The sequence below is a fragment of the Streptococcus infantis genome (assembly GCF_047465035.1).
Lineage (GTDB): Bacteria > Bacillota > Bacilli > Lactobacillales > Streptococcaceae > Streptococcus > Streptococcus infantis_T.
On sequence record NZ_JASHAQ010000004.1, the window covers coordinates 1 to 55573 of the forward strand.

A 55573-nucleotide genomic window follows, 5' to 3' on the forward strand; every position below is an offset into this window, starting at 1 on the left:
TCCATAGGATTCTTTCTAATGATGGTTTGGTCGCTTTTTATTATAGATCTTATGGGACTTTTTTTCTATACAAAATAGGCTCCATAAGATCCATAGGGGATTTACCCACTACAAATATTATAGAGCCACTTTTTTCGAGGCTCTTTTGTCTTATTCTTGTTTCAATTGACTATAAATGCTGAAGATAGCAATAAAAAACCAGCGATTCAATCACTGGCTGTTAGATCGTTCTTTTAGGAAGCTCCATTAGTAGTAGAAGTTTTTGTATCTGTTGTTTGGGTGCTAGATGACGGAACAGTTTGTTGTTCTTGTTTACTGCTAGTGTCTTCTTTCTTGCTTTCTTCACTGCTACTAGATTGACTTGTCGTTTCTTCTTGTGTGTTGTCCTTTGTAGAAGTATTATCCTTGTTGGGAGTAGTGTTCTCTTGAGGGGATTCCTTTTGAATCTCTTTTATGACAGTTGTCTGGGTTGTCGTAGTTTCTTTTTTAGAGTTATTATTATTGTTGTTATTCATAGCATTCATAATGGTGATGCTTGCAGTAATCAGCCCTAGAATACTACCGATAGTAGCAATCGTTTTTTGAAAAACAGTAAATCCTTTTTTGATGTGTTCTGTTTTGGGTTTTGATGTTCTACGATAATTAGACATAATATCTCTCCTTTACTAAAATTCATTATACCGAAAATCTTTAAAAAAAACTTAAATGAACCTGAATTGCCTTTCTTGTCGCCTGAACTGTTTCGTGATACAATAGAAGGAGTGATTTTAGAAAGCGTGAGAAACCATGATTTACTTTGATAATTCGGCAACGACTAATCCTTATCCAGAAGCACTTGAAACCTATATGCAAGTGTCTGCAAAAATTATTGGAAATCCTTCAAGTCTCCATCGTTTGGGAGACCAATCTAGCAGAATTTTAGAAGCTTCTCGACAGCAGATTGCAGATTTGATTGGCAAGAAAAGCGAAGAAATCTTCTTTACCTCTGGTGGGACTGAAGGGGATAATTGGGTTATCAAAGGTGTGGCTTTTGAAAAAGCGCAGTTTGGTAAACACATTATTGTGTCAGCTATTGAGCACCCAGCAGTCAAGGAGTCGGCTCTCTGGCTCAAGACTCAAGGTTTTGAAGTGGATTTTGCACCTGTAAATGAAAAAGGATTTGTAGATGTAACTGCTTTAGAAAACCTACTTCGTCCTGATACAACGCTAGTCTCTGTTATGGCAGTCAACAATGAAATCGGCTCAATCCAGCCTATTGAAGCTATATCAGAACTATTAGCTGATAAGCCAACGATCTCTTTTCACGTCGATGCCGTTCAAGCTTTGGCTAAAATACCAACAGAAAAGTATTTGACTGACCGAGTGGATTTTGCGACCTTCTCAAGTCATAAATTCCACGGAGTTCGTGGTGTTGGATTTGTCTATATCAAGTCTGGCAAGAAAATTACACCGCTTTTAACTGGTGGTGGCCAAGAGCGTGACTATCGTTCAACAACTGAGAATGTAGCAGGAATTGCAGCAACAGCCAAGGCACTGCGTCTAGCTATGGAAAGATTGGAATTGTTTTCTAACAAAACGAGTCAGATGAAGGAAGTCATCCGTCAGGCTCTTCTTGATTATCCAGATATTTTTGTCTTTTCAGGTGAGGAAGACTTTGCTCCTCATATTCTGACCTTTGGGATTAAGGGAGTTCGTGGGGAAGTCATCGTTCATGCTTTTGAAGACTATGATATTTTCATTTCTACAACGTCAGCTTGCTCGTCCAAGGCTGGGAAACCTGCTGGGACTCTGATTGCCATGGGGATTGAAAAGGATAAAGCCCAGTCAGCAGTACGCCTCAGCCTAGACCTAGAAAATGACATGAGTCAAGTTGAGCAATTTTTGACAAAACTAAAATTAATCTACAATCAAACTAAAAAAGTAAGATAGGAGTATTCATGCAGTATTCAGAAATTATGATTCGCTACGGAGAGCTTTCAACCAAGGGTAAAAACCGGATGCGTTTCATCAACAAACTTCGTAATAACATTTCAGATGTCTTGTCCATCTATCCTCAAGTCAAGGTAACTGCTGATCGCGATCGTGCCCATGCTTATCTTAATGGAGCCGACTACGCAGCAGTAGCTGAGTCTCTCAAGCAAGTTTTCGGGATTCAAAACTTTTCGCCAGTATACAAGGTTGAAAAATCTGTAGAAGTTCTGAAATCTGCTGTCCAAGAGATTATGAAGGACATCTACAAGGAAGGTATGACCTTTAAAATCTCAAGCAAGCGAAGCGACCACAACTTTGAGTTAGACAGTCGTGAGTTGAACCAAACTCTTGGTGGTGCAGTATTTGAAGCCATTCCCAATGTACAAGCACAAATGAAAAATCCTGACATCAATCTTCAGGTGGAGATTCGTGAAGAGGCGGCCTACCTTTCTTATGAAACCATTCGAGGAGCTGGTGGTTTACCGGTTGGAACTTCAGGGAAAGGCATGCTCATGTTGTCTGGTGGGATTGATTCGCCAGTAGCTGGTTATCTAGCTCTAAAACGTGGAGTGGATATCGAAGCTGTTCACTTTGCTAGTCCACCATATACTAGTCCAGGTGCCCTCAAGAAAGCCCAGGATTTGACCCGTAAATTGACCAAATTCGGTGGTAATATCCAGTTTATCGAAGTGCCATTCACGGAGATTCAAGAGGAAATCAAGGCTAAAGCTCCAGAAGCCTATCTGATGACACTGACTCGTCGCTTTATGATGCGGATTACTGACCGTGTCCGTGAGGTACGAAATGGCTTGGTCATCATCAATGGGGAAAGCCTTGGTCAGGTAGCAAGCCAAACTCTTGAAAGTATGCAGGCTATCAACGCGGTGACCAATACCCCAATTATCCGTCCAGTTGTGACTATGGATAAGCTAGAAATCATTGACATTGCACAAGAAATTGATACCTTTGAAATTTCTATTCAGCCATTTGAAGACTGTTGTACGATTTTTGCACCCGATCGTCCGAAGACAAATCCTAAGATTAAGAATGCTGAGCAGTATGAAGCGCGTATGGATGTCGAAGGTTTGGTTGAACGTGCAGTAGCAGGAATTATGATTACTGAAATTACGCCTCAAGCTGAGAAGGATGCAGTCGATGAGTTGATCGATGATCTCCTTTAATCAGAAAAACCAGAGGAAAAGATAAAATAAGTAAAAAAAGTTAGTTTATTGTCCTAAATTTGGACGGAAACTGACTTTTTTTCTATTTTTATGATATAATTAGATAAAATTTTGAATATAGAGAGTTTTCTGACAATGAATCAATCATATTTTTACCTGAAAATGCGAGAGCATAAATTAGTGGTTCCCTACACAGGTAAGGAGCGCCGGGTTCGTGTTCTCCTCCCAAAAAACTATGAAAAAGACACGGATAGAAGTTATCCTGTGGTGTATTTCCATGATGGACAAAATGTCTTTTATAGTAAGGAATCTTACGTTGGACATTCCTGGAAGATTATTCCTGCTATCAAGCGAAATCCAGATATCAGCCGTATGATTGTTGTGGCTATTGACAATGATGGACTTGGACGGATGAATGAGTATGCAGCTTGGAAATTCCAAGAGTCTAACATTCCCGGTCAGCAGTTTGGTGGGAAGGGAGTTGAGTACGCAGAGTTTGTCATGGAAGTGGTTAAACCCTTTATCGATGAAAACTATCGCACAAAATCAGACCGTAAACACACTGCCATGATTGGATCTTCACTTGGCGGCAATATTACCCAGTTTATCGGCTTGGAGTATCAGGATCAGATTGGGTGTTTGGGAGTTTTCTCATCAGCCAACTGGCTCCACCAAGAGGCCTTTGATCGCTATATGGAGCGAAAAAAACTATTGCCTGACCAACGTGTCTTTATCTATGTTGGTACGGAAGAAGCAGACGACACAGACAAGACGCTGATGGCTGGTAATATTAAGCAGGCCTATATCGACTCTTCCCTTCGCTATTATCATGATTTGATAGCGGGAGGAGTGCAGTTGGAAAATCTCTCACTCAAGGTTCAGGCTGGAGCCATTCACCATGAAGTGCCATGGTCAGAAAATCTACCAGCTTGTCTACGATTTTTTGCAGAAAATTGGTAAATAGTATAAAGGAGACAGGATATGAATATTGAACATCTTAGCCACTGGAGTGGCCATCTAAATCGTGAAATGTATGTCAACCGATACGGACACGCAGGTATCCCAGTTGTTGTCTTTGCATCCTCAGGTGGTAGCCATAATGAGTACTATGATTTTGGCATGATTGATGCTTGTGCGTCCTTCATCGAGGAAGGCCGTGTTCAGTTCTTTACCCTTTCAAGTGTAGACAATGAGAGCTGGCTTGCGACTTGGAAAAATGGTCATGATCAAGCTGAGATGCACCGTGCCTATGAACGATATGTCATTGAAGAAGCCATCCCTTTTATCAAACATAAGACAGGCTGGTTTGACGGTATGATGACGACAGGTTGCTCTATGGGAGCTTATCACGCTTTGAATTTCTTCCTCCAACATCCTGACGTCTTTACCAAGGTCATCGCCCTCAGTGGTGTCTACGATGCCCGCTTCTTTGTAGGTGACTACTATAATGATGATGCTATCTACCAAAATTCACCAGTAGACTATATCTGGAATCAAAATGATGGTTGGTTTATCGACCGTTACCGTCAAGCTGAAATTGTGATCTGTACGGGCCTGGGTGCTTGGGAACAGGATGGGCTACCTTCTTACTACAAGCTCAAAGAAGCCTTCGACCAAAAACAAATTCCTGCCTGGTTTGCAGAATGGGGACATGATGTTGCCCATGACTGGGAATGGTGGCGCAAACAAATGCCTTATTTCCTTGGTCATATGAGTCTATAAAAGGAGTCGCTTATGAATTATCTTGTAATTTCACCCTATTACCCACAAAATTTCCAACAGTTTAGTATTGAGCTTGCCAATAAAGGAATCACAGTTCTAGGGATTGGGCAAGAACCCTATGAACAACTAGATGAACCATTGCGCAATAGCTTGACTGAATATTTCCGAGTTGATAATCTTGAAAATATCGATGAGGTTAAACGTGCAGTAGCCTTTCTTTTCTACAAACATGGTCCAATTGACCGCATTGAATCACACAATGAATACTGGCTAGAGTTGGACGCTGCCCTTCGTGAACAATTTAATGTCTTTGGTGCCAAACCAGAAGATCTTAAGAAGACTAAGTTCAAGTCCGAAATGAAGAAACTTTTCAAGAAAGCTGGAGTTCCAGTTGTGCCAGGTGCTGTTATTGAAACAGAGGAAGATGTTGATAAAGCTGTGAAAGAGATCGGTCTTCCAATGATTGCCAAACCTGATAATGGAGTGGGGGCAGCAGCAACCTTCAAACTTGAAACAGAAGATGATATCAATCACTTTAAGGATGAATGGGACCATTCAAGCGTTTATTTCTTTGAAAAATTTGTCACCTCTAGTGAAATCTGTACCTTCGATGGTTTGGTAGATAGAGATGGAAATATTGTTTTTTCTACGACCTTTGACTACGCACACACACCTCTCGATCTTATGATTTACAAGATGGACAATTCTTATTACGTTCTCAAAGAGATGGATCCAAAATTACGCAAGTATGGTGAGGCAATTGTCAAGGAATTTGGCATGAAAGAACGTTTCTTCCATATCGAGTTCTTCCGTGAAGGTGATGATTATATTGCCATTGAGTACAATAACCGTCCAGCAGGTGGTTTCACTATTGATGTCTATAACTATGCCCATTCTTTTGATTTGTATAAGGGCTATGCAGCGATCGTTGCGGGTGAGTCATTCCCAGCTTCTCAATTCGAGCCTCTATACTGCTTGGCAACATCTCGTCGCGCTAATGCCAACTATGTTTATTCAGAAGAAGACTTGCTCGCCAAGTATGGTCAGCAATTCAAGGTCAAGAAAATCATGCCGGCTGCCTTTGCTGAATTGCAAGGAGACTTTCTCTATATGCTAACGACGTCAAGTCGTGAAGAAATGGATCAGATGATTAAGGACTTTGGTCAACGTCAAGAATAATCAAAATTTTGACTTAACAAACTCTCTTTGTTAGGTCTTTTTTGAAGTGCTGAAATAAAAGCGTTTTCCTGCAGTATTCTTTTAGAATATCTGTTGCTAAAAGGCTTAAAAATTGATAGAATAGGGATTGTCTAAAAAATATTAAGGAGAATCTATCAATGGATTTCACATGGGCAGTCAAATATGCCACTGAATTTTTGGGAACAGCCATCTTGATTATCTTGGGTAATGGTGCTGTTGCTAACGTTGAACTTAAAGGTACGAAAGGTCACCAAAGTGGCTGGCTCGTTATCGCTGTTGGTTACGGTATGGGGGTTATGATCCCTGCCTTGATGTTTGGTAATGTTTCTGGTAACCACATCAACCCAGCCTTCACTCTTGGTCTAGCAGTTAGCGGACTTTTCCCTTGGGCACAAGTAGCACCATACATCGTTGCACAAGTCTTGGGAGCAATCTTCGGACAAGCCTTGGTTGTTGCAACTCACCGTCCTTACTACTTGCAAACTGAAAAAGCAAACAATATCTTGGGAACTTTCTCAACAATTTCAAGTTTGGACCACGGTACAAAAGAATCACGCTTCGCTGCAACAGTTAACGGTTTTATCAACGAGTTTGTTGGTTCATTCGTTCTTTTCTTTGCAGCTCTTGGTTTGACAAAGAACTTCTTTGGAGCTGAAGTCCTCCAATACATGAAACAAATGGCAACTCAAGCTGGTCAAAATGTTGACTTCTCTGATTTGGCAATTAAAGCTCAAGTAGCGCCTCATACAGCTTCAGGACTTTCTGTTGCTCACTTGGCACTTGGTTTCCTAGTAATGGCCTTGGTAACTTCTCTTGGTGGACCTACAGGACCTGGTTTGAACCCAGCTCGTGACTTTGGACCACGTCTCCTTCATGCCTTCCTTCCAAAATCAATCCTTGGTCAACACAAGGGTGATTCAAAATGGTGGTATGCTTGGGTACCAGTAGTTGCACCGATTGCAGCAGCTATTGCAGCAGTAGCGCTCTTCAAATTACTTTACCTATAATCACTAAAAACTGGGAAATCCCAGTTTTTTCTTGTCCATGAAAGTCGAGTTTTTAGATAGAGATTCTTAAATCGTCAGACTTTTTTCATTTTAATGCTAAAGGTGAAAATGTGGCGAAAATATGGTAAAATAGAGTACTAAGTAAACGTTAAAAAGGAATATTATGCGTAAAGAGATTGCACCCGAATTATATAATTACAATAAATTCCCTGGTCCTGAATTTCATCTATCTGGAGATAAAGTCGAAGCTGAAGGCTTTACCTTTACTTTAGTTGAAAATAGTAAGGATGCTTTTGATGCAACGGCATTTACTCAACGCTTTTCTGAAGTTTTAAGTAAGTTCGATTATATTGTTGGAGACTGGAGTAATGAGCAGTTGCGCTTACGTGGTTTCTACAAGAATGAGCGAGCAGAAGAGTCTCTTGAGAAAATCAGTCGTTTACAAGATTACCTACTTGAGTATTGTAGCTATGGTTGTGCCTATTTTGTTCTAGAAAATGAAGTTCCTAAACGAGCACCGTTTGACCAAAAGATGCGCAAAAAAGAGGAAGAAAAGGATTCTCGTAAAGGGAAAAAAACTTCCCAAAGTAAGAAAAAAAATCATACGGATAAGAGAAATAGACGCCGTTCAAAAGAACAGAAATCTCAGAAAGAAGACAAGGGGCAACGTCATTTCGTCATCCGTCAGAAAGATTAGAGAATAAGGAGAAAACATGAAACCGTCTATTTATAGTTTAACACGTCAAGGCATGCAAGAATGGGTCTTGGAGCAGGGAGAAAAGAAATTCCGTGCCGACCAAATCTGGGAGTGGCTTTACCGTAAACGTGTACAATCATTTGAAGAAATGACAAACTTATCTAAGGATTTGATTGCCAAACTCAATGATCAATTTGTAGTCAACCCTTTGAAACAACGCATCGTTCAAGAATCGGCTGATGGTACTGTAAAGTATCTCTTTGAGTTGCCAGATGGGATGTTGATTGAGACAGTGCTGATGCGTCAACACTACGGTTTGTCAGTCTGTGTAACGACTCAGGTAGGATGCAATATCGGTTGTACCTTCTGTGCATCAGGCTTGATCAAGAAGCAACGTGACCTCAATAACGGTGAAATCGTTGCGCAGATTATGTTAGTCCAAAAATATTTTGACGAACGTGGACAAGATGAACGTGTTAGTCATATCGTTGTAATGGGGATTGGAGAACCTTTTGATAACTACAATAACGTCTTGAACTTTATCCGTACTATCAATGACGATAAGGGAATGGCTATCGGTGCTCGTCATATCACTGTTTCAACTTCTGGTTTGGCCCACAAAATCCGTGAGTTTGCTAATGAAGGTGTACAGGTTAACCTTGCTGTCTCACTTCATGCGCCAAACAACGAACTTCGTTCAAGCATTATGAAGATTAACCGTGCCTTTCCGATTGAAAAACTCTTTGCAGCTATCGAGTATTATATCGAGACAACCAACCGCCGTGTTACTTTTGAGTATATCATGCTCAATGAAGTTAACGATGGAGTAGAGCAGGCACTTGAGTTGGCAGAATTACTTAAGAATATCAAGAAATTGTCTTATGTCAACTTGATTCCTTACAACCCAGTTAGTGAGCATGACCAGTATAGCCGAAGCCCTAAAGAACGTGTCATGGCTTTCTATGATACACTCAAGAAAAAAGGTGTCAACTGTGTCGTTCGTCAGGAACATGGTACAGATATCGATGCGGCTTGTGGACAATTGCGTTCAAATACCATGAAGCGTGATCGCCAAAAAGCAGTAGCTGAAGTAAATCCATAAGATGAGTCGAAAAACATTACTAAGCTTGGGAGTGCTTTTATACAGTCTTTGTATTGTCTGTTTTTGTTTTACTCCCCAGCCTCAACTTCCTACAGGAGTGGAAACTCCAGGTATTCAAACTTTTGGACGCCTGGTTTTTCTTTTGACGCCTTTTAACTCCCTCTGGAAACTGGGTGAAGTAACCAGCTTTCTGCAGCTATTCTGGATATTTTTGCAAAACGCCTTAAATATCCTTTTACTTTTCCCACTGATTTTCCAACTTCTCTATCTCATGCCTATTCTAAGAAATACTAAGAAAGTGATTTTGTTCAGTTTTCTATTGAGTCTAGGAATCGAATGTACACAGTTAGTTCTTGACTTTTTCTTTGATTTTAATAGGGTCTTTGAGATTGATGATTTGTGGACCAATACCTTGGGTGGCTACCTGGCTTGGCTCCTCTATAAACTACTACATAAAAACAAGATAAGGATTTAAAATGAGTATCTTAGAAGTTAAAAATTTGAGTCACGGTTTTGGTGACCGTGCGATTTTTGAAGATGTATCTTTCCGCCTCCTTAAAGGTGAACATATCGGCTTAGTTGGTGCCAATGGTGAAGGAAAATCAACCTTTATGAGCATCGTGACTGGTAAAATGTTACCTGATGAAGGTAAGGTGGAATGGTCAAAATATGTGACAGCAGGCTATCTGGACCAGCATGCTGTGCTTAAAGAAGGCCAAACTGTGCGTGATGTCCTCCGAACAGCCTTTGACGAATTATTTAAAGCCGAAGCACGTATCAATGAACTCTACATGGAAATGGCGGAAGAGGGCGCTGATATTGATGCATTGATGGAAGAAGTTGGCGAACTTCAAGACCGTTTGGAAAGTCGTGATTTCTATACCTTGGATGCTAAGATCGATGAGGTAGCGCGTGCCCTTGGTGTCATGGACTTTGGGATGGACACGGATGTAACAGCCTTGTCAGGTGGGCAAAGAACCAAGGTATTATTAGCAAAACTCCTCCTTGAAAAGCCAGATATCTTGCTTCTGGACGAGCCAACTAACTACTTGGATGCTGAGCATATTGACTGGCTCAAGCGTTATCTTCAAAATTATGAGAATGCCTTTGTTCTTATTTCACACGATATTCCTTTCCTCAACGACGTTATCAATATCGTCTATCATGTAGAAAATCAGCAGTTGACTCGTTATTCAGGCGATTACTACCAGTTCCAAGAAGTCTATGCCATGAAGAAATCACAGTTGGAAGCAGCCTATGAGCGTCAACAGAAAGAAATTGCGGATCTCAAGGATTTCGTAGCCCGTAATAAGGCGCGTGTTGCTACTCGTAACATGGCTATGTCTCGTCAAAAGAAATTAGACAAGATGGATATCATCGAACTTCAAAGTGAGAAACCAAAGCCATCCTTTGAATTCAAAACAGCTCGTACACCTGGACGCTTTATCTTCCAAGCTAAGGATTTGCAGATTGGCTACGATCGTCCGCTTACCAAACCATTAAATCTTACCTTTGAGCGCAATCAAAAGGTTGCCATCATTGGTGCCAACGGTATCGGGAAAACAACCCTCTTGAGGAGTCTTTTGGGAATTATTCCACCTATTGCTGGGGAAGTTGAGCGTGGTGACTATCTAGAACTTGGCTACTTTGAACAAGAAGTGGAAGGTGGCAATCGCCAGACACCACTAGAAGCTGTCTGGAATGCCTTTCCGGCACTCAATCAAGCCGAAGTTCGTGCAGCCCTTGCTCGTTGTGGTCTGACGACTAAACATATCGAGAGTCAAATCCAAGTATTGTCAGGTGGGGAACAAGCCAAGGTTCGTTTCTGTCTCTTGATGAACCGCGAGAATAATGTCCTTGTTCTTGACGAACCTACCAACCACTTGGATGTAGATGCCAAGGATGAACTCAAACGAGCTCTGAAAGAATACAAGGGTTCTATCCTTATGGTTTGTCACGAACCGGACTTTTACGAAGGCTGGATGGACCAAATCTGGGATTTTAACAAGCTAACTTAAAAATAAGTATAAAAGAAATACAGTACCAAGATTGGATACTGTATTTTTTTGGTTTTTAAGATTTGAAATCGTAGTCCTTAACAATTTCGATACTGTCGATAGTGATAGCAGTAGTTGGTTTGTCTTTTTCGTCTTTTTCAGCTTTGGCAATCTTGTCAACAACATCCATACCATCGATGACTTGACCAAAGACAGGGTGCTTACCGTCTAGACTAGGATTTCCACCTTCTTTGTAGGCTTCGATAATTTTCTTTGGATAGCTACTTGTAGGGAGTTTGGCAGAAATATCCGTCGTATTTTGGTTGATGAAGAACTGGCTACCATTTGAATTTGGTTGACCAGTATTGGCCATAGAGAGAGAACCACGAATATTATAGAGGTAAGGAGAGATTTCGCTCTTGAAACCAGTTCCCTGGTCTTTAGTCTTGTCCTTATCATGCCAGATGGATTCACCACCAGTACCATCCCCTTTTGGATCACCAGTCTGGACCATGAAGCCATCGATCACTCGGTGGAAGGTAACGCCATTGTAGTAGCCTTCTTTTGCGTGAGTTAGGAAATTTTCAACCGCAAGTGGAGCTAGCTTTGGAAAGAGTTTGACGCGGATATCTCCTTGACTAGTGTGGAGAATGACTTCAGCTTCGTCTTCAGCAACTTCCTTAGAGAGTTGTGGGAAGTTAGCATTCTCATTTGTCAAGGCGTCTTTGAGATCCTTGGCAGATTGGGCAGCTGCTTTGGAACTTTCTTCAGCAGCCAAGCTAGAATCTACATAGTCATCCCCTCGGAGACTACGTTGGATACTGCTACATCCAGCAAGGGCAAAAGTTGAGATTAATAGAAGTGTTGCTATTTTTTTCATGGTAATCCTTTCAAAAATCATTTCTACCATTGTACCCTAATTGAAAGTGGATTTCAAATATTAGTAGTTTACAGAAATAGTTTAGATAATAGTTGGGATTTCATCATCATCTTGAAAATCTTCAACTTCTTTTTCCCCAGTAAATGGTTTCTGAAAAGAACTTAGTATAAAACGGGCAATTGGTCCAACAATTAGGAAATTTAGAGGAAGAGCTGCAATAAAGTTTACAGTCCAGGCACTTAGATAGGTCTTGGGTGTGATAGCAATGCCATTGTAAAAAAGTCCATAGAAGGACATGAAAGTGACCATGAGAACTGCCATTCCTCCAGAAATTGTAATGATTTTCTGCCAGCGTTTATGATGATCCTTGAGGATACGAAAGGCAATTGACTTAACGATTGGTCCAACAAGGATGACATCCAATAAAAATGCTGTGACAAAACCAGGAATGTAACCAAGGGCTAAATGATGTAGTGAAAGTTGACCAACAATAAAAAGATTCCAAATAGACATACCGAGTACCATCATGGAACACATTAGTGTTGTAAATAAAAGAGCTTCTTTAAAATTTCTAGGCATTATAGTCTCCATTTCTTTTTGATTAGAAATCAGTCTATCATAAAAATTTTTTTCTCGTAAGTGAATTGATTAGATTTTTTTAAGAAACTGTTTTCAAAAAAATCAACCTGACTTGGTTGATTAAAGATTCTTCTTTGGATGGCGGTCAATGATTGCCTGATGGTCCTTGAGAGCCTGTTCTCCTTTTGGAGTTAGTTTATAGCCACGAATCGAAAAGTGACTAGCTAATTCCTCTTCTGAAAAATGCTCATGAAGGGCTTGATCCAAGTCGGCAGCCTTCATTTTAGAAAGTCCAGTAACTCCCTTCTTCTTCAGGATATTCTTTTTCATGGTACTATTTAGATGGTCAAGCGAGTCAAAAGCAGTTTCGACAAGAACATAGCCTTTTTCAACAAGCGTTTCTAAATGTTTTGGGGCATCGATGCCATAAGTGTACTCGAAGTATTTAGGAAACCAGCTTTCGGTGATAAAGGTACCAAAGTTGATTCTCCAGAGGAGGATAATATCTCCTGCTAGTAAATAATCTGCTAATAAGTCCATGTGTTATTTGGGAACGGGCTTGGGATTTAGTAGCCAAGCTTGGACATCACGATTTGGAGAGATGTAAGGTTTGACTTGATGGTCTTTGTAAATGTTCTCTAGACTAGTATTCATAAAGTTTCTCTTTCTAATTTATCCCTATTAGTCTAGCAAATTTCAAAAAAAAATTTAAAAATTTTAAAGTCTGTCAAGTTTTTTTCTTGACACCTCTTAGAAATCTGCTATAATAGAACATGTGCTAAATAGCTCAGCTATTTCACCGAAATAAAAAATAAGAAAAGAGACTTTAAAAATGGCAGTTAAAATCCGTTTGACTCGTATGGGTTCTAAGAAAAAACCTTTCTACCGTATTAACGTAGCAGATTCACGTTCACCACGTGACGGACGTTTCATCGAAACAGTTGGAACTTACAACCCACTTGTTGCTGAAAACCAAGTAACTTTGAAAGAAGACCGCGTTCTTGCATGGTTGGCTGATGGAGCTCAACCTTCAGACACAGTACGCAACATCCTTTCAAAAGAAGGCGTATTGAAAAAATTCCACGATTCTAAATTCTCTAAATAATTCTAAAGTAGGTTGACAGATGGATACGATTGAAAATCTCATTATTGCAATTGTGAAACCTTTGATTTCACAACCAGATGCCTTAACTATCAAGATTGAAGATACACCAGAATTTTTGGAGTATCATTTGGATCTTGACCAAAGCGATGTGGGTCGTGTGATTGGTCGTAAGGGTCGCACTATCTCTGCGATAAGAACGATTGTCTACTCTGTCCCAACTGAAGACAAAAAAGTAAGAATCGTTATTGACGAAAAATAAGAAGGGCGGGACGAATGTCTCGCTTTTTTTTGCAAGGAGCAGGATATGAAGGATTTAACGTTTAGACAATTACAAGACTACTTACTCGAACATTACCAGCAGTCTCGGACTGAGGAAGGTCTTTTTATCAAGCTAGTGGAGGAAGTCGGAGAAGTAGCTGAGGTTTTGAATGGTCGTTCTGGTCGAAAAGAGGGTGTTCAAGACTCGAACGAGGAACTTGCTAAAGAACTTGTTGATATCATTCACTACACAGTCGCAATTGCAGCCATCAACGACATTGATCTAACCAAGACCATTTTTGAAAAAGACAAAAAGGCAGCTATCAAATATCAGCATGAACGAGATTTGGAAGGATTTTTAGAAGCCGAAAGTCAGAACTAGCTTTTTTCTCCAACTTGTGAAAATCCCTGGAACGTGATAAAATAAAGGATAAGGATTTTTAATAATTCATTATATAGAATGAGTGGATTTCTTTATGAAGAGGTTTGAAGTATCTACAGAAATTGGTAGTCTCTCTGTTACTTATCAAAAGCAAAAGAAAATGCTAGTTTGTTTAAGTGGCGCAGGTTTGCTACCAAGTTATGAAAATTTTTCACTTATACTTGAAAAACTTCCTCCTACAATTGGTTATTTGACAATTGATTTTCCGAACACAGGTAGGAGTTCGATTCATGACCAATCTGGAAAAAATCTAGATAATCTTGCAGATGCGGTTTATGAAGTACTTGAAGAATTAGGGATTTCTGAATATATACTTTGTGCACATAGTTTGAGTGGAATTTTAGCTTGCAAATTACTCAAGAAACCAATTAAGTGTCAGGCTTTAGTAGCAATTGAACCGACAACTAAAAAAGTCATGTTTGCTGATTTTTCAGAAAATCTTTATCCAGAAATGGAAGAGCAAATGAGACTGATTGAAGAATTTGGTCCTGAACTTTATTTTAAGAACTTAACTCAATCCACATTTAACCCTGAAACTAACAAAGAAATCTGGAAATTAATGCAAGAAAAAGGCTTAGAGTTGGAAAATCAAGATCCAGAATTTCAGATATCTGGAGAAATTACTGAGGAAGATTTTGAGAATTTGTCGATAGAATCTCATGTCCCTGTATTTATTTTTTGTCAGCCTTATAGAGAAAAAGAGTACAGAGAATCAGAATATTGGACTTCCAATACTAAACTCATTTTAGGGGGGAATCACCATTATTTACAGTGGTCCGAATCAGAGAAAATTGTAGATATTATTAAAAAATTGTAAGAAGAAAATGGAGATAAGGAAATTACAGGAGATCAAATGAACTATTTTAACGTTGGAAAAATCGTCAATACGCAAGGTTTACAAGGTGAGATGAGAGTCTTATCTGTGACGGATTTTTCGGAAGAACGCTTTAAAAAAGGTGCAGAACTGGCCTTGTTTGATGAAAAGGATCAATTTGTTAAAACAGTGATTATCGCAAGTCACCGTAAGCATAAAAACTTTGATATCATCAAATTTAAGGATATGTATCACATCAATGATATCGAAAAATACAAGGGCTACAGTTTGAAGGTTGCAGAAGAAAACCTGAATGACCTTGATGAGGGTGAATTTTACTATCACGAGATTATTGGACTAGAGGTCTACGAGGGTGATAACTTGATTGGAACCATTAAGGAAATTCTTCAACCAGGGGCCAATGATGTTTGGGTAGTTAAGCGTAAGGGAAAACGTGACCTGCTTTTACCATACATCCCACCGGTCGTGCTCAATGTTGATATTCCTAATAAGCGCGTGGATGTAGAACTCTTAGAAGGGTTAGACGATGAAGATTGATATTTTAACCCTCTTTCCAGAGATGTTCTCTCCACTAGAACATTCTATCGTTGGAAAGGCCCGTGAAAAGGGACTTCTTGATATCCAGTATCATAATTTTCGTGACTATGCTGAAAAGGCTCGTCATGTTGATGACGAACCCTACGGTGGTGGTCAAGGCATGTTGCTACGTGCGCAACCAATATTTGATGCCTTTGATGCTATTCAAAAGAAAAATCCGCGCGTGATCCTTTTGGATCCTGCTGGTAAGCAGTTTGACCAAGCTTATGCTGAAGATTTAGCACAAGAAGAGGAACTCATCTTTATCTGTGGTCACTACGAGGGCTATGATGAACGCATTAAGACCTTGGTAACAGATGAGATTTCCCTAGGTGATTATGTGCTAACTGGTGGAGAACTTGCAGCAATGACCATGATTGATGCGACGGTTCGCTTGATACCAGAAGTAATTGGGAAGGAAACCAGTCACCAAGATGACAGCTTCTCATCTGGGCTCCTCGAATATCCTCAGTACACACGTCCTTATGATTATCGTGGCATGGTGGTTCCAGAAGTGCTTATGAGTGGGCATCATGAGAAGATTCGCCAATGGCGTCTCTATGAGAGTCTCAAAAAAACTTATGAGCGTAGACCAGATTTGTTGGAACATTATGAATTAACAGCAGAAGAAGCTAAAATGTTAGCGGATATTAAAGAAAATACAAATTAAAAGGAGAAGCCTATGCAAGTCATTAAACGTGATGGACAAGTTGCCGACTTTGATCCAGATAAAATTTATCAAGCCATTCTCAAAGCTGCTCAAACAGTTTATGTTTTGACAGATGATTTACGTCAAAATCTAGCTCAGGTAACTAAGAAAGTTGTCTTGGATCTAGAAGAGGCAAAAGTGGAGCGTGCGACAATCAGCATGATTCAATCAATGGTTGAGCATCGCTTGCTTGGTGCAGGTTACATCACTATCGCTGAACACTATATCTCTTACCGTTTGCAACGTGATTTAGAGAGAAGTGGTTACGGAGAACACATTGCTGTTCACCTTCATTTTGAACAAATTCGTTAATAGAAAAGAGTGAGATGAAGTAAACTCATCTCACTCTTTCTTAAATCGATTTTTTTGGGCTGTTTGGACAGTCGAGGGAACAAAACTCACTTTCTGAATATCTGGGATTCGAATAATGCGGGTCACATTTTTTGAAAAATTTTTAACGATAATTTGCTGGCGGTCCGTATCATATTTGATGATATCCCCTGTAAAACTCGTATCGGAAAAAATAATATGGACAGCAGTTTTTTTTAGGAGCGCCTCTTTAATGGCACTTGTCAGGGAGTCAGCTTTGGAATTGTCAGGCTCTTCTCGTCCGTTGAGAAAGCTTTGGAACTTTTGTTGAATGTGTTTAAATAAATCTTTCATCGGAGCCTCCCTTCTTTTTAACATTATTATATACAATTTTAAAAAAATCTACAAGATTTTACGAATAATCAAGTGAAGACAATCAAAAGGAGAATACAATGGCAGAATTTACATTTGAAATCGAAGAACACTTACTTACGCTCTCAGAGAATGAAAAAGGTTGGACCAAGGAAATCAATCGTGTCAGCTTTAATGGAGCACCAGCAAAGTTTGACATTCGTGCTTGGAGTCCAGACCACACTAAGATGGGGAAAGGAATCACCCTCTCAAACGAAGAGTTTCAAGTGATGGTCGATGCCTTTAAGAATCAATAAGCAATCATGTAAGAATAATCCAAAAGAAGCTGGGCAAAACCCGGCCTCTTTTTATTTGCTTGAAAAATAGGATTGAGTACGGAGACGTTGAAGGAGTGGTCGACCGATAAAACTGATGGCAAGGATTTTTGCAAGATCAGGAATGATAAAGGGAATGACACCGACAGCTAGTGCTTTATCAAAAGGCATACCAGCAAGGAAGTGGAGGCTGAGAATACCACCAACAAAGACAAGGGAATCTCCCAAGAGATTTGCAAGAAAGATACGAATATAGCCACTTTTCTTATGGATAAGATAGGACGTAAGCCCAGCATAGACAAGGTCAAACCAAAGATAGCCAGCGCTTGGACCTACCAAAACATGAAAACCAGCTCCCCCACTGGCAAAGACAGGAATACCGATAGCACCCAGCAAGAGATAGAGACCAACAGAAAGAACGGCTTCCCTTGGTCTAAAAACAGTAGCAATGAGTCCGATAGCAAAGTTTTGTAGAGTAAATGGTACTGGTCCAATTGGGATACTGATTTGGGCTAATACTGCAATCAGAGCAGCCCCAATAGCAGGAATAGCGTAAATGTGTGCTTTTTTCATAATAGTTAACCTCTTTTTTAATTTATAGTAACTATTATACTGGAAGGGGGATGATTGTCAACCTATTTTACAAATAAAGGTTACAAATTTGTAACGGCCGATTTAGAGAGAGCCGGAGGACAAGAGATTTTTCAAAACACAGGTAAATCTTATCAGTAATAAAAAGATGAGCCTTATGGAAGTTGGCTATCATATAGTGCAAACACTTAGGAATCCTGATGGGATGCTATTTTTAAGTGTTTTATAATTTGCTCTAATAAAAGAAAAAGATTGAAGAAAATGGTCCTAAATAGGCTTTTTCTTCAATCTGAGTGACCAAGATGGTCTTTTTTGTATTAACGCATGGTCACAAATTCTTCTGAACCTGTAGGATGGATAGCGACCGTCGCATCAAAATCAGCTTTTGTAGCTCCCATCTTGATAGCAACTGCAAAACCTTGAATCATTTCGTCGACGCCGTAGCCGATACCATGAAGGCCAACTACCTTTTCGTTCTCACCAGCTGTAATGAGCTTGAAGCGGGCTTCTTGACGGTGGCTAGTGACTGCTGAATACATAGAAGCAAATTTTGAAGTATAAACTTTAATGTTTTCTTGTCCATACTCTTTGATAGCTTCTTCCTCAGTCAGACCGACAGTTCCGATAGCTGGATGTGAGAAGACAACAGTTGGAATAGTAGTGTAGTCCATTTTAGCATTGGTTTTACCGTTGAAAAGTCTCTCGGATAGGGTACGACCAGCCTTGATTGCGACGGGAGTTAGTTCTTTCTCACCCGTGACATCTCCTAGAGCATAGATACCATCAACGACTGTATTTTGGTATTCGTCAACTTGAATGAAACCACGTTCATTGAGGGTAACACCTGCTTTTTCAAGCTGAAGCCCTTCAACATTTGGACGGCGACCAGTTGCCCAGATAACTTGACTGGCGGTATGGGTACTCCCATCTTCAAAATGAATCCTAATGCCTTCTTCGGTTTCTTCAAGTTTTGCTGGAACCTTATGGGTGTGGAGGTTTAATCCAGTATTTTCCATTTCTTGAACCAAGCTCTCAACAATATAGCTATCAAATCCACGAAGTGGACGCTCACGACGGACAAATAAATCAGTCTGTACACCAAGGGTATGGAGTACGCCAGCTAATTCGACAGCAATGTAACCAGCACCTAAAATGGCTACTGATTCAGGCAATTCTTCCCAGGCAAAGACATCATCAGAACTACCACCTAGTTCAGCACCAGGAATGGCAGGGATATGAGGATGGGCCCCAGTTGCAATCACGATGTGCTTAGAACGGATCAACTCACCATTGACACTGACTGTATGAGCATCAACGAACTCGGCGCGTCCTTCAATCAAATCAACTCCGTTACGTTTAAAGCTTCCACCATAAGAAGAGCGAGAACGGTCAATGTATGCTTCACGATTCTTACGAAGCCTTGCGTAATCAAATTCATTCCCAGTGCTCGTGAAACCATAGTCAGGTCCATATTTGTGGATACTCTCTGCAATTTGTGCTCCATACCACATGATTTTCTTGGGAACACAGCCTATATTAACGCAGGTTCCTCCTAGTTTGTTTTCTTCAATAACTGCAGCTTTGGCTCCATGTTCACCAGCACGATTCATGGTAGCAATGCCCCCGCTACCTCCACCGATAGCGATAATATCATATTCTCTCATAGAAAGCTCCTTTAGTTGTTTTCTAGTCATATTCTATCTTTTTTTGGGAGTCAATGCAAAAATCTGCTACGTTTAAAAATTTTAAGAAAATGCTTGCAAAAATAAAAAAGAAAATGTATTATATAACTAATACAACAATAAAAGATTTTAGCAAATGTTTTTGGATAATGAAAAATCAATTGTCCATTTTTAGGATATGTGCTATAATCTTAACATATATATTTATAAAAGGGGTATTGCTATGAAAAAAAAGTCAAAAGCTAAGAAATGGCCTTTATTTACTGCTATTGGAGTTGCATCAGTACTTGTAGTGGGAGCAGCAGCTGTTCTTCTATTGAGACAACCAAATCAAGCTGCAGCAAAAGATGAAACTGCTAAAATTGCTGTAGCTAAAGATGGAACGGTTGCTTCATCGGTTCTTCTATCAGGTAGTGTAACTGCTCAAAAAGAACAATATGTTTATTTTGATGGTAGCAAGGGAGATTTGGATGAGGTTCTTGTTTCAGTTGGTGACAAGGTAAGCGAAGGCCAGGCCTTAGTCAAGTATAGTAGTGCAGATGCTCAAGCAGCCTATGATGCTGCTAGTCGTGCAGTTGCTAAAGCTGACCGTCATATCAATGAATTGAATGAGGCTCGAAATACTGCTGCTTCAACACCTGTGCTTCCTCAAGCAGGGATTGAAGGCGCTACGGACCAAACCCAAGCACAATCTTCTACATCAGCTACAGCTTCTATCGATTCACAAATCAGTGATGCGCGTGATGTTCGTGCAGATGCAGCGGCACAACTTGAAAAAGCCCAGGCACAGTTGAATGCTGCTACGGTATTGAGTACGGTGGAGGGAACAGTTGTTGAAGTGAATCGGAATGTTTCAAAATCTCCAACAGGAAATAGTCAAGTTTTGGTTCATATCGTAAGTAACGATAACTTGCAGGTCAAGGGAGAGCTTTCTGAGTACAATCTTGCCAATCTATCTGTAGGCCAAGAAGTCACTTTCACTTCCAAGGTTTACCCGGATAAAACTTGGAATGGTAAGATTAGCTATATTTCAAATTATCCAAAGAACAGTAGCGAAGCAAGTAGTAGCTTAGCTGGTTCAAACTCAGGATCTAAGTACCCATATACGGTCGATGTAACTAGTGAAATTGGCGATTTGAAGCAAGGATTTACTGTTAGTGTTGAAGTCAAGAATAAGAGCAAGGCCTTGATCGTTCCAATTTCGAGTGTAGTGATGGAAGAAGAGAAAAACTATGTTTGGATTCTTGATGAAAATCAAAAGGCCAAAAAAGTTGAAGTTGGTTTGGGCAATGCAGATGCAGAAAATCAAGAAATCACATCTGGTCTGACAGATGGAGCAAAAGTCATCAGTAATCCGACAGCTTCCTTGCAAGAAGGAAAAGAGGTGAAGACTGATGAAGCAACTAATTAGCCTTAAAAATATTTGCCGTAGCTATCGAAATGGTGATCAAGAACTTCAAGTCCTTAAAAACATTAACCTAGAAGTTCATGAGGGAGAATTTGTAGCAATCATGGGACCATCTGGTTCTGGGAAATCTACCCTCATGAACACCATTGGGATGTTGGATACTCCTACAAGTGGTCAGTATTTTCTAGATGGAAAAGAAGTAGCTGGTTTGGGTGAAAAACAATTAGCCAAGGTTCGAAATCAGGAAATCGGCTTCGTCTTTCAACAATTCTTTCTCTTGTCCAAGCTTAATGCTCTTCAAAATGTAGAACTGCCCTTGATTTATGCTGGAGTTTCAGCTTCAAAACGTCGCAAATTAGCAGAAGAGTATCTGGAAAAGGTTGAACTGACCGAGCGTAGCCATCACTTGCCTTCGGAGTTGTCAGGTGGTCAGAAGCAAAGGGTTGCCATCGCGCGTGCTTTAGTCAACAATCCTTCTATCATTCTAGCAGACGAACCAACTGGGGCACTTGATACCAAAACAGGAAATCAAATCATGCAACTCTTGGTTGAATTAAACAAAGAAGGAAAAACCATTATCATGGTTACGCATGAGCCTGAAATTGCCGCCTATGCGAAACGTCAAATCGTCATTCGTGATGGCGTCATTTCATCTGATAGTGGTTTCGTAGAAAAGGAGGAAAACTAAGATGCAGAATCTGAAATTTGCCTTTTCATCCATTATGGCCCACAAGATGCGTTCTTTCCTCACCATGATTGGGATTATTATCGGCGTATCATCCGTTGTCGTAATCATGGCCTTGGGCGACTCTATGTCTCGTCAGGTCAATAAAAATATGACCAAGTCCCAGAAAGATATCCATGTCTTTTTCTCACCTACAAAGAGTAAGGACGGTTCCTTTACACAAAGACAATCTGCATTGACCTTGTCTGGTGGTCAAGAAGAAAATTTTGTTGAACCACCAAAACCTCAAGAAGCATGGGTCAAGGAAGCTGCTAAGCTCAAGGGAGTGGATAGCTACTATGTGACCAACTCAGCCAATGTGACCTTGACTTATAAGGATAAAAAGGTCGAACACGCTAACATGACGGGTGGGAATGTCACCTATATGGATGCGGTCGAAAATGAAATCATTGCAGGTCGTGGCCTTAGAGCGCAAGATTATAAGGATTTCGCAAGTGTGATCATTTTAGATGAAGAGCTTGCCAATAGCCTTTTTGGTTCAGCACAAGAAGCTCTCAACCAAATTGTTGAAGTAAATGAAATCAGTTACCGTGTTATTGGTGTTTATGCAAGTAAGGAAGCTAAGGCTGCGAAAACATTTGGAGTCGGAGGACTACCAATTACGACCAATATTTCTCTTGCAGCTAATTTTAACACAGATGAGATTTCAAATATTGTCTTCCGTGTCAATGATACTAGCTTAACCCAGACCTTAGGACCGGAGTTGGCGAGAAGAATGACAGAGATTGCAGGTCTTCAACAAGGGGAATATCAAGTTGCAGATGCGTCTGCAGCCTTCCAAGAAGTTCAACAACTCTTTGGCTTCATAACAACGATTATTAGTGCCATTGCAGGGATTTCCCTTTTTGTCGGTGGTACTGGTGTTATGAATATCATGCTTGTTTCGGTGACAGAACGTACTCGCGAGATTGGTCTACGTAAAGCACTAGGAGCTACACGCGCTAATATTCTGGTTCAGTTCTTGATTGAATCTATGATTTTGACTTTGTTAGGTGGGGGCATCGGTCTTGTGCTGGCTGCAGGGGTGACTATGCTTGCAGGTGTTCTTCTTCAAAACATGATTGCAGGAATCGAAGTTGGCGTATCTATCCCAATCGCTCTCTTTAGTTTAGCGGTCTCAGCTGGTATCGGTATGATATTTGGTGTTTTACCAGCCAATAAAGCTTCTAAGCTAGATCCGATTGAAGCTCTTCGCTACGAATAATAAAGAACAAGATGGACACTTGTCTATCTTGTTTTTGTATGGATTTCCCTATCGAAATTCATTAAAAATGTGATATAATGAAGTGTTAGAAAAACAGGTTTCATTTGCCTGGAAAGGAAATATTATGTCTGAAAAGAATTTTTATATTACAACACCGATTTACTATCCATCTGGGAAACTTCATATTGGTTCTGCCTACACAACCATCGCTTGTGATGTCCTAGCTCGTTACAAACGCCTCATGGGCTACGATGTCTTTTATTTGACAGGTCTTGATGAGCATGGTCAAAAAATCCAGCAAAAAGCAGAAGAAGCTGGAATTACACCACAAGCTTATGTTGATGGGATGGCGGTTGGCGTCAAAGAACTCTGGAAATTATTGGATATCTCATACGATAAATTTATCCGTACAACTGATGACTACCATGAAAAAGTAGTGGCTCAAGTTTTTGAACGCTTGCTTGCTCAAGATGACATCTACCTAGGTGAATACTCTGGTTGGTATTCAGTTTCAGATGAGGAATTCTTTACAGAAAGTCAACTTGCGGAAGTTTTCCGTGACGAAGCTGGAAATGTGACGGGCGGTATCGCTCCATCAGGCCACGAAGTGGAATGGGTATCTGAAGAGTCTTACTTCCTTCGCCTCAGCAAATACCAAGACCGCTTGGTCGAATTTTTCAAATCACATCCTGACTTCATCACTCCTGATGGTCGTCTGAATGAAATGCTGCGTAACTTCATTGAGCCAGGTTTGGAAGACTTAGCAGTATCTCGTACAACCTTTACCTGGGGTGTACCAGTCCTATCAAATCCAAAACACGTTGTCTACGTTTGGATCGATGCCCTTCTTAACTATGCGACAGCTCTTGGTTATGGTCAAGATGAACATGGTAACTTTGATAAGTTCTGGAATGGAACAGTCTTCCATATGGTTGGGAAAGACATCCTTCGTTTCCACTCCATCTACTGGCCAATCCTTCTTATGATGTTGGATGTTAAATTACCTGACCGCTTGATTGCCCATGGTTGGTTTGTCATGAAAGACGGTAAGATGTCTAAGTCTAAAGGGAATGTCGTTTATCCTGAAATGCTGGTAGAGCGCTATGGTCTCGATCCACTTCGTTACTACCTCATGCGTAGCCTTCCAGTTGGTTCAGACGGAACCTTCACTCCAGAGGACTATGTAGGGCGTATCAACTATGAATTAGCAAATGACCTCGGAAACCTCCTCAACCGTACGGTTTCAATGATTAACAAGTACTTTGATGGTCAAATTCCTGCCTATGTAGAAGGTGTGACAGAATTTGACAATGCTCTTGCTGACGTTGCAGAACAATCAATCGCTGACTACCATACCTACATGGAAGCAGTTGACTATCCACGTGCACTTGAAGCAGTCTGGACTCTTATCTCACGTACAAATAAATACATCGATGAGACAGCTCCATGGGTACTGGCTAAGGACGAAGCGCACCGTGACCAATTGGCAAGTGTGATGAGCCACTTGGCAGCTAGCCTTCGTGTCGTAGCTCACTTGATTGAGCCATTTATGATGGAAACTAGTCGTGCAGTCTTGACTCAACTTGGTCTAGCAGAAGTTTCTAGCCTTGAAAACTTAAATCTAGCAGACTTTCCTGCAGGTGTAACAGTAGTTGCTAAAGGAACACCAATCTTCCCACGTTTGGATATGGAAGAAGAAATCGCCTATATCAAGGAACAAATGGAAGGCAACAAGCCAGCTGTCGAAAAAGAATGGAATCCAGATGAAGTTGAACTCAAGCTTAACAAGGAAGAAATCAAGTTTGAAGACTTCGACAAGGTTGAAATACGTGTCGCAGAAGTCAAAGAAGTGTCCAAAGTAGAAGGTTCTGATAAGTTACTTCAATTCCGCTTGGATGCTGGAGATGGTGAAGATCGTCAAATCCTTTCAGGTATTGCAAAATACTATCCAAACGAACAAGAATTGGTCGGCAAGAAAGTCCAAATCGTTGCCAACCTCAAATCACGTAAAATGATGAAAAAATATGTCAGCCAAGGGATGATCCTCTCAGCTGAACATGATGGCAAATTAACCCTTCTCACAGTTGATCCGTCTGTACCAAACGGAAGTGTGATTGGATAAGATTTAAAAGGACCAGTTTAAGCTGGTTCTTTTCTTTTGTGAGATAGCAGTTGATAAAAGTGTCATTCTGCTTTATAATGAAGAAAAACGGAGGAAGTTGCCATGAAATACATTCCATTTGGTCAAGAGAAAAGAGAACTATCCGAAATCGTTCTAGGAATGATGCGAATCAGTGACAAGTCGGTCAAAGAAGTTGAGGAGCTGGTTGAAACAGCCTTATCTGTCGGAATCAATGCCTTTGACTTGGCAGATATCTATGGTCGTGGACGTTGCGAAGAATTACTGGGTCAAGTCTTAAAACATCGCCCTGACTTGCGTGAGAAGATGTGGATTCAGTCCAAGTGTGGCATTCGCATAGAAGAATTTACCTATTTTGATTTTTCAAAAGATTATATTTTAGAGTCAGTTGATGGGATTCTACAACGATTGCAGGTTGATTATTTAGATAGCTTGCTTCTCCATCGCCCAGATGCCTTAATGGAAGCTGATCAAGTAGCAGAGGCCTTTGATATCCTTCACAAATCAGGTAAGGTTCGAGATTTTGGTGTATCCAACCAAAATCCTATGATGATGGAATTGCTGAAGAAAGAGGTCAAACAACCTTTATCTATCAATCAATTACAGCTAAGCGCAGCTTTCACGCCAGGATTTGAATCAGGTTTCCATGTCAATATGGAAGGTGACAAGGCTGTTGTACGTGATGGAAGCATCTTTGAATACTGCAAACTAAACGATATAGTCATTCAGGCTTGGTCAGTCTTGCAGTTTGGCTATTTTAAGGGCAATTTTGTTGGTAATGAGCAGTTTCAAGCTTTGAATCAAGTTTTAAACCGTCTTGCGCAAAAATATGGTGTAAGCCCATCAGCTATTGCTATCGCTTGGGTGTTACGCTATCCAGCTAAGATGCAAGCGGTGGTAGGGACAACTAACCCTAAACATTTGCTAGAAGCCAGTCAAGCAAGTAACCTGACTCTAACTCGAAAAGAATGGTATGAGATTTACCTAGCAGCAGGGAATGATTTGCCTTAGGAAAAAATGCATTTTAAGAAATCACAGTCAAAAAGCCGTTGGAAAACGGTTTTTTGTTATAATTAAATTAAGATTTATAGATAACAAAGGAGAAAAACATGACATTTGAAGAAATTCTGAAAAGCGTCTAGGAATGGCTTCAAATAGGAGTTTATAGGCTTTATTTTTGTGGACTTTTTGAAAAAACATAGTCACAAATGACCTTTAATATTCTCCCAAAGTCCACAAAAAGGGGAGTAAAAAAAGACCTAAAATAGGTCAATAATTTACGAGTTCAGCAGGCAAGAACTAGCGTAGTCACCAGCTACGCTTTTTTAGTTGTTTTTGCTTATCTGATAGGTTTATTATACCCAAAAAGGGAGTGTGTGACCTCTCGGTCTAACTCTCCCTTTTTGGGTAGACTATGCAAGCCTCAAGCTGTGAAAATATTATAACATGTTTATCACGCGCATTGGTTATTTATCTATCGAAAAGATAAGATACCTAAAATCGCGTGGTTGCTAATTTTGTTGCCTTTTACAATACTGTTTTACGCGAATATCAAGTGGAAATATACTGTGTCTTTATGTTATAACTCTCCTTTTTCTATCTTCTCTCTGATAATGCCAGCTAAAATATTATAAACAGGGTGTCCTGCTGGAATAACAGGGGGATTTTTAGCAAATTCTTCTTGTGTTAAGGTGGTTTCTTTGTCTAATATTGTACCGTCTGCTAGTTTAGTACCTTTAGGGACAATATGGGTTATTGTTGGATTCCATTTTTCTTTAACTTTTGCCATGTTAAATACTCCTTTATGGTAAAAACAGAACCGTCCCACCTCCTACTGCAGAATGAACTGTTTCAAGGGGAGATGGAAAAGCCCTGTTTATAAGTCAATTATATCATAGTTAATTATTAAGCATGGATTTTTTTATCAGCAATAGCGTCTGTTAGGGTCTGTGAGAAGTTTAACCCTAGGTCACGCCCTAATGTATCCGCCCAACGTGGAATGGTTAGGGTTTTTTTAACAGGTTCTTGACTGCCTAGATATTCTGCAACGTCAACCATAACCATAGAGATAAAAGATTTACTAGGATCATAGACTAGATCTATGTCCTCATCATCCTGGAAAGGGTTGTTAGAAGCCAAAGATAAAGCGTTAATAGGAGTAGGGGTAGGAATTTCTCGCCCATTCTCGATATAATCAGCTAGGTTAATACCGAGCCAATCGCTGGCCATTGCCATAGCGTCTGCCATATCCTCCCCTTGAGTTGCTGAATGTTCAAAATCTGGGAAAGTTACAAAGTAAGGGGCGTTAGCTCCGTCTGTATCGTCATAATAAAATAAAGCTGGATAAGTGACAAGCATAGTTTACCTCCAAAATCAAAGACAAGCAGGGGGACTGCCTTTATTACAGTCCTGCTTGCTTTCTTATCCCTCTTTCAGTGTACTTATTCAGTTCACCATGAGGGACTGTGATAGGTCTTTCCCCTTCCTTCTCCATTTTAACGTGGGAGCCTTTACCGCCTTTGGTTTTTATCCAACCATGAGCCATAAGGAGTTTGACCATCTCTTTTTGTGTCATAGGCATAGCGCTTTTACCTCCTGACAGTATTATTATAACACGTACTACACGTATTGTAAAGGGATAATACTTGTTATCTCTCAAATAGCAAAAGCCCCCAGATTCGTTTCTAAGGGCTTGTAGTTTATCCATGGTGTTTTAGTCGTCCAGTCCAAAACAAAGTGAAATAGGGGCAAATATGGGGCTTAGAGCTCCCCATACGCTCCTAATTCTGTGGTAAGGTTAAATCAATCCACATTTATCATACCTGCCAAATGTTCTATAGCTTCCTGCATTACTCGATATATCGAAGATTTAGACTTCCCTATTTCCTCAGCAACCTCCCAAGCGTCGAGATCATTCAAGTAAAAAAGCCTTAGAACAGAACGCTCAAACGGATTGGCCAGCTTATCGATTAGCCCAGATATTGCCATTCTTTCCTCAGTGAGACGCTCAATTCTCTGGAGCGTATCCTCTTTTAGCTTCAGAACACTTATAAGGTTATTTTCTGCTGTATTTACCCTGCTTGTTTGTACTCTTGTAGTGCTCAGTTCTTGCTTTTGGATAATACCACCTTCCAGGACTTCCAATTCCAAATATAAGCCTTTGATCTCCTTGTTTATCCACTTGACGCCCTCTAGTTTTTCTTTTACCTGCTCTGGTGTCATGCCTTGGCCTCCTGTATGGTATAATTTTATTGTGTTAATTATAGCTGAGGCGGAGCGCCTTGGCTTTTTTTGCTATTTCTCTATGTTCTCTCTAGCTTCAAGCTATGTAATCTTCTCTGTTCGTTCTCTGTTCAAGAGCTATTTTCTCGGCGTTCGCTCGGAGTTCAACACCATATTATCCCTTATTTTTAAGGCGTTTTTTTGGCCACTACCTAACCAAAACCTCACCCTTTTTGGAACGTTTACCGCACCCTTTTTTGGAACGCTCGAATCCGTCAAAAGTCTTGATATAGCTGACTTATTTCAAAGTTTTAACCGTCTAATATGTAGTATTTATTTGTTTTGTAAATTGCACCCTACTACAAATTATCTCAGGGATCCCAAACCATTCAGCCAAAAGCTATCCCCTTTTCTGGTGTAGTTAACAAACTTTTGATAATGCTTATAATATTTGGCACGTTTCATATACTTTGGTCTTTCAGGAAAACCATCGAACATATATCCGCCACGTTTGGGACTCCACCCTGGTTCTACCTTTCTAGCTTCCCTAAGCGCAAGCTCCCAATAGTATTGGCAATCTGTCTTATTTCGGTTCAGTGTTGACTTGTGTATTTTCTGGCATGATCCACAACCATATTGAAACAGTCTCTTATAGAGTTTTCTGCATCGATTACCACAAATAGGACAGAGAAAGAAGTAGCGATTACCTCCCTTAGTTCCTGGTATACTTGCTAAATCAAAATGATTACTTCCAAAGGTGATGTACAGACTATCTAGGTCTATTTCCAGTTTTCTACCGTTCAACTCAGCTATACCGTGACTGATATTCTGGTTTTTCATTGGCTTTATAAATGTCTCTATGGTTATTGATTTTATAACTTCCATTCGTTCAAAAATACTCCTATATGGAAAAACCCAAATCTATTGCCTAAATGTCAAAAGGGGATTGCTCCACCTCCTATGTTTTATTGACCTGAATAACCAGCAAGGCCTTTATATTCGCCTTCTACGTCCAACTTTTGGAGTAGGCTAATACTTTCATCGCCCAGCATTTCCAACGTACCAAAAGCGGTCATAGAGTCCATAGGGATAGGCTTATCAGAAAGCAAGCGATCAGCATAGTCTAATAGTTCTAGCTCGTAGTCTGTAACCTTATTGAGCAAACTCTCAAAATCCTCTGACTCTTTGAGTTGAAGCACGCGCTCCCGTTTGTAACATTCTTCAAACGCTGCAGCCTCTCCTGGTTGTTTGTGGTAGTCTTTAAAGCTGTCACAAATACGCTTGAAAGTCTTGTTTAGCTTGTAATCTTCCACATACTCAGCGACAAGCGTGCCTTTATCCTTGTAGGTCAATGAGATTACAGGCTGGCAATATGTCCCAGTCATGTATCCCAGTAGCGCGTGACCTGCTACTTGAGCAGTCGCCTGATCACAAAAATAGTAAGTGAAAGTGAATGTTTTTGCTTTGTCTGAAATTGATTTTAATGTCATGTTGTTTTTCTCCGTTTCTTAGTTTAAGGTAAATTATGTAATATTTTTCGTGTTATGTGACATTCTGTGACCTTCTGTGACAAAGAACGTCACACGCTCAAACCCTTGGGGCTCTATGGGTTAGGCCACTCCTGTGACCCTGTGACGTTCTTTTGTTTTATCGTTCCTATATATATAAATACTGTATTTTTTCTATATATAAGAGTTGGAAAGAATGTCACAACGTCACACCTATTCCCCTAAAGCTAGATATATCAAGGCTTCAAGGGGTGTGACCTTCTTTTTTGAGAACGTCACACAACGTCACACTTTTTTCAAGAAAATCAGTATTATCAAGGATTTCAGCGAAAAAAGAACGTCACACTTATTCTTGCTTAGTGATAGAGTGTTGAGGTGTCCGCATTTTTATCTTGTCAGCGTCCCATGCCTCTAGTTTCTCAAAATCTTCTGAAGGAACTCTTTTCTTTCTTAGAGAATACCGATAGGGCGTCAACTGTTGTAAGTGCCTGATAGTTTCTTTACCTGCTCCGTAAACATTGGGCTTGGGTATTCTCATGTCCTCAGCATAATGCTTCAGTGATCTTGTAACGATAAAAACAGGTACTACGTCCAGCTCATGCCAACCTTTTTCCATGTATTCGTGTTTAACCCATGAAAGCAAGTAGTCGTTATCTTCCTGATATTCTTCTAGAAGGCCTTTAACTGCTTTGGGTTCGATAAAGTGAGTAAATGGCTCTTGATTGATAGCTTTGTATAGGGCATATTCTAGGACTTCCTTATTTGCTAAAAACTCATTTTTTATCCAAGGTTTTTCCTTTTCCCCGTTAAAGTCAGCATTGAAAGGTACGATCATAATTCTACGATACCAGCCTTTTGTCTTGTTCCCACCACTGGGGATATAATTTCCTGAAAAGATATTGAATAGCTTAAAAGTAGCTTCAAAAGCTGGCCGACCTTTTGGATTGACTAGAACAGTGTCCCCGCTAGTGATACTCATTAAATCAGACGGATTTTTTAAGTATTCATTAGGTGCTTCATCCCCAATATTACAAACTTTTCCTACCAAGGTTTCTAAGTTATGTTTTTCAGCAAACTGTGCTGGCTTTAATGCTGATATACTGCTTTCTCCTATCAGATTGATAAGGAAGCGCTGAAATGTCCCTTTACCGTTGTTACCGTCCCCGTAGAAGATAGCAAACTTATTTCGGGTGTGGTTAGGGTTTATAGCTTCAAGGATAATCTGCCAAAACAGTGTTACCAGTTCGCTGTCATTACATGCGATTGAGTTTAGCCAAGCGTCAAAAGTTTTGCCCTCTCGATCTGTTGGGACTCGTTTAGGCGCGTGGTAAGCCGTGCTGATCTTGCTTGTAATTACATACTTAGGACTAAAAGGGAGTAGTTCCTTTGTTTTTAGGTTAATAATTCCATTTTTTACAGGGATAAGGTCAGCACTTTCTAAAGGTTTTTGTATCTTGGTCAATGTCCTAACCATTAACTTAATCTGTGGCCACTCTCTGGGTTTAATTCTCACGTCAAAAGTCTTACACAAAAGATTGAAAAGATCATTACTAGCGGTATAGATACCCTCGTCTAAATCATAGATATAGAGTAGGCTATAATCAGGAACATTGCTCTTGCTGATAAAAGTAAATGTGACAATCTCGCTCAGTATTTTAGCTACTGTGAATGTTTGGGGCATCGCAACCTTTTCGGTAACGTCCCCTGTGGACTCATTTACCTTTGTTTCGGTATGTTCTGCCCGCCATTCTTCACCAGCTTTAAAGATACGATTTTCAAGCTCCTTCATCGTTCTAGGAGGTTGTTCTTGCTCTCTCACCTCCAAGATTTCACTTTTTAGGTTTTCTAATTCTTCTAGTTCTATGGCTTTACCCTCTCTTTCTATATTCTGCCCGTGCTATGCTACTGAATGTACGATCTAGTTCCTCGATTGGTAAAGGTTCAGCAGTCACGCTATTGGCTATCTTTGTAAGCTCGTATGCAGTCTCTAGGTCACAATCAACCCATTTATTAAAGAGTAAACCTACAAAGCGTGTCAGTGCTACGTTACGCCCTCCCTCGTCTCCAAAACCATGAAATAGAGTGTCAATAATTCTCATGGTCATTGATCTCTGGCCACTCGTTCTGGGTGTGAATTTTTCAGTAGTTTCTAGCTTCGCTCTTGGTTCAACTTTGGGGGCTGGATAATCTAGGCCATGCTCGACAATTTTTTGATAACTTGCTGGGTCTCCTGTTGTGATTGGTAGCCCCTGGAGTTGTGACCAGGTTAGACTGGCCATGTCAAAGGGTAGTCCTATCTTGTCAGCAATCTCCTTTACTACCTGCTTATAGGTTACCTCATTCATCACGTTGTTAGGCTTCACTACAAGGCGAAAACGGGGCTTTTCTAAGCTATGTTTGATAGTCGGGTATAAGATATAGGAGTAGCCAAATAAAGCGCTAGAAACAGCCTTTATAAAGCCCTCAGACGTCCTCTGTATATCGTCATAATCAAGGAAAATCAAATCCCGATAGATTAGACTGGAGTTGTTTCGCTTGTAACTGCCATGCTTTTCTGGTGTCACTTTGCCACTTATACAGTAAGGCGCTTGTGTACGTTTAAATTCTTCAATGTTTGCCCCTTCAGGGACTACCAAAGGCTTAAAGCGTTCAATGTACTGGAACGGCTCAATTTTATCAAATGGATAGACAAGATTACCCTGAAAGCCTCTAGCCTCGTAAATCGTCATATCAGCTCCCTTTCCGACGTTTCTTCCTCAGTTTCTTTAGTTGTTTCCGTTCTTTGAGTTGCTTCAACTTTGGGCGTCTGACCTTGGTTTTATCTTCCTTGGCTAACTTCATACCAGCATAAGCTGGCTCTGTCATGTATCTACCCATTTTCTACCCCCAGAAACTTCCAGATGTCAGTTATTTTATAGTAAACCTTTCTTGTATCTTCAAGCGGTGGATGGTATCGTCTTAGCCCTGCTTTTTCCCATTTTTGGAGTGTCATATATTTTATATCTAACTCGTCCATGACTTCCTGGGCTGAGATTAAACCTGTTAGGCGTGGTTTGAGTCTATCACGCGCTTCCAGGTATCTTTCCACTACTTCCAGAATGCCATGCGCTAGGTCTTGCTCGCTTTCTCGGCTTAGGCTAAACATATCCGCCCACCTCCTTCAAGGTTTCTTTGTAGCTTTCTAGGTCGCTGTTCATCAACACCGCTAGGCGCTTTTCTTCTTCTCGTATCTGATTGTAAAATGTTTTTGCTCCGTCCAGTAGCTCCTCTTTGTTAGCTGGGATAAAATATCCTCTAAATGTCCCATGGCGAACCCCAACAATAGGAACGCTATGGCGCGTGATTAGACGGCTGATAATATCTTGCACTGTTCTTTCTGCTAGCTTAGTGATCAGACTGATTTCTGCCCCTGTTATGGAGTTCTCAGCCCCTACTTTAATTAGTCTTAATACTCGTTTATCATTCTCTGATAGACTCATTCAGTTCCTCCCCTCCTTTGCTTTTATTCACAAATGTTATTTGTCCGCTTGCTACCCCTTGCAAAATAGCTTTTTGGTTTTCTATGATTGTATCCAAGGTTTTACAAATAACTTCTTTAGTTTCTTTGTCTAAAAGTTGAGATGTTAGCACACCTCTGGCTACTGCTATTCTGATTGTGTTATTTAAGCACGTTGCTAGAAAAATCTCTTTAGTAAAATAAGTTTCATCTGGTATTTTTTCAATATCGGGGTATAAATTCATTGTGTAAGTCATTTCATCCCTCCCCATACGTTGACCCCTGCCAGCTGGATATAACGCCCATAATCAGGGTTTAAATCCTCGCTAGGTGTTTCTATCGTCTGTTTGCTTTCTCGCTCAATTTGGGCGCTTTTTTGCGGTCTCGGTGGTTTAAATAAAGCAGTAAGCCAATCAATACCACCATAAAGATTACTGTTTGTGTATTGGTCAAATCTAGCTCGTTCATTTTAATAGCCCCCTTTTTTGTAGATCAGTAGCTACTAAACTACGTAAGTACATCCAGGTTGACGTAGTTGCATGATTGATCCCATTACTTAAATCATTTTCTTTTATTACTTGATCTAAGAAATTGAATAGCAACCAGTCAGGAGCTTTCCCATGTCTTTCTGTACATTCCTCGTCATATTTTTTTAATTCTCCAAGCAAATTCTCAACATTCCTATTAAAGAAATCCTCATGACTTGCCTCTTGCTTTTTATATGTCTCAGATAATTTGTAAAATTGAATCCATAACTGACTAATTGCTGATCTACAATCTTCGGCAATCTCTGTTGCCCCATGGTGGTTCTTGGATAAATGCCACTCTGATAAAATATCTAGCTTTTCCTCTACAAGTCCTAACTCTTTTTCAAAATCTTTAAAGTATGTATCCATGTTTTTTACCTCTGTTTCTGTGTAATTACCTTGATGGGCTTTTTAATGTCTTTCCTGCCACTCTTATCTCACGCTCAGACTCGCCAAATTGAAAGCATGAATAAGAACCAGTTTAAAGAGTTAGCGCTCTCCGTATAGTCAAAATGTCCCAGATATGCTATAATCTAGGTATAAATCTTTACTAAAACCTCTTTAATAATAGCTTGCCTGCTTTGTTAAATTCGTTTTAGTGTTAGTATGAAAGGCTTTGCGGTGTGGTTATTGCTAAGCCTTTTTTTGTTGCTCTCACGCGCTTCTTTGTCGTGGTTTTTTATTTCTGAATGCCATAGCTTTGATTTCCTGATAACTCATATTCAAGCCAATCATGGCTATTACCATATCTTCAAATGCCTGATATTGCTCCAGCTCGTCACTGGTCAAGCTATCGATACCGTTATAGCCCCCACGTTCTTCCCTTAACTGCTTCGCGTTCATGTCAGTTACTGCCTTCAGTAGCAGGTTGTTCATGGTGCTATGCGCGTGCTTTGGGGCTTGTTCCCAGTTCTCAATGCTATCATGCAAAGTCTTACGCTTTGGCTTTTCTAGCGCTCTCTGCATACGAAACTTAGAAAGTTCCTCACGCATTTCAAAGAATGCTTTGACTAGATTGGTTTTAAAGTTGGCCACTTGCTCGGTATTCTTTAAGAATGTAACTAACAGGGTCGCTTGTTGCTCATTCAAAATATAATCTTTTGCCTGTTGTCCACTTTGCAAAGGTCGCATTTTAAATGACACCTTTCCAAATTGCTCCAGTCGTCCAATCTGCTTTCTAATGTGTTCCTGTATCGCGTGGTGTTTTACTCCAGCACATTCAGCTATGATTGCACTCGTAGTATACGGCTCTTTCTTGCCGTCCATGTAGACTAGTTCCATTGTGGTTCACTCCTTTCTAGCTATAAAACAGTTCATCTATGGTTATGTCTGGTTTGATTTCTGCAACCATTGACTTAATCGCTAGGCGTTCTTTGTCATTGAATGGCGTTTTACCTAATTCTTTGTTGTTGTATGACTGCAAAGAAATTTTTAGCTTGTCCGCCATCTGTTGTTGCGTCAGTCCTAACATAACCCGATAGCCTCGTAGTTTGCTCATAGATTTGCTCCTTTCTAAAAAATCCCCCTCCATGAATAGATTGAAAGTGTGAAAGGTTGGAGGGAGGTTGCACATTTTTTATGTGCTTGATTTGTATGATACACAATATTTTTTCTATTGTCAACTATTTTTTTAATTTTTGCACAAAAAAAATGTACTTTTTCTAAGGTATAGTATATAATCATCTGTGAAAGGTGTGATAAAACATGAATAGATTGAAAGAATTGAGACAAGAAAAAAAGCTATCTCAAAAAGAGTTAGCTGAAAATATTGGGGTTCATTATCGGACTCTTCAAAATTGGGAAAACGGAGAAAGTCAAATTAAGCCAGAAAAAGCTCAACTGTTAGCTGACTACTTCGGAGTAAGTGTTGGATATCTGTTGGGGTTTAGTAACGATGTAGAAAAACACCCTTTTGAGTGGGATGAAATTTCGGAAATTTCTAAACCATATTTGGTAAAAGAACTAGAAAAACGGAGGCAAGAAAGAAGAGAAGAACTAAGAGTTTTAAGAGATTTTGCAAAAAATAATGATTTAACTGAAAATATAAATAATGTAACTCAAAAATTAGGAGATATTGTAATACCTTATCTTGATTTAAATGCGCAATTAAAAGCTAAACAAAAGTTCTCAGATAGTGAAAAGAAAGCATTGGGATACCTTGAAAATCAAGTTTTAAACTTGAACTCAGCATTTTCGCAAACACTCTTGACGATTTTTAAAGGTATGCAATCTATAGATGAGTATAAAAATATGGAAAATGTATTGAATTTCCTTAGAGAATCTGAAAGCAAATAAATCACGCACTAAATATAGTCATGGTCAAGGTCGACAGCGTATATAGAGAAAAACAAAAAAGACAAGCTAGCTACTGCCAACTTGTTAAGATACTACCTAACTGAAAATAAGCGAAAGGTTAGGTAATTACAACATGATTATACCACTCTTGGATTTAAAACGCGACCTATAGCATACCCACGCGTCACAATATTCAACAATCCTGAAGTGCGTGTTTTTTCGGCGTTCGCTTGGAGTTCAACGGCATATAAGCCCTATATCCGCCTTGTTTCAAACTCTGGTACAATTTGCCGTCTGACTTCCTAAAATCGAATACAGGGCAATCTGTGAAGTCCTAGCATGATTTAAACAACAATCTAAAACCTTTTTAATAATAGCTTGCCTGCTGATGTTTTTTAGAAAGGTTTAAAACATGCAAATAACTGAAGTCAAAAAGAAAAACGGTACAATGGTATACCGAGCTAATGTATATCTAGGAGTTGACCAGGTAACAGGAAAGAAAGCCAAAACAAGTGTAACGGGTAGGACAAGAAAAGAGGTCAAGCAGAAAGCAAAGCACGCGCAAGATGATTTTATATCGAACGGTTGTACTGTGACAAAAGTAGTACCTGTAAAGAATTATCAGGAGTTAGCTGATCTATGGCTAGATAGTTATCAGCTAACAGTAAAGCCTCAGACTTTTGTAGCAACTAAGCAAATGCTCTATAATCACCTTATACCTGTCTTTGGTAGTCTGAGACTGGCCAAGTTATCTGTTAGTTATATACAAAGCTTTATTAACGATTTATCAACTCAGATAGTCCATTATGCAGTGGTTCATTCAATAAATAGGCGTGTCTTACAGTATGGGGTATCTCTCCAGCTCTTGCCATTCAATCCAGCTAGGGACATTATTCTCCCTAAAAAGCCTAAACGTGAGAATAAAGCAATCAAGTTTATAGATTCAGACGATTTAAAGGCTTTGTTGCTCCACATGGAAAAACTGGCGTTTAAGAAATACAGCTATTATCTTGACTACGTTCTGTATAGTGTCTTACTTGCTACTGGGTGCCGTTTCGGAGAAGTAGTAGCCCTGGAATGGTCTGATATTGACTTAGAGAATGGAACCATCAGTATAAGCAAGAACTACAATAGATTTTTAAAGCTAATAGGTACACCAAAAAGCAAAGCAGGAGTTAGGACAATTAGCATAGACAAGAAAACAGTCAACATGTTACGTCTATACAAGAATAGGCAGCGCCAATTATATTTGCAGTCTGGGGCGCGTGCTTCGACTGTGGTGTTTGCAACACCTACGAGAGAGTACCAGAATCTGGCAACCAGACAGGAGGCTTTAGATCGACGGTGTGCTGAGATTTCTATTCCTCGCTTTACTTTTCATGCTTTCCGCCATACTCACGCTAGTTTATTGCTAAATGCTGGTATCAGCTATAAAGAATTACAATACCGTTTAGGTCATGCTACTTTAGCTATGACCATGGATATATACAGCCACCTATCTGCGGATAAAGAAAAAGAGGCGGTTTCATATTTTGAAAAAGCCATGAATAGCTTGTAAGTCCACAAAAAGGTGAACAAATTTATATTTTAGAACTCATAGGCTGACTAAAAAGCCTATTAAATCAACGTTTATAGACAACAAAGGAGAAAAACATGACATTTGAAGAAATTTTGCCTGGACTAAAGGCAAAAAAGAAATATGTACGTACTGGATGGGGTGGAGCTGAGAACTATGTCCAGCTCTTTGATACCATTGAACAAAATGGCGTCGCCCTTGAAGTGACACCCTATTTCCTCATCAATGTATCTGGTGAAGGGGAAGGTTTTTCTATGTGGAGTCCAACTCCTTGTGATGTCTTAGCGACGGATTGGGTGGAAGTCCATGACTAAACGTGTCCTGATTACAGGTGTTAGCTCAGGGATTGGTCTGGCTCAAACTCGACTCTTTTTAGAAAAAGGTTATCAGGTTTTTGGAGTGGATCAGGGTGAAAATCCTGACTTACAAGGCGACTTTCACTTTTTACAACGTGATTTAACACTTGATTTGGAACCAATTTTTGATTGGTGTCCTCGAGTTGATATTCTGTGCAATACTGCTGGAGTTTTGGATGACTACAAGCCTTTACTAGAACAATCTGCCCAGGAAATCCAAGAGATTTTTGAAATCAACTATGTGACTCCAGTTGAGCTGACTCGTTATTATTTGATTCAAATGCTGGAGAATAAAAAAGGGATCATTATCAATATGTGCTCCATTGCTTCAAATCTAGCAGGCGGGGGTGGTCACGCCTATACCTCGTCCAAACATGCCTTGGCAGGCTTTACCAAGCAGTTGGCTTTAGACTATGCTGAAGCTGGGATTCAAGTTTTTGGCATTGCTCCTGGTGCAGTCAAGACAGGCATGACGGCAGCTGACTTTGAACCAGGTGGTTTGGCGGACTGGGTTGCTAGTGAAACACCTATCAAACGCTGGATTGAGCCAGAAGAAGTGGCAGAAGTCAGCCTCTTTTTAGCAAGTGGGAATGCATCTGCCATGCAGGGACAAATCCTGACTATTGATGGTGGTTGGTCTTTGAAGTAATATAGTTGATACTCAGTTGATATGTGGAGGTATACTATGAAAAGAGATGAGTTTGGATTTGTCTTGCCCAATCTCTACTATCAGTTTTTATCAGAGTGGGAAGAGATTGCCCCCTATGAAATTGGAGATTCAGGCATCTGTTTGTATGCCAAGAAGGATCTCCAGGAGCGTAATGAGACTTATCTGATTGGGTATCAGATTATCCGGATGTCATAGAAGACCGTGATATTTACCCTGCTGATGTAGTGGAGCAAAATCTCCAGCTAGTCTACTATGGAGAGCAGTTGCTTGATGTTCTCACGGTTGCACTTGAGGAAAAGCCAGGTGCAAGTCCCCAAGACTTGGTCGAGGCTTTGAAATATTACCATCAGCATGATAGTTTTATGCCCTTTGAAATCTAGTAAGCATACTAGATTTATGAAGTTCATTGATAATTAACAAATACAATAAGGAGTTAAGAAATGATAGATTACGAAAACATAAATGAAAAAATTGCCCCTTTTAGCCTGCTTGTATATGATGAGGATCCTAAAAATGTTCGAGGGTCGCTCATTTATTACCCTGATGGAGAATATAGACAGGAAGTGTTTGATACTCGAGAAGACGAAGGAGCCGAAGGAAATGGCTACGATTGGGAATCGCTAGCTTTGGTATTTTTGGAGGAAAAAATGCCTGAATTAAGCGATGATATCGACTTTGATCCTGAAGGAAGTATGTTTTGCGCCTATTCTTCCAAGGTGGACGCCTTGGCTAAATTCACTTTAGAATTTAAAGAATTTTGCGATGATATCGAAGCTATGAAAGACTTGTTCAGTCGAGCAGAGTTGGATTAGTTGACTAAAATCTATTTAAAATTTTAAAAAAGAATAGAAAGGATTTCAAATGAAGCTACCAGAAGTAGTTGAACAACTGGAAAATCATCCAGACTACATCTCTATTTAGATAAAATTTAAAAAAAGAATAAGAAAACCCAAGCTAGCTATCTCGAATCGCTGAATCATCTGGCCTATTTACTTTATCTAGGTGGTCAAGAGGAAATGACTAAGAAATTATTGGAGAGTGTCATACAAGTCCCATTTGAAGGAAATTATAACACTTGGACCTTTGTTGATAGCTCTCTGGTTTTATTGGCCTGGATGGAAAGAGAAACAGAAAATAAACTATCTGCCTATAAAAAACTGCTTTTATCTCCGTTGGAACAAGGGGAGGAATCCACTCGAAACATAAGAAGGAGAGTTCATCAGAGATTTTTGAATGGTGATAGCTTGGAGCACAAGCTTGCAAAAATCGAGCAAGCTTCAAGTCCTGAATCAGAAATGGAACGTCGTCTGCTATACCTGACTGATTTATTAAAAATTCACCTCTTTATTGCTGAGTCAACGTGTGAAGAGACAGATATCCAAGTAAAAATCGAAGAGAATATGGAGATACTAAAGAAGTATATCAAGGAGCATGAGATCTATAGCCTCTTTCCTTTTAAGGGATAAGGTGTTCTAGCAATCTTGGACTTTTAGAAAGAGTAGAATATGGAAATCAAAAAACACTTTGGTGTCTATGGCGTTTGCTATGAGAATGGGAAATTGCTTTGCATTGAGAAAACGAGAGGGCCTTATCAGCATCGTTTTGATTTACCTGGTGGTAGTCAGGAAATCGGTGAGGGTTTGACAGAAACCCTCAAGAGAGAAGTTTTGGAAGAGACAGGCTATACGCTTATCCGTTATTCAAATTCTAGAATTTATGATGTAATGGTTCAAGAAGAGGGGCAAGACTTCGCAGTACATCATATCATGGCCTTTTATGATATAGAACTTGATTTCGAAGGCCCTCATAAATCCCTTCCTCAAGAAGTTCTTGATGGAAGTAACGATTCAGCAAAGGCAATTTGGCTTCCTCTTGAGCAGATTACCGAAGAAAGTGCCTCGCCTTTAATATTAAAAGTGAAGGCAGAGTTACGTGGATTTCCTGAATTAGAATTGACAAGATATAGAAATTGGAAGGTAAAGATGGGGGATAATGGAACTATTTAAAACATGGAAGAAAAATATGGTTCTCTATGCTCTTAAATCTCAAATCGGAACTGTCTACCGAAACAGTGATAGGACAACAAGTTTTTATGATGTTGGGAATTTTCTATACCTAGCAGGGGAGCTAAATTCTAGATTTTGGGAAGATTTTGTTAGGAAATATGGTTTAGATTATAAGATTATTATTTCAGAAAATACCAATTGGCAAGATTTTCTGCATCAGAAAGTGGAGCTAATTTCTTTTACTCGCTATTCTTTTAAGGATAAGGCAAATTTTCAAGTTGAATTTCTAAATGATCTAGTTAGTCATATAGAGGAAGGTTACAATATTGTACCTATTGATAATCGTATTTATAACTGCCTTTCTGAGGAAGAATGGTCACAAGATTTACAGGGGGATTTTGAGTCCTACCAGGATTTTGCTTTAAAAGGTGGATTTGGCTTTGTGATTCTTAAAAATAATGAAGTGATTGCTGGGATTTCCTCAGGGTTAGTTTACCGTGGAGCAGTTGAAGTGGAAGTTGCAACTAGACCAAACGAACAAGGAAATGGCTTTGCTAAAAAGCTTGGTGCTGCAATGATTCTAGAGAGTTTAAATAGAGATATGTTTCCTCTTTGGGATGCTCATAACGAGGCTTCCAAAAAAGTAGCAGAATTTTTAGGATATGAGTTAGTTGAACCTTATGAAGCTTTTGAACTAGATGAAAGTGTCATATAATGATATCTGATATTGTATCTCTTAAGACGAGGTGAATGGACATGCAAAATCAACTGGCTCTTAGTGGCGAAAGAATTGTTGAAAAAGTTTATCCTCAACTATTTCACCATATCGGTATGATTCGTGGGGAATACTTGTTGAGAGAAATAAACCAAAATATCCTATTACCAAGTTGTCAGCAATTTGTAAAAGATTATCTAGACAGTATTTGCCATTTATACTCAGATGAAGAAGTCTGGTATCGCTTTTCAGAGTTAACAAATGCAGAAGCAAATAGTCTAGATGGGACTAAAGAGTATTTTGACGAACGCCACCCATTATTTGGATATAGAGGGACTAGGCGTTTATTGGCGTGTCCAGATGAATTTCAGGCTGAGGCACATGTCGTTACAGAAGTTTATCAAACCAATCCCAATCTGTCTGTTATTTTTCCTTTTGTCAATGATGCTGAACAGTTAAAACAAGCTATTAGAGTATTGCGCCAGCATGATTTTACTGGAAAAGTTGGAACAATGATTGAATTACCGTCAGCTTATTTTGACTTGAACAGAATACTGGAAACTGGTATTTCAAAGATTGTAGTGGGAATGAATGATTTGACTTCTTTTGTTTTTGCAACTGTGAGAAATAGTCAATGGCATGATATGGAAAGTCCCATTATGTTAGAAATGCTGAGACAGATGCAGGATAAAGCAAGGACGAAAAAGATAGATTTCGCTGTAGCAGGTTATCTGAATCCTTCTTTTATACAAAAAATGAATCAAATGGATATCAAATGCATGATCCACTACAGTTCTATTCCAGAGATTTTTGATTTAGAGATTGACCATCCAGATCATCTCAAACGTGTAAAAGAAGAAAGTAAAAAAATGCAAAGGAGCAACCTATGACACCTCAAGAAATGTGGAATGCCTACAAGCAAATCAACCCCTCTATCGGTGATGAGATAGACGCTTGGGCCTTTGGAGTGGAACCAGATCTTTTAGCGGATCTGGTGTGTACAGGCGAAAAAACAGCAACCGCCTCTGCCTACGACCTCTACGCAGTAGAGGACGAACCCCTTCCCCAAGAAGGAACCTTTGATGTTATTTTAGACAGTAAGGATCAAGCTGTTTGCATTATTAAAATTACAAAGGTTTCCGTTCAGCCTTTCCATCAAGTGTCAGCTGATCATGCCTTCAAAGAAGGGGAAGGTGACAAATCCCTCGCCTATTGGCGTCAGGTTCATGAAGACTTTTTCAAAGACTGGTTAAGAGAGGCAGGACTGACTTTTACACCTGACAGCAAGGTTGTTTTGGAAGAATTTCGCAAGGTCTACCCTTTGTAGACAACTAGAAGGAAGAAAGTTTTGGAAATTATCGTCCAAAGCTTTTTTCTGACTTAAAATATGATAAAATAGGTATGTTTGAACTAGAGCATTTGCTCAGAAATTTAGAATAGGAGAAAATGATGCAAGCAGTAGAACATTATATTGAAACATTTGTTCCTGAACATTATGATTTGTTTTTAGACTTGAGTCGTGAGACCAAGACTTTTTCAGGAAAAGTAACTATCACTGGTCAAGCTAAAAGTGACCGTATTTCCCTTCACCAAAAAGACTTGGAAATTACTTTTGTTGAAGTAGCAGGTCAAGCTCGTCCATTTACAGTTGATAATGAAAACGAAGCTCTTCATATCGAACTTGCAGAAGCAGGTCAAGTTGAATTGGTTCTTGCTTTTTCAGGTAAAATCACAGACAACATGACAGGAATCTACCCATCATACTATACAGTTGATGGTGTTAAGAAAGAAGTTTTGTCAACTCAGTTTGAAAGTCACTTTGCTCGTGAAGCCTTCCCGTGTGTGGACGAACCAGAAGCCAAAGCAACCTTTGACCTAGCTCTTCGCTTTGACCAAGCAGAAGGTGAATTGGCCTTGTCTAACATGCCAGAGATTGACGTTGAAAACCGCAAGGAAACTGGTATCTGGAAATTTGAGACAACTCCACGTATGTCTTCTTACTTGCTAGCTTTCGTTGCTGGTGATTTGCAAGGGGCAACTGCTAAGACAAAAAATGGTACTTTGGTAGGTGTATACTCAACCAAGGCGCATCCACTTTCAAACCTTGATTTCTCACTGGATATCGCTGTTCGTTCAATCGAGTTTTACGAAGATTACTACGGAGTCAAGTACCCAATTCCTCAATCTCTTCACATCGCCCTTCCTGACTTCTCAGCAGGTGCTATGGAAAACTGGGGTCTTGTAACTTATCGTGAAGTTTACTTGGTTGTGGATGAGAACTCTACTTTTGCCAGCCGTCAACAAGTAGCCCTCGTTATTGCCCATGAGCTTGCTCACCAATGGTTTGGTAACCTTGTGACGATGAAGTGGTGGGATGACCTCTGGCTCAATGAAAGTTTCGCGAATATGATGGAATACGTCTGTGTGGATGCCATCGAGCCAAGTTGGAATATCTTTGAAGATTTCCAAACAGGTGGAGTACCTCTTGCTCTTGAACGCGATGCGACGGATGGCGTTCAATCTGTTCACGTTGAAGTCAAACACCCAGATGAAATCAATACGCTCTTTGATGGAGCTATCGTCTATGCCAAAGGAAGTCGCCTCATGCACATGCTTCGTCGTTGGCTAGGAGATGCTGATTTTGCTAAAGGTTTGCATGCTTACTTTGAAAAACACCAATACGGAAATACTATTGGTCGTGACCTTTGGAATGCCCTTGGCCAAGCATCAGGCCGTGATGTAGCAGCCTTTATGGATTCTTGGTTGGAGCAACCTGGTTATCCAGTCCTTACTGCCACAGTTGAAAATGATGTTTTGAAGATCTCACAAAAACAATTCTTCATCGGTGAACACGAAGATAAGAACCGACTTTGGGTAGTGCCACTCAATAGCAACTGGAAAGGTTTGCCTGATACACTTGAAACTGAAAGTATCGAAATCCCTGGCTATGCAGCACTTCTTGCTGAAAACAAGACAGCCCTTCGTCTTAACACTGAAAATACAGCCCACTACATTACTGACTATCAAGGTCAATTACTTGATGCTGTGCTTGCAGACCTAGTAGAACTTGATAACACAAGTAAACTTCAAATCGTCCAAGAACGTCGTTTACTTGCTGAAGCAGGGCACATTTCGTACGCAGACTTGCTTCCAGTAGTGGATCAATTAGCACAAGAAGAATCTTATCTCGTTGTTTCAGCAGTTTCACAAGTTATCGGAGCGTTTGATCGCTTTATCGATGAAGGAACTGAGACAGAAAAAGCCTTTAAAGCCCTTATTGCTAAACTGGCTCGTTACAACTATGACCGTCTTGGCTTTGAAGCTAAAGAGGGTGAATCTGATGAAGATGAATTGGTTCGTCAATTGACAATTTCTATGATGATTCGTTCAAATGACGAGGAAGCCAGTCAAGTTGCTAGCCAAATTTTCGAAGCCCACAAGGATAATCTTTCAGGACTTCCAGCGGCCATTCGTTCCCAAGTTCTCATCAATGAAATGAAACACCATGAGACTAAGGAATTGGTCGCAACTTATCTCGATCTTTATACTCATGCCACAGATGCTGCCTTTAAACGCCAATTGGCAGCTGCTCTTGCCTACAGTACAGATGCGGATAATATCCAAACCTTGATTGCTTCTTGGAAGGACAAATTTGTGGTAAAACCACAAGATTTGTCTGCATGGTATTATCAGTTCTTAGGTCATAAGGAAACTCAGGAACCAGTTTGGGCTTGGGCGCGTGAAAACTGGGATTGGATTAAGGCTGCTCTTGGTGGAGATATGAGCTTTGATAGCTTTGTTATTCTGCCTGCCCATGTATTTAAGACAGAGCAACGCTTGACAGAATACAAGGCCTTCTTTGAGCCACAACTTTCTGACCTTGCCCTTAGCCGTAACATCGGTATGGGAATCAAGGAAATCGCAGCACGTGTTGAATTGATCAAGCGTGAAAAAGCAGCAGTTGAAGCAGTTGTTGCTCAATATGGAAATGCTTAAAATTCAAAGGTTATAAAAGCTATAAAAACTCAACTTTCTCTTGAAAAAACAAGGGAAGTTGAGTTTTTTTTAAGATATTTTTGCTATAATAGGTATAATAAGGAGGAATTTTTGATGATCAAGATTCTATTAGTGGAAGATGACCTAGGCCTTTCAAATTCAGTCTTTGACTTTCTGGATGATTTTGCGGATGTCATGCAGGTTTTTGATGGAGAAGAAGGTCTCTATGAGGCTGAAAGTGGCGTTTATGATTTGATTCTGCTTGATTTGATGTTGCCTGAAAAAAATGGTTTCCAAGTCTTAAAAGAATTACGTGAAAAAGGGATTTCGACTCCTGTTCTGATCATGACAGCCAAGGAAAGTCTCGATGACAAAGGTCATGGATTTGAGCTTGGGGCAGATGATTATCTAACAAAACCATTTTATCTAGAAGAACTAAAGATGCGTATTCAGGCGCTGCTCAAACGTTCTGGCAAATTCAATGAAAATACTCTTTCTTATGGTGATTTGACTGTCAATCTATCTACCAATGAGGTTAAAGTCAATGATACTGTTGTGGAATTATTGGGTAAAGAATTTGATCTTTTGGTTTATTTCCTCCAAAATCAAAATGTTATCTTACCAAAAACACAGATTTTTGACCGTTTGTGGGGATTTGACAGTGACACAACCATCTCCGTGGTAGAAGTCTATGTATCAAAAGTTCGTAAGAAATTAAAGGGCTCAGTCTTTGCTGAAAATCTCCAAACCTTGCGTAGTGTTGGGTATATTTTAAAACATGTTTAAAAAAATTAAAAAGAATTGGTATGAGGAGGATTTTAGTTACTTTATTCGTAACTTTGGAGTATTTACCCTGATTTTCTCCGCTATGACCTTGATTATCTTGCAGGTTATGCATTCGAGTCTTTATACCTCAGTTGATGAGAAGCTATTGTCACTCAGTGCTAATCCTCAGGATGTTATCCAGTTGGCTGTCAACCGTGCAACAGAAGATGTAAAAGATTTGAACAGTGAATCGGTAGGGCCGCCTTCAAATAGCAAACCTACAGTCAGTTCTAATACGGAAGTAATTTTATTGGACTCTAGTTTAAATCAACTAGTAGCTGGAAATCGCTTTTTAGGTCTTGATAGGGTTACATTTAATAAAAAGGATTTGAATCACATTAGACAGCTTCATGTCCAGAATAGCTATGGGCAGGATGAGATTTATCGAGTGATTCTGACTGAGATGAATATTGAATCTGTCTCGACCAATATTAAGTATGCAGCTGTTTTGATTAATACCAGTCAGCTAGAGCAAATCAGTCAAAACCATGAGCAATTAATCGTAGTCGTTATGGCCAGCTTCTGGATTTTATCACTCATAGCTAGTCTTTATCTTGCTCGCGTTAGTGTCAAACCCTTGCTTGAAAGTATGCAGAAGCAACAGAGTTTTGTCGAAAATGCCAGTCATGAGTTACGAACTCCACTGGCTGTTCTTCAAAATCGTCTAGAAACTCTTTTCAGAAAACCTGAGGCAACCATTATGGAGTCAAGTGAGAGTATTGCCTCCAGTCTAGAAGAAGTTCGGAATATGCGCTTTTTAACGACTAATCTACTTAATTTAGCTCGTCGTGATGACGGTATTAAACCGGAGTTAGGAGAGGTAGAGCCGGATTTCTTTAACACAACCTTTACCAACTATGAAATGATTGCGTCTGAAAATAACCGTGCTTTTCATTTTGAAAATCGCATCCATCGGACCATCATAACAGATAAGCTGCTTCTTAAGCAGCTGATGACTATATTGTTTGACAATGCTGTCAAGTACACAGAAGAAGAAGGAGATATTCATTTTGTCATTGCTACGACGGAGCGTAATCTCTATTTGTCAGTAGCTGATGATGGAATTGGTATTTCTGCAGCAGATAAAAAGAAAATTTTTGATCGCTTTTATCGAGTTGACAAAGCTCGTACTCGCCAAAAAGGTGGCTTTGGGCTAGGTTTATCCTTAGCAAAGCAGATTGTCGATGCCTTAAAAGGAACCATTAGTGTTAAGGATAACAAACCACATGGTACGATTTTTGAAGTAAAAATCGCCATCCAAACACCATCCAAGCGTAAAAATAAATAAAAAAAGGCTGTGACTTAGAAAGTGGTAGACCAAGTATCGCTTTTCTAGTCGCAGCCTTTTAGCTATCCTATAAAAAATAGGTCGGGATAAAAATCCCGACCTTTTGAATCTAATAAAATTTCTTCTTAATCATTGAACGTTGAAAGTTTGATGCCGCTAAACTCAAGGCAATTGCTAGGCTAAAAGCTAAGACTGTATTGAACTTGAGGGATAAAAAGATAAAGCTAAACAAGGCTAAAAAGACGCAAAAACAAGCAATGTTTACAAAGAAAAGAACTTCCTTCAAACTAGCAACGGAAGTTGTTTCTGGAACATAGTCTTGGTATAGCGTTGTTTGAGTTTCCTCTTCTTCAAACTCATACGATTGATATTTTCTTACGGGCATGATTCTCTCCTTAACAGTACTCTTTCATTTTACCATTTTTCAAGAAAAAAATTATTACAGTAAGGTTACAAAAATAATAAGTAAATTTATCATTTTAGGGAATAGCTGATTTTTCAGAAATGTGGTATAATTTTTCTTATGGAAAAGATTATTATTACAGCAACTGCTGAAAGCATTGAACAAGTAAAAGAATTACTAGAGGCGGGAGTTGACCGCATCTATGTTGGTGAGAAAGATTTTGGACTTCGTTTGCCAAAGACTTTTTCTTATGATGAACTGAGAACCATCGCTGGTCTGGTTCATGATGCAGGTAAGGAATTGATCGTAGCGGTCAATGCCCTTATGCATCAGGATATGATGGATCGTATCAAGCCCTTCCTTGATTTCTTGGAAGATATTAAAACAGACTACATTACTGTTGGGGATGCAGGTGTCTTTTATGTTGTCAATCGCGATGGTTATTCTTTTAAAACCATCTATGACGCCTCAACGATGGTAACTAGCAGCCGTCAGATCAATTTCTGGGGACAAAAGGCTGGCGCTTCTGAGGCAGTATTGGCTCGTGAAATTCCATCAGCTGAACTCTTTAAAATGCCTGAAATTTTGGAAATTCCTGCTGAAATTTTGGTCTATGGAGCAAGTGTTATCCACCACTCTAAGCGTCCACTCTTGCAGAATTACTATAATTTTACTCAGATTGATGATGAAAAAACACGTCAACGCGACCTCTTCTTAGCAGAGCCTAGTGATCCAGATAGCCATTACTCTATTTTTGAAGACAATCATGGAACTCACATTTTTGCCAATAACGACCTTGATTTGATGACCAAATTGCCAGAGTTGGTAGAGCATGGTTTCACTCATTGGAAACTAGAGGGACTATATACTCCAGGGCAAGATTTTGTTGAGATTGCAAAACTCTTCATCCAAGCTCGTAGCTTGATTCAAGAGGGAAGCTTTACGCATGACCAAGCCTTCTTGTTGGATGAGCAAGTCCGTAAACTCCATCCAAAAAATCGTTTCCTTGACACAGGATTTTATGACTACGATCCTGACATGGTTAAATAAGAATCAGAAACCCGAAATAAAATGTTCGGGTTTTTCTAGTGCAAGGATGAATTTAAAGCGTATTCATGTTATAATAAAAGTAGCTTTTTGTTTGGAGGTGTTTAAGTGGAAAATCTGAAAAAAATAGCAGGCATCAAGGCTGCTGAGTTCGTAACCAACGGAATGGTTGTAGGACTTGGAACAGGCTCGACTGCCTATTATTTCGTAGAGGAGATCGGACGTAGAATTAAAGAAGAAGGACTTCAAATTACAGCCGTAACGACCTCGAGTGTAACGACAAAACAGGCACAAGGATTGAATATCCCACTTAAGTCGATTGACGAGGTGGATGAGGTGGACGTGACTGTTGATGGAGCTGATGAGGTAGATCGCCAGTTTAATGGTATCAAAGGAGGCGGTGGTGCACTTCTAATGGAAAAAGTAGTTGCAACACCAACCAAACAGTATATCTGGGTGGTAGATGAGAGCAAAATGGTTGAGAAACTGGGCGCTTTCAAACTACCTGTCGAAGTTGTCCAATACGGAGCAGAACAGGTTTTCCGTCGTTTTGAAAAAGCTGGTTATAAGCCAAGTTTTCGTGAAAAAGATGGCCAACGTTTTGTGACGGATATGAAAAATTTCATCATTGATCTTGATTTAGGTGTTATTGAAGACCCGATTGCTTTTGGTCATCAACTGGATCTTCAGGTCGGTATTGTTGAGCACGGTTTATTTAATCAAATGGTTGATAAAGTGATTGTTGCAGGGCAAGCTGGCGTTCAGGTTTTAACTTCAACAAAAGGGAAATAATCAAAATAATCAAAAAAGGAGACACACTATGCCAAAATTTAATCGTATTCACTTGGTGGTACTAGATTCTGTAGGAATCGGTGCAGCACCAGATGCTAATAACTTTGTCAATGCAGGGGTTCCAGATGGAGCTTCTGATACACTTGGCCATATTTCAAAATCAGTTGGTTTGAATGTTCCTAACATGGCTAAGATTGGTCTTGGGAACATCGAGCGTGAGACAGCCCTTAAAACGGTTCCCGCAGAAGCAAATCCTAGTGGTTACTACACTAAACTTGAGGAAGTTTCACTAGGTAAAGACACCATGACAGGTCACTGGGAAATCATGGGCCTCAATATCACTGAACCTTTCGATACTTTCTGGAATGGATTCCCAGAAGAAATCCTTACAAAGATTGAAGAATTTTCAGGTCGTAAAGTAATCCGTGAAGCAAACAAACCTTACTCAGGAACTGCTGTTATCGATGATTTTGGACCACGTCAAATGGAAACAGGCGAGTTGATTATCTATACGTCAGCTGATCCAGTTCTTCAAATCGCGGCCCACGAAGACATTATTCCTTTGGATGAACTCTATCGTATTTGTGAGTACGCTCGTTCGATTACATTGGAACGTCCAGCTCTTCTAGGTCGTATCATTGCACGTCCTTATGTTGGTGAGCCTGGAAACTTCACACGTACTGCAAATCGTCGTGACTTGGCTGTATCACCATTTGCTCCAACAGTTTTGGACAAACTAAACGAAGCAGGCATTGATACCTATGCGGTTGGTAAGATCAACGATATCTTCAACGGTGCTGGGGTGAACCATGATATGGGTCACAATAAGTCAAATAGCCATGGAATTGATACGCTTTTGACAACAATGGGCCTTGCTGAGTTTGAAAAAGGATTCTCATTCACTAACTTGGTCGATTTTGATGCCCTTTACGGTCACCGCCGTGATCCACATGGTTACCGCGATTGCTTGCACGAGTTTGATGAACGTTTGCCAGAACTTATCGCTGCTATGAGAGAAGATGATCTACTTATGATTACTGCCGATCATGGTAATGACCCTACTTATGCTGGTACAGACCATACTCGTGAATACATTCCACTTTTGGCCTATAGCCCATCACTAAAAGGAAATGGACACTTACCAATCGGTCATTTTGCTGATATTTCGGCAACAATCGCTGATAACTTTGGCGTAGATAAGGCTATGATTGGTGAAAGCTTCTTAGATAAATTGGTTTAAGATGACTCGCTTGGCATTACTGGTTAGAGGGATCAATGTCGGTGGAAAACATAAGGTGGTCATGGCCCAGCTTCGTCAAGAATTGACAGAGTTGGAATTGGAAAATGTTGAAACCTACATCAATAGTGGCAATATTTTCTTTGATACTAGTATACCTAGAACTCAGTTGGTTGAGAGGCTACAGGATTTCTTTAAAGAACATTATCCATTTATCCAACGTTTTTCCTTGTTAAGTCAAGAAGACTACGAAGAGGAGCTTAGAACTCTTCCGGAATGGTGGTTCCAAGAAATGGCTCGAAAGGATGTTCTCTTTTATACTGAGGGACTGGATATCAAGCAAGTCATCGAGAAAGTCGAAAGTATGGAACTGGTAGATGAAGTGCTTCATTTCGGGAAACTGGGGATCTTCTGGGGCAAATTGTCAGAAGAAACCTATAGCAAAACAGCCTATCACAAGTACCTGCTTAAGATGCCTTTCTATCGTAATATTACTATTCGAAATGCAAAAACCTTTGACAAAATCGGTCAATTTTTAAAAGATTATGAAGGAGACAGACAATGACATTATTAGCAAAAATCAATGAAACAGCTGCTTTCTTAAAAGAAAAGGGAGTAGAAGCACCAGAGTTCGGCTTGATTCTTGGATCAGGACTTGGCGAACTTGCTGAAGAAATTGAAAATCCAGTTGTGGTAGACTATGCTGAGATTCCAAACTGGGGACGTTCTACTGTTGTTGGACACGCTGGAAAATTGGTGTACGGTGAGCTTGCAGGACGTAAAGTTTTAGCCCTTCAAGGACGTTTCCATTTCTATGAAGGAAATCCGCTGGAAGTTGTTACTTTCCCTGTTCGTGTTATGAAAGTTTTAGGCTGTGAAGGTGTGATTGTTACCAATGCTGCTGGTGGTATCGGCTTTGGTCCTGGTACTTTGATGGCTATCACTGACCACATCAATATGACAGGCCAAAACCCTCTAATCGGTGAAAACTTAGATGACTTCGGTCCACGTTTCCCAGACATGTCAAAAGCCTACACTCCAGAATACCGTGCTACAGCTCATGCAGTTGCTGAAAAGCTTGGTGTTAAACTTGATGACGGTATTTATATCGGTGTAACTGGTCCAACTTATGAAACTCCAGCTGAAATCCGTGCTTATAAGACACTTGGTGCAGACGCTGTCGGAATGTCAACCGTTCCTGAAGTTATCGTTGCAGCACACTCTGGCTTGAAGGTTCTTGGTATTTCATGTATTACCAACTTTGCTGCTGGTTTCCAAGAAGAACTCAACCACGAAGAAGTGGTAGAAGTGACCGAACGTGTCAAAGGCGACTTTAAAGGCTTGCTGAAAGCGATTCTTGCAGAATTGTAATGTTATGAGAGTACGACTCCAAAGTATTCCCTATGGACTGAGAGTGCTTCTAGCCACTTTATCATTAGGAATAGGGACGGGTCTGGTCGGAATTGCCTGTCATTATCTACTAGAAGGGGTGCAAGGGTTGGCCTTTGGCCAAGATAAGTCGGATTTACTCCAGCAATTTCAAGAAGCCGGAGGTCTCCGTAGATTTTTGGTCTTATGTGTGACTGGGTGTTTGTCAGCTGGCTTCTGGTATGTCCTGCAAAAGCGTTATAAGATTCTGTCTATTCGCCAGCAAATTGACTTAGCTGGAGACAGGGAACCAGCGCCCTTAGCCCACCTCCTTCATGCAGGTATGCAGGTTGCGATTGTCGGAGCAGGTGCATCGGTCGGAAAAGAAGGAGCACCACGTGAGGTCGGGGCTCTTCTAGCTGGTCGCTTGGCGAAAGGTTTTTCTCTAGCCCTCAAAGAGCGAAAAGTCTTGGTCGCCTGTGGTGCTGGAGCTGGTTTAGCTGCGGTCTATCAAGTTCCCTTTGCCAGTAGTTTGTTCGTCTTTGAGACCTTAGGACTCGCCTACAGTTGGCAGAACCTTCTACTGGTTTTGACCAGCACTTATCTGGCCACCTGGGTCGCTCAGTCCATCGTTGGTCAGGAGGCTATTTATCACCTGTCCGCAGTCTCATGGTCGGCTAGCAGTTTCTTACAGGCTATTGTGATTGCTTTCTTGGTCACTCCCTTGGCTCTGGTCTTTGCTTTCCTCGCCAAGCGGGCTAGTCACAAACGGCGGAAGGATGGGACGATTCTTTGGGCTCTTCCGCTAGCCTTTCTAGTGCTGGGGAGCCTAGTAGCCTTTTTCCCTATCTTTATGGGAAATGGCCAGGCACTAGCGCAAGCCCTCTTGTCTAGCCAGTCGATTCCTTATCTTCCACTGGCTCTTGCAGTGAAGGGGCTTCTGGTTTATCTCCTCTTGCGCAATGGTGCTTATGGAGGAACTTTGACACCATCATTTGCCTTAGGGATTGGCTCTGGCTACCTAGTGACCTTGCTTTTGACAGCAGTTGGGATTCATCTAGATCCTGCTCTAGGGATGTTACTAGGAGCGACCGTCTTTTTAGGGACGACCTTAAAAGCTCCTCTGACAGCCATTGCCCTTAGCCTTGGATTTACAGGCCAAACTTGGAGTTTGACAATTCCGCTTGTACTTGCGGCTGGTCTGTCTTACGTGATTCGAAAGAGATGGGAGAAGAAACGATGAAGGTACATTTTGTACTGCATGAAACCTTTGAAGTGCCGGGCGCTTATCTAAAATGGGCGCAGGAGCGTGGCCATCAAGTGACCACGACCAAAGTCTATGAGAATGAAGCATTACCAGAGACAGTGGATGAGATCGACTTTTTGATCGTAATGGGAGGACCTCAATCGCCAGATGAAGATCGGGAAGCTTTTCCATACTACGATCCTCAGGCAGAGATTGAGCTGATTCAAAAGGCTATGAAGGCAGATCGTTATATTGTTGGTGTTTGTCTTGGTGCTCAACTCCTATCTGTTGCTTATGGCGCAGAGTATGAACATAGTCCAGAGCGTGAGATTGGTGTTTTTCCAATAACGCTAACTGAAGCTGGATTAAAAGACAATCATGTCAAAGTTTTTGGACAAACTTTAAATACCGGCCACTGGCATGGAGATATGCCGGGATTAACAGAGGAAGCTGTCGTCCTTGCGACCAGTCAAGGTTGTCCACATCAAATTATTCGCTTTAGTCCTAAACACTATGCCTTCCAAGCTCATTTAGAATTTGCTCCAGAAACAGTAGAGCTCTTAATTGCTGCGGATGGTGAAGAAGTTTTGGAAGAACAAAGCAAAAAATTGACTTATGTTCAAAAGCCTGAAGTCATTCGTGCATATGATTATCAAGAAATGAATGCAAAACTCTATGCATTTTTGGATTCATTAACAAATTAAAAATAATAGAAAGGTAGAGCGTGTGTTCAAATTTGAACACGAGCAGAAAGCTTTTCTAAAAACAAAAATGAAAGGAAGGGTAGTTCGGGTTTGAAACTGAACCCGGGCTAGAGGCTGTGTAAAAAAGATAAACTGTCTAGCATTTACAATGCGTCGCCAGTTTTCTATTTTTACTTTGTTCTCTGTCGCCTGTCCTATTAATAAAAAAGAAAGGTAGAGCGTGTGTTCTAATTTGAACACGAGCGGAAAGCTCGGAAAATAGATAATCTGACTGTGAAATCAGGATTTCTCGTCAGATTCCTAATTTTCAGTCGCTTTCTGGTCGCTCTTTGTATCATAAACTATGTCTATCCATATTGCTGCTAAGCAGGGTGAAATTGCTGATAAAATTCTTCTTCCTGGGGATCCTCTTCGTGCGAAATTTATCGCTGAGAACTTTTTAGAAGATGCTGTTTGCTTTAACGAAGTCCGTAACATGTTTGGTTACACTGGGACTTACAAGGGCCATCGTGTATCTGTTATGGGAACAGGGATGGGAATGCCATCAATCTCCATCTATGCGCGTGAATTGATTGTCGATTACGGTGTGAAGAAATTGATCCGTGTCGGAACTGCTGGTTCTTTGAATGAGGATGTTCACGTCCGTGAATTGGTCTTGGCGCAAGCAGCTGCTACCAACTCAAACATCATCCGTAACGACTGGCCACTATATGATTTTCCACAAATCGCTAGCTTTGATTTACTAGATAAAGCCTACCATATCGCCAAAGATCTTGGTATGACCACTCACGTTGGTAATGTCTTGTCTTCAGATGTCTTTTACTCAAATTACTTTGAGAAGAATATCGAACTTGGTAAGTGGGGAGTGAAAGCAGTGGAGATGGAAGCAGCAGCCCTTTACTATCTTGCTGCCCAACACCATGTTGATGCTCTTGCCATTATGACGATTTCTGACAGCTTGGTTAACCCAGAAGAAGACACTACAGCTGAAGAACGCCAAAATACTTTCACAGATATGATGAAGGTTGGTCTAGAAACTTTGATTGCAGACTAAAGTTAGATTCCATTCATGTGATTACTCTTGTTCTCAAAATGATAAGCATGTTCATTGCTTCAATCCGATAAATAGATGAGAATAAGGACTTTGAAGAACGTCAAATTATGTCAAAGGACCAAAAGTAGTCAGTTTAATATCTAAATCATAATCAAATAAAGTTGAAAGCCTGCTTGATAATAGCTAAAGGTTTTCAACTTTTTTAGAACAAAAAAC

The 55573-nt window shown here is 40.1% G+C and carries 66 protein-coding genes and 3 pseudogenes; 45 read left to right on the forward strand and 24 right to left on the reverse strand.

Annotation, left to right across the window (positions count from 1 at the left end):
• Window positions 1–233 precede the first annotated feature (233 nt).
• Complete coding sequence (locus QM406_RS02405) at window positions 234–650, reverse strand: DUF6556 family protein (protein ID WP_049549110.1); 417 nt, start codon at window positions 648–650, stop codon at window positions 234–236.
• A 136-nt stretch (window positions 651–786) separates the two neighbouring features.
• Here QM406_RS02405 and QM406_RS02410 point away from each other — a divergent pair, with 136 nt between their 5' ends.
• From QM406_RS02410 to abc-f, 10 genes are all read left to right on the forward strand, one after another.
• On the forward strand, window positions 787–1929 hold the full coding sequence (locus QM406_RS02410; RefSeq protein ID WP_414273306.1) for a cysteine desulfurase family protein: 1143 nt from the start codon (window positions 787–789) through the stop codon (window positions 1927–1929).
• An 8-nt stretch (window positions 1930–1937) separates the two neighbouring features.
• Complete coding sequence (gene thiI / locus QM406_RS02415; RefSeq protein WP_414273307.1) at window positions 1938–3152, forward strand: tRNA uracil 4-sulfurtransferase ThiI; 1215 nt, start codon at window positions 1938–1940, stop codon at window positions 3150–3152.
• Window positions 3153–3287: 135 nt separating this feature from the next.
• Window positions 3288–4112 carry an alpha/beta hydrolase gene (locus tag QM406_RS02420; RefSeq protein WP_414273308.1) on the forward strand — a complete coding sequence of 275 codons (825 nt, stop codon included), beginning with the start codon at window positions 3288–3290 and terminating at the stop codon, window positions 4110–4112.
• A gap of 21 nt (window positions 4113–4133) precedes the next feature.
• The gene (locus QM406_RS02425; RefSeq protein WP_414273309.1) at window positions 4134–4874 is read left to right on the forward strand and encodes an esterase family protein; all 741 of its coding nucleotides are present in this window, start codon (window positions 4134–4136) and stop codon (window positions 4872–4874) included.
• Window positions 4875–4886: 12 nt separating this feature from the next.
• Entirely contained in the window at window positions 4887–6053 is a 1167-nt protein-coding gene (locus tag QM406_RS02430; RefSeq protein WP_414273310.1) for an ATP-grasp domain-containing protein, read from the forward strand.
• A 158-nt stretch (window positions 6054–6211) separates the two neighbouring features.
• Window positions 6212–7081, forward strand: a complete 870-nt coding sequence (gene gla, locus QM406_RS02435; RefSeq protein WP_414273311.1) for an aquaglyceroporin Gla — start codon at window positions 6212–6214, stop codon at window positions 7079–7081.
• Between the two features lie 163 nt (window positions 7082–7244).
• Window positions 7245–7778, forward strand: coding sequence for a YutD-like domain-containing protein (locus QM406_RS02440; protein ID WP_414273312.1), 534 nt, complete (start codon window positions 7245–7247; stop codon window positions 7776–7778).
• Between the two features lie 16 nt (window positions 7779–7794).
• Window positions 7795–8880, forward strand: a complete 1086-nt coding sequence (gene rlmN / locus QM406_RS02445) for a 23S rRNA (adenine(2503)-C(2))-methyltransferase RlmN (protein WP_045763788.1) — start codon at window positions 7795–7797, stop codon at window positions 8878–8880.
• A gap of 1 nt (window position 8881) precedes the next feature.
• Window positions 8882–9355, forward strand: a complete 474-nt coding sequence (locus tag QM406_RS02450) for a VanZ family protein (protein WP_414273313.1) — start codon at window positions 8882–8884, stop codon at window positions 9353–9355.
• A 1-nt stretch (window position 9356) separates the two neighbouring features.
• Window positions 9357–10898 (forward strand): ribosomal protection-like ABC-F family protein, encoded by a 1542-nt coding sequence (gene abc-f / locus QM406_RS02455; RefSeq protein ID WP_414273314.1) that lies wholly within the window; start codon window positions 9357–9359, stop codon window positions 10896–10898.
• Window positions 10899–10953: 55 nt separating this feature from the next.
• Here abc-f and QM406_RS02460 read toward each other — a convergent pair whose 3' ends face one another.
• The 3 genes and pseudogenes from QM406_RS02460 to QM406_RS02470 form a co-directional block, all read right to left on the reverse strand.
• The gene (locus QM406_RS02460) at window positions 10954–11757 is read right to left on the reverse strand and encodes a peptidylprolyl isomerase (protein ID WP_414273315.1); all 804 of its coding nucleotides are present in this window, start codon (window positions 11755–11757) and stop codon (window positions 10954–10956) included.
• An 81-nt stretch (window positions 11758–11838) separates the two neighbouring features.
• Window positions 11839–12054 (reverse strand): hypothetical protein, encoded by a 216-nt coding sequence (locus tag QM406_RS02465; protein ID WP_153224843.1) that lies wholly within the window; start codon window positions 12052–12054, stop codon window positions 11839–11841.
• Window positions 12055–12792: 738 nt separating this feature from the next.
• A pseudogene (locus QM406_RS02470) lies at window positions 12793–12990 on the reverse strand (hypothetical protein); the annotation flags it as partial.
• Between the two features lie 178 nt (window positions 12991–13168).
• Here QM406_RS02470 and rpsP point away from each other — a divergent pair.
• The 7 genes from rpsP (at window position 13169) to QM406_RS02505 (ending at window position 16573) form a co-directional block, all read left to right on the forward strand.
• A complete protein-coding gene (gene rpsP, locus QM406_RS02475) occupies window positions 13169–13441 on the forward strand; it encodes a 30S ribosomal protein S16 (protein WP_000268760.1) in 273 nt (90 codons plus the stop codon).
• A gap of 19 nt (window positions 13442–13460) precedes the next feature.
• The gene (kphA, locus tag QM406_RS02480; RefSeq protein ID WP_000379617.1) at window positions 13461–13700 is read left to right on the forward strand and encodes an RNA-binding protein KphA; all 240 of its coding nucleotides are present in this window, start codon (window positions 13461–13463) and stop codon (window positions 13698–13700) included.
• Window positions 13701–13745: 45 nt separating this feature from the next.
• Window positions 13746–14081 (forward strand): MazG nucleotide pyrophosphohydrolase domain-containing protein, encoded by a 336-nt coding sequence (locus tag QM406_RS02485; RefSeq protein ID WP_414273316.1) that lies wholly within the window; start codon window positions 13746–13748, stop codon window positions 14079–14081.
• Window positions 14082–14175: 94 nt separating this feature from the next.
• The gene (locus QM406_RS02490) at window positions 14176–14958 is read left to right on the forward strand and encodes an alpha/beta fold hydrolase (RefSeq protein WP_414273317.1); all 783 of its coding nucleotides are present in this window, start codon (window positions 14176–14178) and stop codon (window positions 14956–14958) included.
• 36 nt (window positions 14959–14994) lie between these two features.
• Window positions 14995–15513 (forward strand): ribosome maturation factor RimM, encoded by a 519-nt coding sequence (gene rimM / locus QM406_RS02495; protein WP_414273318.1) that lies wholly within the window; start codon window positions 14995–14997, stop codon window positions 15511–15513.
• Window positions 15503–16222, forward strand: coding sequence for a tRNA (guanosine(37)-N1)-methyltransferase TrmD (gene trmD / locus QM406_RS02500; RefSeq protein ID WP_414273319.1), 720 nt, complete (start codon window positions 15503–15505; stop codon window positions 16220–16222). The genes rimM and trmD overlap by 11 nt, the downstream gene beginning before the upstream one ends.
• Before the next feature lie 12 nt (window positions 16223–16234).
• Window positions 16235–16573, forward strand: a complete 339-nt coding sequence (locus tag QM406_RS02505) for an ATP cone domain-containing protein (RefSeq protein ID WP_001196044.1) — start codon at window positions 16235–16237, stop codon at window positions 16571–16573.
• A 30-nt stretch (window positions 16574–16603) separates the two neighbouring features.
• Here the strand turns inward: QM406_RS02505 and QM406_RS02510 are convergent, their stop codons facing one another.
• Entirely contained in the window at window positions 16604–16924 is a 321-nt protein-coding gene (locus QM406_RS02510) for a hypothetical protein (RefSeq protein ID WP_414273320.1), read from the reverse strand.
• 98 nt (window positions 16925–17022) lie between these two features.
• On the opposite strand from QM406_RS02510, the gene QM406_RS02515 reads away from it, so the two are divergent.
• Entirely contained in the window at window positions 17023–17238 is a 216-nt protein-coding gene (locus tag QM406_RS02515) for a YdbC family protein (protein ID WP_000807425.1), read from the forward strand.
• A 51-nt stretch (window positions 17239–17289) separates the two neighbouring features.
• Here QM406_RS02515 and QM406_RS02520 read toward each other — a convergent pair whose 3' ends face one another.
• Entirely contained in the window at window positions 17290–17829 is a 540-nt protein-coding gene (locus QM406_RS02520; protein WP_049548822.1) for a biotin transporter BioY, read from the reverse strand.
• Window positions 17830–18164: 335 nt separating this feature from the next.
• Window positions 18165–19511 carry a glutathione-disulfide reductase gene (gene gor / locus QM406_RS02525; RefSeq protein WP_414273321.1) on the reverse strand — a complete coding sequence of 449 codons (1347 nt, stop codon included), beginning with the start codon at window positions 19509–19511 and terminating at the stop codon, window positions 18165–18167.
• A gap of 241 nt (window positions 19512–19752) precedes the next feature.
• On the opposite strand from gor, the gene QM406_RS02530 reads away from it, so the two are divergent.
• From QM406_RS02530 to QM406_RS02550, 5 genes are all read left to right on the forward strand, one after another.
• Entirely contained in the window at window positions 19753–20940 is a 1188-nt protein-coding gene (locus QM406_RS02530; protein ID WP_311522647.1) for an efflux RND transporter periplasmic adaptor subunit, read from the forward strand.
• On the forward strand, window positions 20924–21625 hold the full coding sequence (locus tag QM406_RS02535) for an ABC transporter ATP-binding protein (protein WP_311522646.1): 702 nt from the start codon (window positions 20924–20926) through the stop codon (window positions 21623–21625). Before QM406_RS02530 ends, QM406_RS02535 begins: the two co-directional genes overlap by 17 nt.
• A 1-nt stretch (window position 21626) precedes the next feature.
• Window positions 21627–22886, forward strand: a complete 1260-nt coding sequence (locus QM406_RS02540; protein WP_414273322.1) for an ABC transporter permease — start codon at window positions 21627–21629, stop codon at window positions 22884–22886.
• Window positions 22887–23010: 124 nt separating this feature from the next.
• Complete coding sequence (gene metG / locus QM406_RS02545; protein ID WP_414273323.1) at window positions 23011–25008, forward strand: methionine--tRNA ligase; 1998 nt, start codon at window positions 23011–23013, stop codon at window positions 25006–25008.
• A 102-nt stretch (window positions 25009–25110) separates the two neighbouring features.
• Window positions 25111–26037: an aldo/keto reductase gene (locus QM406_RS02550; RefSeq protein ID WP_414273324.1), complete on the forward strand. Its 927-nt coding sequence runs from the start codon at window positions 25111–25113 to the stop codon at window positions 26035–26037.
• Between the two features lie 568 nt (window positions 26038–26605).
• Here the strand turns inward: QM406_RS02550 and QM406_RS02555 are convergent.
• The 16 genes and pseudogenes from QM406_RS02555 to QM406_RS02630 form a co-directional block, all read right to left on the reverse strand.
• On the reverse strand, window positions 26606–26815 hold the full coding sequence (locus QM406_RS02555; RefSeq protein WP_315638885.1) for a BOW99_gp33 family protein: 210 nt from the start codon (window positions 26813–26815) through the stop codon (window positions 26606–26608).
• Between the two features lie 116 nt (window positions 26816–26931).
• Window positions 26932–27384 (reverse strand): type II toxin-antitoxin system HicB family antitoxin, encoded by a 453-nt coding sequence (locus QM406_RS02560; RefSeq protein WP_261050117.1) that lies wholly within the window; start codon window positions 27382–27384, stop codon window positions 26932–26934.
• Between the two features lie 43 nt (window positions 27385–27427).
• Window positions 27428–27607 (reverse strand): type II toxin-antitoxin system HicA family toxin, encoded by a 180-nt coding sequence (locus QM406_RS02565; protein ID WP_075232021.1) that lies wholly within the window; start codon window positions 27605–27607, stop codon window positions 27428–27430.
• Between the two features lie 221 nt (window positions 27608–27828).
• Window positions 27829–28248 carry a DUF1492 domain-containing protein gene (locus tag QM406_RS02570; protein ID WP_315638886.1) on the reverse strand — a complete coding sequence of 140 codons (420 nt, stop codon included), beginning with the start codon at window positions 28246–28248 and terminating at the stop codon, window positions 27829–27831.
• A 366-nt stretch (window positions 28249–28614) separates the two neighbouring features.
• The gene (locus QM406_RS02575; protein ID WP_315640912.1) at window positions 28615–29124 is read right to left on the reverse strand and encodes a hypothetical protein; all 510 of its coding nucleotides are present in this window, start codon (window positions 29122–29124) and stop codon (window positions 28615–28617) included.
• 89 nt (window positions 29125–29213) lie between these two features.
• Complete coding sequence (locus QM406_RS02580; RefSeq protein ID WP_315638887.1) at window positions 29214–29738, reverse strand: hypothetical protein; 525 nt, start codon at window positions 29736–29738, stop codon at window positions 29214–29216.
• A gap of 364 nt (window positions 29739–30102) precedes the next feature.
• Entirely contained in the window at window positions 30103–31545 is a 1443-nt protein-coding gene (locus QM406_RS02585; RefSeq protein WP_414273325.1) for a phage/plasmid primase, P4 family, read from the reverse strand.
• Between the two features lie 79 nt (window positions 31546–31624).
• Window positions 31625–32485: a primase alpha helix C-terminal domain-containing protein gene (locus QM406_RS02590; RefSeq protein ID WP_414273326.1), complete on the reverse strand. Its 861-nt coding sequence runs from the start codon at window positions 32483–32485 to the stop codon at window positions 31625–31627.
• Window position 32486: 1 nt separating this feature from the next.
• On the reverse strand, window positions 32487–32633 hold the full coding sequence (locus QM406_RS02595; RefSeq protein ID WP_000534152.1) for a hypothetical protein: 147 nt from the start codon (window positions 32631–32633) through the stop codon (window positions 32487–32489).
• Complete coding sequence (locus tag QM406_RS02600) at window positions 32626–32901, reverse strand: XRE family transcriptional regulator (protein ID WP_261041475.1); 276 nt, start codon at window positions 32899–32901, stop codon at window positions 32626–32628. The genes QM406_RS02595 and QM406_RS02600 overlap by 8 nt, the downstream gene beginning before the upstream one ends.
• The gene (locus QM406_RS02605) at window positions 32894–33235 is read right to left on the reverse strand and encodes a hypothetical protein (RefSeq protein ID WP_000058833.1); all 342 of its coding nucleotides are present in this window, start codon (window positions 33233–33235) and stop codon (window positions 32894–32896) included. Before QM406_RS02605 ends, QM406_RS02600 begins: the two co-directional genes overlap by 8 nt.
• Complete coding sequence (locus tag QM406_RS02610; RefSeq protein WP_414273328.1) at window positions 33216–33509, reverse strand: hypothetical protein; 294 nt, start codon at window positions 33507–33509, stop codon at window positions 33216–33218. Before QM406_RS02610 ends, QM406_RS02605 begins: the two co-directional genes overlap by 20 nt.
• Window positions 33506–33720 (reverse strand): annotated as a pseudogene (locus tag QM406_RS02615) (hypothetical protein). Before QM406_RS02615 ends, QM406_RS02610 begins: the two are co-directional and overlap by 4 nt.
• The gene (locus QM406_RS02620) at window positions 33717–34148 is read right to left on the reverse strand and encodes a hypothetical protein (RefSeq protein ID WP_414273329.1); all 432 of its coding nucleotides are present in this window, start codon (window positions 34146–34148) and stop codon (window positions 33717–33719) included. Before QM406_RS02620 ends, QM406_RS02615 begins: the two are co-directional and overlap by 4 nt.
• A 285-nt stretch (window positions 34149–34433) precedes the next feature.
• The gene (locus tag QM406_RS02625; RefSeq protein ID WP_414273330.1) at window positions 34434–35060 is read right to left on the reverse strand and encodes a Rha family transcriptional regulator; all 627 of its coding nucleotides are present in this window, start codon (window positions 35058–35060) and stop codon (window positions 34434–34436) included.
• 16 nt (window positions 35061–35076) lie between these two features.
• Complete coding sequence (locus QM406_RS02630) at window positions 35077–35277, reverse strand: helix-turn-helix transcriptional regulator (RefSeq protein WP_088793933.1); 201 nt, start codon at window positions 35275–35277, stop codon at window positions 35077–35079.
• Between the two features lie 206 nt (window positions 35278–35483).
• On the opposite strand from QM406_RS02630, the gene QM406_RS02635 reads away from it, so the two are divergent.
• The 14 genes and pseudogenes from QM406_RS02635 to QM406_RS02700 all read left to right on the forward strand — a co-directional run bounded on the left by QM406_RS02635 (window position 35484) and on the right by QM406_RS02700 (window position 47506).
• Entirely contained in the window at window positions 35484–36074 is a 591-nt protein-coding gene (locus QM406_RS02635; RefSeq protein ID WP_414273331.1) for a helix-turn-helix domain-containing protein, read from the forward strand.
• A gap of 412 nt (window positions 36075–36486) precedes the next feature.
• Window positions 36487–37632, forward strand: coding sequence for a tyrosine-type recombinase/integrase (locus tag QM406_RS02640; RefSeq protein WP_414273332.1), 1146 nt, complete (start codon window positions 36487–36489; stop codon window positions 37630–37632).
• Window positions 37633–37727: 95 nt separating this feature from the next.
• Window positions 37728–37964 carry a DUF2829 domain-containing protein gene (locus QM406_RS02645; protein WP_000141913.1) on the forward strand — a complete coding sequence of 79 codons (237 nt, stop codon included), beginning with the start codon at window positions 37728–37730 and terminating at the stop codon, window positions 37962–37964.
• On the forward strand, window positions 37957–38655 hold the full coding sequence (locus QM406_RS02650) for a 3-oxoacyl-ACP reductase (RefSeq protein WP_414273333.1): 699 nt from the start codon (window positions 37957–37959) through the stop codon (window positions 38653–38655). Before QM406_RS02645 ends, QM406_RS02650 begins: the two co-directional genes overlap by 8 nt.
• Before the next feature lie 36 nt (window positions 38656–38691).
• A complete protein-coding gene (locus QM406_RS02655) occupies window positions 38692–38871 on the forward strand; it encodes a hypothetical protein (RefSeq protein WP_414273383.1) in 180 nt (59 codons plus the stop codon).
• Window positions 38872–39116: 245 nt separating this feature from the next.
• Complete coding sequence (locus tag QM406_RS02660; protein WP_075231916.1) at window positions 39117–39488, forward strand: Imm51 family immunity protein; 372 nt, start codon at window positions 39117–39119, stop codon at window positions 39486–39488.
• Window positions 39489–39537: 49 nt separating this feature from the next.
• Window positions 39538–40142, forward strand: a pseudogene (locus QM406_RS02665) (DUF6707 family protein).
• A gap of 39 nt (window positions 40143–40181) precedes the next feature.
• A complete protein-coding gene (locus tag QM406_RS02670) occupies window positions 40182–40682 on the forward strand; it encodes an NUDIX hydrolase (RefSeq protein ID WP_414273334.1) in 501 nt (166 codons plus the stop codon).
• Window positions 40669–41397: a GNAT family N-acetyltransferase gene (locus QM406_RS02675; RefSeq protein WP_414273335.1), complete on the forward strand. Its 729-nt coding sequence runs from the start codon at window positions 40669–40671 to the stop codon at window positions 41395–41397. Before QM406_RS02670 ends, QM406_RS02675 begins: the two co-directional genes overlap by 14 nt.
• Before the next feature lie 41 nt (window positions 41398–41438).
• The gene (locus QM406_RS02680; protein WP_414273336.1) at window positions 41439–42287 is read left to right on the forward strand and encodes a putative PEP-binding protein; all 849 of its coding nucleotides are present in this window, start codon (window positions 41439–41441) and stop codon (window positions 42285–42287) included.
• The gene (locus QM406_RS02685) at window positions 42284–42724 is read left to right on the forward strand and encodes an ASCH domain-containing protein (protein ID WP_414273337.1); all 441 of its coding nucleotides are present in this window, start codon (window positions 42284–42286) and stop codon (window positions 42722–42724) included. Before QM406_RS02680 ends, QM406_RS02685 begins: the two co-directional genes overlap by 4 nt.
• 122 nt (window positions 42725–42846) lie before the next feature.
• Entirely contained in the window at window positions 42847–45393 is a 2547-nt protein-coding gene (locus tag QM406_RS02690) for a M1 family metallopeptidase (protein ID WP_414273338.1), read from the forward strand.
• Window positions 45394–45507: 114 nt separating this feature from the next.
• Entirely contained in the window at window positions 45508–46179 is a 672-nt protein-coding gene (gene ciaR / locus QM406_RS02695) for a two-component system response regulator CiaR (RefSeq protein ID WP_075231911.1), read from the forward strand.
• Window positions 46172–47506 (forward strand): sensor histidine kinase, encoded by a 1335-nt coding sequence (locus QM406_RS02700; RefSeq protein ID WP_414273339.1) that lies wholly within the window; start codon window positions 46172–46174, stop codon window positions 47504–47506. The genes ciaR and QM406_RS02700 overlap by 8 nt, the downstream gene beginning before the upstream one ends.
• 109 nt (window positions 47507–47615) lie before the next feature.
• Here QM406_RS02700 and QM406_RS02705 read toward each other — a convergent pair whose 3' ends face one another.
• The gene (locus tag QM406_RS02705) at window positions 47616–47891 is read right to left on the reverse strand and encodes a DUF3270 family protein (RefSeq protein WP_414273340.1); all 276 of its coding nucleotides are present in this window, start codon (window positions 47889–47891) and stop codon (window positions 47616–47618) included.
• 138 nt (window positions 47892–48029) lie between these two features.
• Here QM406_RS02705 and QM406_RS02710 point away from each other — a divergent pair, with 138 nt between their 5' ends.
• The 8 genes from QM406_RS02710 (at window position 48030) to deoD (ending at window position 55357) form a co-directional block, all read left to right on the forward strand.
• Complete coding sequence (locus QM406_RS02710) at window positions 48030–48959, forward strand: peptidase U32 family protein (RefSeq protein WP_281335470.1); 930 nt, start codon at window positions 48030–48032, stop codon at window positions 48957–48959.
• Window positions 48960–49064: 105 nt separating this feature from the next.
• A complete protein-coding gene (gene rpiA / locus QM406_RS02715) occupies window positions 49065–49748 on the forward strand; it encodes a ribose-5-phosphate isomerase RpiA (protein ID WP_061862936.1) in 684 nt (227 codons plus the stop codon).
• Between the two features lie 28 nt (window positions 49749–49776).
• Window positions 49777–50988, forward strand: coding sequence for a phosphopentomutase (locus QM406_RS02720; protein WP_414273341.1), 1212 nt, complete (start codon window positions 49777–49779; stop codon window positions 50986–50988).
• 1 nt (window position 50989) lies between these two features.
• On the forward strand, window positions 50990–51550 hold the full coding sequence (locus QM406_RS02725; RefSeq protein WP_414273342.1) for a DUF1697 domain-containing protein: 561 nt from the start codon (window positions 50990–50992) through the stop codon (window positions 51548–51550).
• Window positions 51547–52356 (forward strand): purine-nucleoside phosphorylase, encoded by an 810-nt coding sequence (locus tag QM406_RS02730; RefSeq protein WP_414273343.1) that lies wholly within the window; start codon window positions 51547–51549, stop codon window positions 52354–52356. Before QM406_RS02725 ends, QM406_RS02730 begins: the two co-directional genes overlap by 4 nt.
• A gap of 4 nt (window positions 52357–52360) precedes the next feature.
• Window positions 52361–53596 carry a chloride channel protein gene (locus QM406_RS02735; protein WP_414273344.1) on the forward strand — a complete coding sequence of 412 codons (1236 nt, stop codon included), beginning with the start codon at window positions 52361–52363 and terminating at the stop codon, window positions 53594–53596.
• Window positions 53593–54303, forward strand: a complete 711-nt coding sequence (locus QM406_RS02740; RefSeq protein WP_414273345.1) for a type 1 glutamine amidotransferase — start codon at window positions 53593–53595, stop codon at window positions 54301–54303. Before QM406_RS02735 ends, QM406_RS02740 begins: the two co-directional genes overlap by 4 nt.
• Window positions 54304–54646: 343 nt before the next feature.
• Window positions 54647–55357: a purine-nucleoside phosphorylase gene (gene deoD, locus QM406_RS02745; protein WP_414273346.1), complete on the forward strand. Its 711-nt coding sequence runs from the start codon at window positions 54647–54649 to the stop codon at window positions 55355–55357.
• Window positions 55358–55573 lie beyond the last annotated feature (216 nt).

Coding starts and splice junctions, on each gene's coding strand:
- QM406_RS02405 (WP_049549110.1), bottom strand. CDS start 650: ATGTCTAATTATCGTAGAACATCAAAACCCAAAACAGAACACATCAAA.
- QM406_RS02410 (WP_414273306.1), top strand. CDS start 787: ATGATTTACTTTGATAATTCGGCAACGACTAATCCTTATCCAGAAGCA.
- thiI (WP_414273307.1), top strand. CDS start 1,938: ATGCAGTATTCAGAAATTATGATTCGCTACGGAGAGCTTTCAACCAAG.
- QM406_RS02420 (WP_414273308.1), top strand. CDS start 3,288: ATGAATCAATCATATTTTTACCTGAAAATGCGAGAGCATAAATTAGTG.
- QM406_RS02425 (WP_414273309.1), top strand. CDS start 4,134: ATGAATATTGAACATCTTAGCCACTGGAGTGGCCATCTAAATCGTGAA.
- QM406_RS02430 (WP_414273310.1), top strand. CDS start 4,887: ATGAATTATCTTGTAATTTCACCCTATTACCCACAAAATTTCCAACAG.
- gla (WP_414273311.1), top strand. CDS start 6,212: ATGGATTTCACATGGGCAGTCAAATATGCCACTGAATTTTTGGGAACA.
- QM406_RS02440 (WP_414273312.1), top strand. CDS start 7,245: ATGCGTAAAGAGATTGCACCCGAATTATATAATTACAATAAATTCCCT.
- rlmN (WP_045763788.1), top strand. CDS start 7,795: ATGAAACCGTCTATTTATAGTTTAACACGTCAAGGCATGCAAGAATGG.
- QM406_RS02450 (WP_414273313.1), top strand. CDS start 8,882: ATGAGTCGAAAAACATTACTAAGCTTGGGAGTGCTTTTATACAGTCTT.
- abc-f (WP_414273314.1), top strand. CDS start 9,357: ATGAGTATCTTAGAAGTTAAAAATTTGAGTCACGGTTTTGGTGACCGT.
- QM406_RS02460 (WP_414273315.1), bottom strand. CDS start 11,757: ATGAAAAAAATAGCAACACTTCTATTAATCTCAACTTTTGCCCTTGCT.
- QM406_RS02465 (WP_153224843.1), bottom strand. CDS start 12,054: ATGTCCTTCTATGGACTTTTTTACAATGGCATTGCTATCACACCCAAG.
- rpsP (WP_000268760.1), top strand. CDS start 13,169: ATGGCAGTTAAAATCCGTTTGACTCGTATGGGTTCTAAGAAAAAACCT.
- kphA (WP_000379617.1), top strand. CDS start 13,461: ATGGATACGATTGAAAATCTCATTATTGCAATTGTGAAACCTTTGATT.
- QM406_RS02485 (WP_414273316.1), top strand. CDS start 13,746: ATGAAGGATTTAACGTTTAGACAATTACAAGACTACTTACTCGAACAT.
- QM406_RS02490 (WP_414273317.1), top strand. CDS start 14,176: ATGAAGAGGTTTGAAGTATCTACAGAAATTGGTAGTCTCTCTGTTACT.
- rimM (WP_414273318.1), top strand. CDS start 14,995: ATGAACTATTTTAACGTTGGAAAAATCGTCAATACGCAAGGTTTACAA.
- trmD (WP_414273319.1), top strand. CDS start 15,503: ATGAAGATTGATATTTTAACCCTCTTTCCAGAGATGTTCTCTCCACTA.
- QM406_RS02505 (WP_001196044.1), top strand. CDS start 16,235: ATGCAAGTCATTAAACGTGATGGACAAGTTGCCGACTTTGATCCAGAT.
- QM406_RS02510 (WP_414273320.1), bottom strand. CDS start 16,924: ATGAAAGATTTATTTAAACACATTCAACAAAAGTTCCAAAGCTTTCTC.
- QM406_RS02515 (WP_000807425.1), top strand. CDS start 17,023: ATGGCAGAATTTACATTTGAAATCGAAGAACACTTACTTACGCTCTCA.
- QM406_RS02520 (WP_049548822.1), bottom strand. CDS start 17,829: ATGAAAAAAGCACACATTTACGCTATTCCTGCTATTGGGGCTGCTCTG.
- gor (WP_414273321.1), bottom strand. CDS start 19,511: ATGAGAGAATATGATATTATCGCTATCGGTGGAGGTAGCGGGGGCATT.
- QM406_RS02530 (WP_311522647.1), top strand. CDS start 19,753: ATGAAAAAAAAGTCAAAAGCTAAGAAATGGCCTTTATTTACTGCTATT.
- QM406_RS02535 (WP_311522646.1), top strand. CDS start 20,924: ATGAAGCAACTAATTAGCCTTAAAAATATTTGCCGTAGCTATCGAAAT.
- QM406_RS02540 (WP_414273322.1), top strand. CDS start 21,627: ATGCAGAATCTGAAATTTGCCTTTTCATCCATTATGGCCCACAAGATG.
- metG (WP_414273323.1), top strand. CDS start 23,011: ATGTCTGAAAAGAATTTTTATATTACAACACCGATTTACTATCCATCT.
- QM406_RS02550 (WP_414273324.1), top strand. CDS start 25,111: ATGAAATACATTCCATTTGGTCAAGAGAAAAGAGAACTATCCGAAATC.
- QM406_RS02555 (WP_315638885.1), bottom strand. CDS start 26,815: ATGGCAAAAGTTAAAGAAAAATGGAATCCAACAATAACCCATATTGTC.
- QM406_RS02560 (WP_261050117.1), bottom strand. CDS start 27,384: ATGCTTGTCACTTATCCAGCTTTATTTTATTATGACGATACAGACGGA.
- QM406_RS02565 (WP_075232021.1), bottom strand. CDS start 27,607: ATGCCTATGACACAAAAAGAGATGGTCAAACTCCTTATGGCTCATGGT.
- QM406_RS02570 (WP_315638886.1), bottom strand. CDS start 28,248: ATGACACCAGAGCAGGTAAAAGAAAAACTAGAGGGCGTCAAGTGGATA.
- QM406_RS02580 (WP_315638887.1), bottom strand. CDS start 29,738: ATGACATTAAAATCAATTTCAGACAAAGCAAAAACATTCACTTTCACT.
- QM406_RS02585 (WP_414273325.1), bottom strand. CDS start 31,545: ATGAAGGAGCTTGAAAATCGTATCTTTAAAGCTGGTGAAGAATGGCGG.
- QM406_RS02590 (WP_414273326.1), bottom strand. CDS start 32,485: ATGACGATTTACGAGGCTAGAGGCTTTCAGGGTAATCTTGTCTATCCA.
- QM406_RS02595 (WP_000534152.1), bottom strand. CDS start 32,633: ATGGGTAGATACATGACAGAGCCAGCTTATGCTGGTATGAAGTTAGCC.
- QM406_RS02600 (WP_261041475.1), bottom strand. CDS start 32,901: ATGTTTAGCCTAAGCCGAGAAAGCGAGCAAGACCTAGCGCATGGCATT.
- QM406_RS02605 (WP_000058833.1), bottom strand. CDS start 33,235: ATGAGTCTATCAGAGAATGATAAACGAGTATTAAGACTAATTAAAGTA.
- QM406_RS02610 (WP_414273328.1), bottom strand. CDS start 33,509: ATGACTTACACAATGAATTTATACCCCGATATTGAAAAAATACCAGAT.
- QM406_RS02620 (WP_414273329.1), bottom strand. CDS start 34,148: ATGGATACATACTTTAAAGATTTTGAAAAAGAGTTAGGACTTGTAGAG.
- QM406_RS02625 (WP_414273330.1), bottom strand. CDS start 35,060: ATGGAACTAGTCTACATGGACGGCAAGAAAGAGCCGTATACTACGAGT.
- QM406_RS02630 (WP_088793933.1), bottom strand. CDS start 35,277: ATGAGCAAACTACGAGGCTATCGGGTTATGTTAGGACTGACGCAACAA.
- QM406_RS02635 (WP_414273331.1), top strand. CDS start 35,484: ATGAATAGATTGAAAGAATTGAGACAAGAAAAAAAGCTATCTCAAAAA.
- QM406_RS02640 (WP_414273332.1), top strand. CDS start 36,487: ATGCAAATAACTGAAGTCAAAAAGAAAAACGGTACAATGGTATACCGA.
- QM406_RS02645 (WP_000141913.1), top strand. CDS start 37,728: ATGACATTTGAAGAAATTTTGCCTGGACTAAAGGCAAAAAAGAAATAT.
- QM406_RS02650 (WP_414273333.1), top strand. CDS start 37,957: ATGACTAAACGTGTCCTGATTACAGGTGTTAGCTCAGGGATTGGTCTG.
- QM406_RS02655 (WP_414273383.1), top strand. CDS start 38,692: ATGAAAAGAGATGAGTTTGGATTTGTCTTGCCCAATCTCTACTATCAG.
- QM406_RS02660 (WP_075231916.1), top strand. CDS start 39,117: ATGATAGATTACGAAAACATAAATGAAAAAATTGCCCCTTTTAGCCTG.
- QM406_RS02670 (WP_414273334.1), top strand. CDS start 40,182: ATGGAAATCAAAAAACACTTTGGTGTCTATGGCGTTTGCTATGAGAAT.
- QM406_RS02675 (WP_414273335.1), top strand. CDS start 40,669: ATGGAACTATTTAAAACATGGAAGAAAAATATGGTTCTCTATGCTCTT.
- QM406_RS02680 (WP_414273336.1), top strand. CDS start 41,439: ATGCAAAATCAACTGGCTCTTAGTGGCGAAAGAATTGTTGAAAAAGTT.
- QM406_RS02685 (WP_414273337.1), top strand. CDS start 42,284: ATGACACCTCAAGAAATGTGGAATGCCTACAAGCAAATCAACCCCTCT.
- QM406_RS02690 (WP_414273338.1), top strand. CDS start 42,847: ATGCAAGCAGTAGAACATTATATTGAAACATTTGTTCCTGAACATTAT.
- ciaR (WP_075231911.1), top strand. CDS start 45,508: ATGATCAAGATTCTATTAGTGGAAGATGACCTAGGCCTTTCAAATTCA.
- QM406_RS02700 (WP_414273339.1), top strand. CDS start 46,172: ATGTTTAAAAAAATTAAAAAGAATTGGTATGAGGAGGATTTTAGTTAC.
- QM406_RS02705 (WP_414273340.1), bottom strand. CDS start 47,891: ATGCCCGTAAGAAAATATCAATCGTATGAGTTTGAAGAAGAGGAAACT.
- QM406_RS02710 (WP_281335470.1), top strand. CDS start 48,030: ATGGAAAAGATTATTATTACAGCAACTGCTGAAAGCATTGAACAAGTA.
- QM406_RS02720 (WP_414273341.1), top strand. CDS start 49,777: ATGCCAAAATTTAATCGTATTCACTTGGTGGTACTAGATTCTGTAGGA.
- QM406_RS02725 (WP_414273342.1), top strand. CDS start 50,990: ATGACTCGCTTGGCATTACTGGTTAGAGGGATCAATGTCGGTGGAAAA.
- QM406_RS02730 (WP_414273343.1), top strand. CDS start 51,547: ATGACATTATTAGCAAAAATCAATGAAACAGCTGCTTTCTTAAAAGAA.
- QM406_RS02735 (WP_414273344.1), top strand. CDS start 52,361: ATGAGAGTACGACTCCAAAGTATTCCCTATGGACTGAGAGTGCTTCTA.
- QM406_RS02740 (WP_414273345.1), top strand. CDS start 53,593: ATGAAGGTACATTTTGTACTGCATGAAACCTTTGAAGTGCCGGGCGCT.
- deoD (WP_414273346.1), top strand. CDS start 54,647: ATGTCTATCCATATTGCTGCTAAGCAGGGTGAAATTGCTGATAAAATT.